Genomic DNA, 57,671 nt, shown 5'->3' with positions numbered 1-57,671 from the left:
GGCATTGATACCTGGGGGGTGAATTATGTCTTGCTCGACCAGGCGGGTGAGCGCGTGGCGCCGGCGGTCAGTTACCGCGATCATCGCACCGATGGCGTCATGGCGTAGGTGAGCGCCGATCTGGGCCGGGAAGAAATCTACCGACGCACCGGGATCCAATTTCTGCCGTTCAATACCCTTTATCAGTTGAAAGCCTGGCGGCAGCGGCAGGAGGGGGCGAAGGTCGCGCATCTGCTGCTGATCCCCGATTATTTTCATTACCGGCTAACCGGCGCGCTTAATTGGGAATATACCAACGCGAGCACCACGCAGTTGCTTAATGTGGCGACGGGCGACTGGGATCACACCTTGCTGGCGTATCTCGGGCTTCCCCGAAGCTGGTTCGGGACTCCGCGCCAACCGGGTAATACGCCCGGTTATTGGATCAGCCCCTCCGGGCAGCGAGTGCCGGTCATCGCCGTGGCGACCCACGATACCGCCAGCGCGGTAGTCGCCTCGCCGCTGCAAGACGAAAGCTGTGTCTACCTTAGTTCCGGCACCTGGTCGCTCATGGGAGTGGAGAGTCGCACCCCCTTTAGCTATAGTCGCGCGCTGGCGCTGAATATTACCAATGAAGGCGGTGTGGACGGCCGCTCCCGGGTGTTGAAAAATATTATGGGTCTGTGGCTGCTGAACCGCATCACGCAAGAGATGGCGATAGCTGATCTGCCGGAGCTGCTGGAAGCGGCCGCCACCCTGCCGCCCTTTACCAGTCTGATTAATCCCAATGATGAACGCTTCATTAATCCTTCCTCAATGGTGGCGGCCATTCGCCAGGCGTGCCGCGAGCGCCAGCAGCCGGTACCGCAAGAGGCCGCGGCGCTGGCGCGCTGCATTCTCGACAGCCTGGCGATGCTCTATCGCCAGGTACTTCTCGAACTGAGCGCGCTGTGCGGCATTTCCCCGTCCCGGCTGCATATCGTCGGCGGGGGCAGCCAAAACCGCTGACTCAACCAGCTGACCGCCGATTGCTGCCAGTTGCCGGTGTCCGCGGGTCTGGTGGAGGCGTCGACGCTTGGAAATGTGGGATGTCAGCTCATGGAGCTAAACGAGGTGGCGGATGTCGCGACCTGGCGCCGGATCTTAACGCGCAGTTTCCCTCTGGCGCACTACCAGCCAGCCCACTACCCGATTTTGCCCATCATTGGCAGCGCTTCCAGGCGCTTAGCCATTCGCAAGAGGAAATCCTGTTATGAACCCATCCCTTGAACAAGCCTGGCAGTTGGCCAGGCAGCGCTACGCCGACATCGATGTCAACGTGGAGCAGGCGCTGGCGTTGCTTGATACGTTGCCCGTTTCCATGCATTGCTGGCAGGGCGACGATGTCGCCGGCTTTGAGGATCCCTCCTGCGCCCTGACGGGGGGAATCAAGGATACTGGCAATTATCCCGGCAAAGCGACCAACGCCCAGCAATTGCGTGCCGATCTGAAGCAGGCGTTTAGCCTGATTCCGGGACCGAAGCGGCTTAATTTGCACGCCATCTACCTGGAGGCGGAGCAACTGGTGGAGCGTAACGCCATTGAGCTGGCGCATTTCGCCCGCTGGGTCGCCTGGGCGCGGGAACACCAGCGCTGGGACTGGACTTTAATCCGAGCTGCTTTTCCCATCCGTTAAGCGTCGATGGCTTTACCCTTTCCCATGCCGATGACAGTATTCGCCAGTTTTGGATTGAGCATTGCCAGGCCAGTCGTCGCATTTCTGCCTCTTTCGGCCGCGAACTGGGAACGGCATCGGTAATGAATATCTGGGTCCTGGACGGGATGAAAGATCTCACCGTCGGTTCGTCGGAGTTTTATCTTGCCTACGCCACCTAGCCGCGGGACCGTGCTGTGTATGGACGCCGGCCATTTCCATCCCACCGAAGTCATTTCCGACAAGATTTCAAGTGTGAGCCTGTTTGTTCCGCGTTTGTTGCTGCACGTTAGCCGGCCGGTGCGCTGGGATAGCGATCACGTCGTGCTGCTGGATGATGAAACCCAGGCTATCGCCAATGAAATTGTGTGGCAGAAATTGTTTGACCGGGTCCATATCGGCCTGGATTTCTTTGATGCCTCCATTAACCGCATCGCTTCCTGGGTCATCGGCACCCACAATATGAAAAAAGCGCTGCTGCGCGCGCTCTTGGAACACACGGACGCGCTGCGCCGGCTATACGGCACGTCTGGCGCTGCTGGAGGAGCAGAAATCGTTGCCATGGCAGGCGGTGTGGGATCGCTATTGCCAACAACATCACGTACCGGTTGGCAGCGACTGGTTGTCGTCGGTGCGCGACTATGAACAATCCGTTTTACGTCAACGCTGAGGATATTTGATTATGCAATCATTACTTTCTTCCTGGTTCGTACAGGGCATGATCAAAGCGACCAGCGATATGTGGCTCAAAAGCTGGGACGAGCGCAACGGTGGTAACGTAAGCCTGTGCCTGACACCCGAGGATGTCGCGCCCTACCGGGCGGAATTTAATCCTCAGCCGCGCAGCGAAACGTTATCCGCGCCGGTGCCGGCGCTGGCCGGCAGCTATTTTCTGGTCACCGGCTCCGGCAAGTTTTTCCGCAACGTACAGTTCTCGCCCGCCGACAGTTTGACGCTGCTGCAACTCAACGAGGAGGGCACCGGTTACCGTATTCTGTGGGGGCTTATCGCGGGGGGGGGGGGGGGGGGGATTGCCTACCTCCGAGCTGGCCACGCACCTTCAGTTCCACGCTGTGCGCAAGCAGGTTACGGACGGCGGCGATCGGGTCATCATGCACTGCCACGCCACCAACCTTATCGCCTTGAGCTGGATACCGCCCGCTTTACCCGCGAACTGTGGGAAGGTAGTACGGAGTGCCTTGTGGTGTTCCCTGACGGGGTGGGTATTATCCCCTGGATGTTCCCCGGCACCGACGGAATTGGCGCTGCCACCTCAGAGAAAATGCACGCGCATTCGCTGGTACTGTGGCCTTTCCACGGTATTTTCGCCCAGCGGTCCCTCGCTGGATGACGCCTTTGGCCTGATCGACACGGCGGAAAAACAGGCGGAGGTTATGGTGAAAGTCAGCGCGATGGGTGGCAAAAAGCAGACCATTAGCCGTGCTGAACTCATCGCCCTCGGCGAGCGTTTTGGCGTGACGCCGATGGCGGCGGCGCTGGACGTTGAGGAGCGTTGACCGGGGGAGCATGATGATACGAAAAGCATTTGTAATGCAGGTTAATCCCGACGCGCATCAGGAGTATGAACGCTGGCACAACCCGATCTGGTCGGCGGAGACGGAGGTTTGCCAGCGCTGGTGGCGTCATATAACCGACGTCATGCCCGCCAAAGCCGATAACAGCCCCGTCAGCGCGACGCTGCGGCCGGTGTTTTACCTGGAGTAAGCCGGTCCCGCGGCAGCGGCGGGAGAGACGCGCCGTTGCCGCCAGTGATAACACCGCCACTGTTGCAGGCCGGGAAATCTTACTGCGAGCTGTGGCAGTGCCGCCGCGCGGCATGCGTGTCGCCTATGCCGGCCATGACGCCACAGGCGGAGCGACGAGGGTGCCGTAGCGTTACTCGGGAAACTGTTCGAGCCAGCTTTCCAGTATGATCACCGCCGACCCCGCGTCGACTTTGCCTTTCTCCAGCGCGCGATAGCCGCCGCGCTCAAACAGACCCGCGCGGGCTTCGACGGTGCTGAGGCGCTCATCGTGCAACACCACCTGAACGCCGAAGCGGCCGTGCATCCGGTTGGCGAACTTGCGTACCCGGGCGGTCAGCGGCTGTTCGCTGCCGTCCATATTCAGCGGTAAACCCACCACCACCGTTTCCGGCCGCCATTCTTTCAGTAATTTTTCGATCTGTTGCCAGTCAGGTACGCCGTCGCGGGCCTTGAACGCCGTCAGCGGTCGGGCGGTACAGGTTACGCGTTGACCAATAGCCACGCCGATGCTGCGCGTACCAAAATCGAACGCCATGATGCTGCCGGCGGCGGCCATCAGGCATGACCCGCCTGGTTGGCGATATTGTGAATATCGATGCCCAGGGTCTTGGCCGCTTCGCGCCAGCGGGAGGCGATAGGGGTATGAAACAGGATTTCACTGTCGGCAGGGGTAGTAAGCCAGGCGTTTTCCATTAGCTCGCGCTCCAGCTTCCCCTGTTCCCAGCCGGAGTAGCCCAGCGCCACCAGCACATCGTCGGGCTGATCGGCGGTGCCGAGCGTTTCCAGCACGTCCTTGGACGTGGTGATCATCGTTTGCGGCGAGATGCCGATGCTGGAGCCGAACCCGTCGCGCGGCGTGTGCAGAATAAAGCCACGGTCATCCGCCAGCGGGCCGCCGGCGAATACCGGTTTATCCAGCCGGATGGCCGGATCGCGGTCGGCAGGCATGATCTTGAGCTTGTGCAGCACGTTTTCCACGGTGAACTGTTCGACGGGCTTATTGATGACGATACCCATGGCGCCGTCACTGTTGTGCTCGCAGATGTAGACCACCGAGCGTTTGAATAACGGATCCTGCAGCGAGGGCATGGCGATAAGAAAATGGTGCTGTAAATTCATGCTTTAATTAGGCAACATAAGTAAGTTTAAAAAATAGACGGTGTTCAGTATTCGGGCAAAATGGGGACAAGTCACTGCCGCAATAGAAATCTGATTGCGGCCACGTCACCACATCAGCGTTGTTGCGCCGCCAGACGTTTTTCGATTGCGTCCATTAGCATACCGGTGATCGAAATGGGGAAGGCTGCTTCGATTTCACGCACGCAGGTGGGGCTTGTGACATTGATCTCGGTCAGGCGGTCGCCGATGATATCCAGACCGACAAAAATCAGCCCTTTCTTTTTCAGCACTGGCGCCACGTCGCGGGCGATTTTCCAGTCGCTATCGCTGAGCGGACGTGCCTCGCCGTGGCCGCCGGCTGCAAGATTGCCGCGGGTTTCGCCGCTTTTGGGAATGCGCGCCAGGCAGTAGGGAACCGGTTCGCCGTCCACCACCAGCACCCGCTTATCGCCGTCCTTGATGGCCGGCAGATAATTTTGCGCCATGCAGAAGTGGCGGCCGTAACCGGTCAGGGTTTCAACAATAACCGTCAGGTTGGGATCGTCTTGCTTGACGCGAAAAATCGACGTACCGCCCATGCCGTCCAGCGGTTTCAGGATGATGTCGCCGTGCTCCTGCCAGAAAGCGCGGATGTGGTCGTCCCGGTGGCTTACCAGCGTATCCGGCGTATGGCGCGCGAACCAGGCGGTAAACAGTTTCTCGTTACAGTCCCGGAGGCTCTGCGGTTTGTTGACGATGAGCGCCCCTTCATCTTCCGCACGTTCCAGAATGTAAGTGGCATAAATAAATTCGGTATCGAAGGGCGGATCCTTGCGCATCAGGATGACATCCAATTCGCCCAGATTGATGTCCTTTTCGCCGTTAAAGCTGTACCAGGCATCATAATCTTGCTTTACCGACAGCAAACGGGTGGAGGCCCGCGCCTCGCCGCCGCGCAGATACAGGGAGCTCATCTCCATGTAGTGAATTTCGTAGCCGCGGCTTTGTGCTTCAAGCAACATGGCAAAGCTGCTGTCTTTTTTGATATTGATGGTGGAAATCGGGTCCATCACGATGCCAAGCTTAATCATTGTCTTCTCCTTTACCCCAAATCGCCGAAACGCACCTGCAGGGCGGTGATGGCGGTGAGTGCGGTGGTCTCAGTGCGTAGCACCCGTGGCCCCAGCAGAATATCGGTAAACCCATAGTTGGCGGTCAATGCAATCTCCTCCGCCGACAGGCCGCCCTCAGGCCCAATCAGCAGACGAATGCCGTGCGCCGGCAGCGGCAGAGTATTAATGCTCTGTTGGGCGCGGGGATGCAAATTAAGTTTCAACCCCGCCTCCTGTTCCGCACACCAGGCCTCGAGCGTCATCGCGGGGCGGATCTCCGCCAGGCGATTGCGCCCGCACTGCTCACAGGCGCCGATGGCGATTTTGTGCCACTGCTGCAGCTTTTTCTCCAGCCGCTCGCCCTCCAGCTTGACGCCACAGCGCGCCGAAAACAATGGGGTGATCACATTTACCCCCAATTCGATGGATTTTTGGATGGTAAATTCCATTTTCTCCCCGCGTGACATCACCTGTCCCAGATGCAAATGCAGCAGCGATTCGCGATCTTCCATTTGTGTGGCCAATACGGTGGCCTCGACGCCCTTTTTGTCTACCCGGGTCAAACGGGCCGCAAAAACGTGATTGCTGCCGTCAAACAGCGCTATCGGCGCGTCGACGGTCATGCGCAGCACCCGGCTCACATGATGCGCGGCGTCATCGCCCAGCGCGAGGACGGTGCCGACGGTCAGAGGCGCCGGATGATATATTCGAGGTATTCGCATAAGACGTGGCTTCAGTCCTGGTTGTCTTGCCGTCCGCGGCGGATCCGCGACCCCTGCCGGCACGGCCGGCGGAGCGACTCTAGTGTAGAGCAGCGCTTTTAAAGGCTGCAAGCCCGCTGGACATACGGATTGGGGTTGCCCTGAACCGCGGCGATCCGCTGGTTGTGCTTGCATTCCCATTCGGTCACCGGATAGGCGCGATCCCATACCTCAAATAGATGAGTTTGCGCCCGGGAAAGACGCAATTGATAACGATCGCGCATGTAGAAGTAGGTCCGGGCGATAGCGCCGCGGGCGTGGGCCGGCAGGCTCAGCCTGCTTGTTTTTAAAATCGATTTTCATTTCACATCGGCCGTATTGACCCTCTCCGTCGCGCCATTGACTGTACTGGTAGTTGCCGCGATCTCCATTGACCTCGCCGATCGCGGGCTGCAAGTTATGCAGGTCGGTTTCGATTTGCCGATACACGGGGTCTTTGGCGCAGTTTTTACGCCCGCCGTTTTGCCAGCATTGGCGCTGATGAACGAATTCCCAAGCCGGTACCACATGTTCCCATTTGATGCGGTTGGCGCACAGCTCGCTTTTACGAACCTGATAGCCGCAGGACGCCAGATCCGGGATGCCCTTTTTGCCCTGCTAGTTTATGCGGCAATCACAATAAAAAGTACTGGGCGCGTCGCGATTGATTTTCACCGCTGCCGCTTTTGCCTGGTTAAAATTGGTGATTTCATGCACCTTGGCCGTGGCGGGAAAGGAAAAGGTAAGTACGGCGGCGGGGCCAGCAGGCCGAAAATTTTATGCAGCATATCAGTGTGTTCAATTTGGAAAAGCGCAGGTTACCTAATTGCGTCGCGACAGACAAATCGAACGCGCGCCGCGCCGGCAGGTGGAAATCAGGGGGAAGCATTGTGGAATATTACTGTTTCGTACCGGTCGCCTCGGGCTGCAAGATGTCGCCGCAGCGAGAGGGAAAGGTAGATCTACGCACCGCCGCCAAATCGAATTCATGGGTGCGGCGGACGGGCGTTTGCAACACGGTAGTCATCATCCAGCGCCACTCCCGGCCGTGGGGCGCGACCCGGCCAAATTGGCGATACACCAGCAGATGTGCCAGCTTGTGCGGCACCACTTCGTCGATAAAACGTTGCTGATTCTGCAGCAATAATTGCGGGTTCAAGCGGATTTCCCAGCGCTCCAGCCAGGCGGTACCGGCGGAGGTGCCGCGCTGTTGATAGCTTACCGCCGGTTCGGGAAAGGTACAGTCAAAATACTCCCCTGCCTGTGCGAGCTTGGCCTGCAGGCTCTGCATGACGCCCTGCTGCAGGGCGATAGGGATGCGTAACGGTTTCATATCCGCCAGCTTAATCGTCGGCGCCAAAGGATGCAACCCTATGGCAATACCACGCGACGATACGTGGCGACACCACCTGGCTACGCAGGATCAAAACCAAGCCGCTGCGCACCAAGGCCACAGGGTAAACCCGGACCAGGTTATCGGGCAAAAAAACGCCGCCGTCGAGTCGGGCGGCGGCGTTTTGGCGACAGACGTGAGCGGTCAGTCCCGCGCACCGATTTACCGGTCATCAGGTTACGTTCAATATGCTCAAGCGAAACGTTTTTGGTTTCCGGAATCAGCATAATGGTCAATACGATAAACAGAACGTTAAGCGCGCCGTAGACCCAGAATGTGTTGGCATTGCCCAGCGTTTCCAGCATGGTCAGGAAGGTCGCGCCGACGATCATGTTGGCAATCCAGTTGGTGGTGGAGACGGTAATACCAAAAGCGCGCCCTTTCAGCGGCTGGATTTCGGAACACAATATCCAAATCAGCTGGCCGGCGCTCATGGCGAAACCGACGATAAACAGCATCAACATGACAATCGCAAAGTATTTTTGGAAGTCGGTGTCGACGCCCAGATGGAGCAGCGTGCCCAGCACGCCCATGCCGACCGCCATAACCAGAAAACCGAGTTTTAGCGTCGGTTTACGGCCCCAGCGATCCACCAGCCCGATGGCGATAAATGTCGCCAGTACGTTGACCAACCCGACAATCACCATTCCCCACATTTGGTTGGCGGTGTTGGTAAAGCCGGCGATACAGAAGATTTTCGGCGCGTAATACATAATGACATTCATACCGGTGAATTGCTGCATCACCTGCAACAGGACGCCGAGGAATACCGCGTGGCGGAAATTGGCGTTGTCTTTAAACGGTGCCCAGCCGCTTTGTTTGATTTTCAAACTTGCGCGGATCTCATCTAGCTCCTTGCGCACCTGTTCGCTGGAGCTGCGCAGCATATCCAGCACTTTCTGCGCTTCATGGTAACGTCCTCGCGCTGCAAGCCAGCGCGGGCTTCCCGGCAAAAACAGGACGTCGATAAACAGCAGCACCGCGGGGATGGTGATGATGCCCAGCATCCAGCGCCAGGATCCGCTATAGCTGAAAGCGGTATCAGACAGGTAGGCCGCTAAAATCCCGATGGTGATCATCAACTGATACATGGAAATCATCGAGCCGCGGATTTTTTCCGGCGCGATTTCCGACAAATAAAGCGGTGCGGTAATAAGAAGCAATCCCGACCGCCAGACCCAGCAGAATACGGGCGATAATAAGGGATTCCACATTGGGTGATAGCGCCGACCACAGCGAACCGATAATGAACAAAACGGCGCCGGTAAGCAGGCTGAATTTCCGCCCTAGCTTGGCCGACATCCAACCAGCGGCGAGTGCGCCCACCGCGGCGCCAAACACCATAGAACTGACGACCCATTCCTGTTGACGATTATCGATATGCAAATCCGTAGACAGGAAAGGCAGCGCGCCGGCGATGACGCCAATATCCAGTCCAAATAGCAGGCCGGCCAACGCCGCCATAAAACAAACAAAAAAAGTAAAACGAGCATGAGAACTGCCGGGTTTATGTGTGGCAGTACTCATAATGCCTCCGTGTACTACGTAAATTAATAATTGTGAATGTTATGTAAATGTATGCTGAAAAAGTGTGAAATTTATCACAGTTATGTGATCGGTTACACACGCATATCCCTGTCCATCAGCATATTCATCCGTAGTGTAATGCGATACCCCGCTAATATAGGGCATTAATAGGCGTTGTCATCGGGAATAATCCGGATGTCATGTCCATTTTGTAACGATTAAGAAATTGAGTGCGATTGAGACTCCATTATTTAGTTAATATGTTGATTTAAAATTTAAAATAATATGTAATCGATTCTAAAAAAGAGCATGACCTGTCTGAAACAGCCGCGTTTTTTAGTGTAGATGAAACAAAAATTTTCGCTGAATAAGTTTTAATGAGCTCAACCGTGCGACTTAAGTGTGTTCACGGCGTCATAAGGTTATGAGTGCAGTTCAAACGCGTTCATTGCGACATAACACTACCAGGACAGCTTGTGCACTTACGGTGGCATAACAGACATCAAGACGACATAACCTGAGGGCGTGACAACCCCTTACCTGCGGTATAGCGGTTATTACGGCTGCTGTGAGAGCGACAACGCGCGTTATTTCAGGCCGGCGGCGTCACGTAGCAGTAGTTCAGCTTTATCGGTCTTCTCCCACGGGAAATGCTCGCGGCCGAAGTGGCCATAGGCAGCAGTTTCACGGTAGATTGGCTGCAGCAGATCCAGCATGGTGATAAGCCCGTGAGGACGCAGGTCGAAAAACTCGCGCACCAGCGCCGTCAGATTATCCGCCGGAATCTTTTCAGTGCCGAAGGTTTCGATGGTGATGGAGGTCGGCTCCGCCACGCCGATGGCGTAGGACACCTGGATTTCACAGCGTTCGGCCAGACCGGCTGCAACGATGTTTTTTGCCACGTAGCGCGCGGCATAGGCGGCCGAACGGTCCACCTTGGACGGATCCTTGCCGGAGAAGGCGCCACCGCCGTGACGGGCCATGCCGCCGTAGGTGTCGACAATGATTTTGCGGCCGGTCAGACCGCAATCGCCCATCGGGCCGCCGATGACAAAGCGGCCGGTCGGGTTGATAAAATATTTGGTCTGGGCGGAGAGCCATTCCGCGGGCAGAACCGGCTTGATGATCTCTTCCATCACCGCTTCTTTCAACTGCGGCAGGGCGATATCTTCGGCATGCTGGGTCGACAGCACCACGGCGTCGATACCCACCACCTTGCCGTTGTCGTAGGCGAAGGTGACCTGGCTTTTGGCGTCCGGACGCAGCCAGGGTAGGGTACCGTTTTTCCGCACCTGTGACTGGCGCGCCACCAGACGGTGCGCGTAAGTAATCGGCGCAGGCATTAGCACATCGGTTTCATTGGTGGCGTAGCCGAACATCATCCCCTGGTCGCCCGCGCCCTGTTCCAAAGGATCGGTGCGATCCACGCCCTGATTAATATCCGGAGACTGTTTACCAATGGCGCTCAGCACGGCGCAAGAGTTAGCGTCAAACCCCATATCCGAATGGATGTAACCGATCTCGCGGATAGTGCTGCGCGTCAATTCTTCGATATCCACCCAGGCGCTGGTGGTGATTTCGCCGCCCACCAGGACCATGCCGGTCTTAACATAGGTTTCGCAGGCGACTCGCGCCTTGGGATCCTGCGCCAGAATGGCGTCCAGCACGGCGTCGGAAATCTGGTCCGCGATTTTATCAGGATGCCCTTCTGAAACAGATTCAGATGTAAATAGGTGTTTAGCCATTGGTCTTTTTACCTTTGGATGCGGGTTGGAAATGACTGTGTAGCGCTGGGGACGGGGCACCCGCAATGCACGATGCCCTGATGATGACGGTACGCGTCATGCTGCCTCCCCCGGAAACTGTTGTTCAGCAGTAAAACAGTTAATCAGTATAGATGGATTAACTTCTGGATGGCTATTTTAGGGCAGTGTGTTGGTTGAACGCCAGTAATTTTTTGGCTGAAATAAATCAGCCCGATGCTACAAAGGACAAAAAAACGTCAATAAAGTGACATAGGCCAATTTCATTTTGCTTTTTTCCCCCTACGGAGGTATAAAATCGCGCGCGTTAACAATCAGGTAACGTAAAAATTAACCGAAAAGGCGCGCAAACCTTTTACACTCAATCTCCGGCCCCGGCGGTTCCGGGCCGCGTTTGCTCAGGAGAGACAGGATTCATGACGCGTACGATGCCAGTCGTTTCTGCCCCCCGTCTCCCGTGTGGGGCGCGTGTATCCTTTCTTGTCGAAGTCGCCGCCCGACCGGAGCGGCTCAGGACGCCCAGGCCGGCTAAGTGCCGCGGGGTTCTGATTTCGGGTCAGTCTGCCTTTCATGCGATCCTAATTGATGGCGTTCCGCCATCCTGTAGCACGGAGTTCACCAAGGTGTTTTACAATTACTGTCTGGATAGACCGGACGCCGGCGGCGTTTCTTGCCGCTCTCGTTGCGCGCGGGCGGGGTTCTGTTGCCGGCGCTTACCCGATGTGGGTCGACAAGCGGGCTTCGCGTCCGGGAGGATGCCGCCATGACTGACTCGCGACCGAACCCGGAGCCGCGCGGCTCGAAAAGACACTTTGCGCTCAATGCAGGAGGTAGCCATGAACGACAGCGACGCCAGTAAAATGCTGCGAACCTATAATGTCACGTACTGGGGCAATAACTACTATGACGTTAATGAGTTGGGTCATATCAGCGTTTGCCCGGATCCGGACTTTCCCGAAGCGTGCGTCGATCTGGCCGAATTGGTGAAACAGCGTCAAGCCGACGGCCAGCGTCTGCCGGCGCTGTTCTGTTTTCCGCAGATCCTGCAACACCGTTTGCGTTCCATTAACGCCGCTTTCCAGCGCGCGCGGGATTCCTTTGGCTATCAGGGCGGCTATTTTCTGGTTTACCCGATTAAGGTTAACCAGCACCGCCGCGTTATCGAGTCACTGGTCAACTCCGGTGAGCCCCTGGGTCTGGAGGCCGGCTCCAAGGCAGAGCTGATGGCGGTGATCGCTCATGCCGGCATGACCCGCACGGTGATTGTCTGCAACGGCTATAAAGATCGGGAATATATTCGTCTGGCGCTTATCGGTGAGAAGATCGGCCATAAAGTCTATCTGGTGATTGAAAAACTTTCCGAAATTACACTGGTGCTTGAAGAGGCAGAACGGCTGAATGTCGTACCGCGCCTCGGCGTACGCACCCGTCTGGCCTCTCAGGGCTCCGGCAAATGGCAATCCAGCGGCGGCGAGAAGTCCAAATTCGGTCTGGCGGCGGCGCAGGTGCTGCAACTGGTCGATCTACTGCGTGCGAAAGGGCGGTTGGACAGTCTGCAATTACTGCATTTCCATTTGGGTTCCCAATTGTCGAATATTCGCGATATCGCTTCCGGCGTACGTGAGTCGGCGCGTTTTTATGTTGAATTGCATAAACTGGGGGTCCGTATTGAATGTTTCGACGTCGGCGGCGGTTTGGGGGTCGATTATGAAGGCACCCGTTCCCAATCCGACGGCTCGGCCAATTATGGCCTGAACGAGTATGCCAACAATGTCATTTGGGGCATCGGCGATGCCTGTAATGAATACGGCCTGCCGCACCCAACGGTCATTACCGAGTCTGGACGGGCGGTAACGGCGCATCATACCGTGCTGGTGTCGAATGTTATCGGCGTGGAGCGCAATGAATTCAGCGAACCACACCCGCCGGAAGCGGACGCCCCGCGCGCGCTGGAAAGCCTGTGGCAGACCTGGCAGGAGATGCAAGAGCCGCGCAACCGCCGTTCGTTACGTGAATGGTTGCACGACAGCCAGATGGACCTGCATGATGTTCATACACAATATACTCACGGTATGCTGGATTTGACGCAGCGTGCCTGGGCGGAGCAGCTGTATCTCAGCATTTGCCGCTTGATCCAGACGCAGCTCGACCCTAGTAATCGCGCCCACCGGCCGATTATCGATGAATTGCAGGAACGCATGGCGGATAAGCTGTACGTGAACTTCTCGCTGTTCCAATCGATGCCGGACGCCTGGGGTATCGACCAATTGTTCCCGGTTCTGCCGCTGGCGGGACTGGATAAACCGCCGGAAGGGCGTGCGGTACTGTTGGATATTACCTGTGACTCTGACGGTACCATTGATCATTATATTGATGGCGACGGCATCGCCACCACCATGCCGATGCCGCCCTATGATGCCGATAACCCGCCGCCCCTCGGCTTTTTCATGGTGGGCGCCTACCAGGAAATCCTCGGTAACATGCATAATCTGTTCGGCGATACCGCGGCCGTCGATGTGTATGTGTTCAAGGACGGCAGCATGGAATTGAACGAGTCGGACGAAGGGGATACCGTCGCCGATATGCTGCGCTATGTGCAGCTGGATCCCGACGTGTTGCTGACCCGTTTCCGAGACCAGGTGAAAGACACCGATCTGGATGCTGGATTGCAAAGTGAATTCCTGGAGGAATTCGAGGCGGGCCTGTACGGTTACACTTATCTGGAAGATGAATAACGTTAAGTAAGGAATGAAGATGACGACCCTGGGTCATAATTACGATAACTCGCTGGTATCGAATGCTTTTGGTTTCTTGCGTTTGCCGCTGGAATTCAACCCATATGCCACGGACGCCGACTGGGTCATCACCGGTATTCCGTTCGATATGGCCACCTCCGGACGTGCCGGCTGCCGGCACGGGCCCGCCGCGATACGCCAGGTTTCCACCAACCTGGCCTGGGAAGGCTGCCGTTGGCCATGGGATTTCGATGTGCGTAAGCGCTTGAAAGTGGTCGATTGCGGCGATCTGGTGTATGAGTTCGGCGATGCGCAGGATTTTTGCGATAAATTGCAGGACCACGCCGAGCGGCTGCTGGCGGCCGGCAAGCGGATGCTGTCGTTCGGCGGCGATCACTTCGTTACCCTGCCGTTGCTGTGCGCCCACGCCAAGCACTTTGGCAAAATGGCGCTGGTGCATTTTGACGCTCACACCGATACCTATGCCAACGGCAGCAAGTTCGATCATGGCTCCATGTTTTATCATGCGCCAAACGAAGGGTTAATCAGCCCCGCGCATTCTGTGCAGATAGGCATCCGCACCGAGTTTGAACGCGATAACGGTTTCACCGTGCTGGATGCGGGACAGGTTAATGACCGCAGCGTTGATGACATCCTGGCGCAGGTGAAGCAGATTGTGGGTAACCTGCCGGTCTATTTGACCTTTGATATCGACTGTCTCGATCCTTCGGCGGCGCCCGGCACCGGTACGCCGGTTATCGGCGGCCTGACCAGCGATCGGGCGTTAAAGCTGGTGCGCGGGCTGCAACCGTTGAATATCGTTGGTATGGATATCGTCGAGGTCGCGCCGGCCTACGATCAGGCGCAGATTACCGCGCTGGTCGCCGCCACGCTGGCGCTGGAAATGCTTTACATCCAGGGTGCCAAGCGGGGCGACGACTGACGGGAAAGGCGGTGTGCTGGATAACCCCAGCGATTTTGCCAGCACGCGCCAAGGGTCCGCCAGACGCGGGACTTGCGCGACGTCCACTTCTGCGCCCGCAGTGGCAAACGACATGGTTTGTCTGCTTTCGTCCGCGGCGCGAGCCGTGCCGCGGGCGGCCGCGCCGTTTGCCCGCGGGTAAGGTCTAGTTCAATAACAACAGGCACGACAAGTCGTCGCCATAATTCAGTTTATCGATGAGCGCATCAAGCTGGGGCCGGAAATGGGCGGAGTGCATCGTCACGGTGGCGTAATGACTAAAAGTTAACTGAACCGCTTCTTCCGATACGGCGCCGCACGGACCGACTGTACCGATAGCAAGGTTTTCAGGTAGAAAAAATCGATAAAATAGTAATATAAAGTTCTTAAGCTATGGCTAAGATCCTTTAAGCCGAATGTGGTGTGATGGAACAGATACAAAAAATAGTTCTTAAGGACGTGCGGTGCGGTCAGGCAACTGTCGTTAAGCAGTTTTCTCCATTCGTCATCCAATATTTGCCAATTCTCGGGCATAGCCGCTTGCAACGTTTCGTCTTGCAGACCAAAAAATTGCATAGTATCGCCAACCGAGGAAAGTAAGTATTGTCGCGATCGTCCCGTGGTGGTGAAAAAACGCAGCATCACCAAAAGCAAAGAGAATTTGCAGTGGTGTCTGGCCGGTGTGGTGATAGCCTTTCTTTTTTGATAAATCTGGCCGTCCGTCAACTCCTTGACGAGCGAGGTAAACAGACTTTCCACCCGTGGGTAATTCTCTTCCACCCGATAATTCAGCGATTGTAAGAAGATCATAAACTGTACTAAAGCATACAGGTTGTCTTCGATAAAGGGGCTGTGCGCTATAATCAAATGACGGCAGAATAACTGAATAATCTGTCGCTCCTGAGTAACGTCTTCTCGCCGAGTGCTGCCGGCGGACTCGGTGATTTTAGTGCGTTTTACGCTGGTTTTTTTCTCATATTTCAATGCATCGGGGTCAAACAGCACCAGGTGTACCGCTTCCGGACACGACGAACTTAATGAATGCTGGCGATAACTTTGGATGGACGTTTCAATACGCGGATAGGTTTGGCAGGTTCGGCTCAATGCATTCGGACCCAGCGTCAGGTAGATGTTGCACAGTTTTTTTGGTTGAGAAAAGGGCAATCGCCATCCTCTTTTAGCGCGATATAGGCGTAGCGCTGATTATGCTGTTCTGAGCTATGAGGAATTAGATATTTTTCGGTAATATATTTCACTTATATTTAATGATCAGGATTATATATTTTGTAGGTTTTTTATCTATATGAATCGCCCACCCGCGGCAGCAGTGGGAGAGGCATTGCTCGCCTCGTCATTTGAAATTTCTATAGAAAACAGGCGTGATCTCACGATGCAGTTTCATGCATTAAACTCTGGCATTAGGAAAAGTAAGGGGGGCACGTTATCAGCTGAGGTCGCCCGGCAATCGCCATAAGACCGCGACAAAAGCACGCCGTTTTATGACCGCCGGCAGACTCTTCCTCTGGCACCATTTTGGCCGGGCGTTCAGGCTTGCCAGTCCCCGGCGACCCGCACCCCGGCACCCTCGTCTCCCGGTCGCGACGGCTAACGTATTCAGAGCGGATAACAGACCGTCGGTAGTAGACGGAATCGTTGGAATTGTCATGGCCCCGGCGCGATAATTTTGAGCCATTAAGAAGATCTGTATCATAAAATCAGCAAATTTATTCCTGCCGCGCGACCAGATTTGATTATTCTAGATGAATCGATTCATTCATCAGCTTGGCGATCACGGCGGCCGTGACCCCGGCAAGTGATGTTGCGTGCGGTCTTACTCCCCGAGCGGATGGCAAAAGCGGGCACTGGCGTTATTTCGTGATATAGTTGATAACAGAGAATTATTAGTCAGGCTGACATGCTTTGCGCGCCGCCGGCAGGTCGCCCGCCGTGGTGAGCGGGTAAAGGACAACGTTTAAGCGTCTGATATGACAGAGAATCAGGCCTGGCCCATTGGCATTGAATGGACGGGGTCACAAGCGACTATTGGTCCGGTGTGAGGAAGCCTTTCCCCGCCGCTCAGGCAATTTAGCAAGCATCAAACAAGAGGGTTCACCATGGCTGTAATTAAGATGACCGATCTGGATCTGGCTGGTAAACGTGTATTTATCCGTTCCGATCTGAACGTGCCGGTTAAAGACGGGAAAGTAACGTCCGATGCGCGTATCCGCGCCTCTCTACCTACTATCGAAGACTCACTGAAACAGGGCGCGCGCGTCATGGTGACCTCCCATCTCGGCCGCCCGACTGAAGGGGAATATAACGCCGAGTTTTCGCTGCAGCCGGTGGTGGATTATCTCGAAAATAAACTCTCCGCGCCGGTGCGTCTGGCCAAAGATTACCTTGATGGCGTAGATGTCGCCGAGGGCGAACTGGTCGTGCTGGAAAACGTGCGCTTCAACAAGGGCGAAAAGAAAGATGACGAAGCCCTGGCGAAGAAATATGCCGCGCTGTGCGACGTGTTCGTCATGGATGCCTTCGGTACCGCCCACCGCGCTCAGGCCTCCACCCACGGCGTAGGTAAATTCGCGGCCGTCGCTTGCGCCGGCCCGCTGCTATTCAATGAGCTGGAAGCGCTGGGCAAAGCGCTTGATAACCCGGCCCGGCCGATGGTGGCCATCGTTGGCGGTTCAAAAGTCTCCACCAAGCTGACTGTATTGGATTCACTGTCGAAAATTGCCGATCAGCTCATCGTCGGCGGCGGCATCGCCAACACCTTCGTTGCGGCGCAGGGGCATAACGTCGGTAAATCGCTCTACGAAGCCGACCTGATCTCGGAAGCCAAACGCCTGCTGGAAAGCAGCGATATTCCCGTACCGACCGATGTTCGCGTCGCTACCGAATTTTCTGAAACCGCGACCGCAACCTTGAAATCCACCAGCGAAATTCAAGACAGTGAACAGATTCTGGATTTGGGCGATGTTTCCGTCGCCCGTCTGGCGGAAATTCTGAAAAACGCCAAAACCATTTTGTGGAATGGTCCGGTCGGCGTGTTCGAGTTCGCCAATTTCCGTAAAGGCACCGAGGTGGTAGCCCGCGCTATCGCCGATAGCGAGGCATTCTCTATAGCCGGCGGCGGAGATACCCTGGCGGCCATCGACCTGTTTGGCATTGCCGATCAAATCTCCTATATTTCCACTGGCGGCGGCGCTTTCCTTGAATTTGTCGAAGGCAAGAAACTTCCCGCGGTGGTCATGCTTGAAGAACGCGCGAAACAATAAGTATTGAGCGGGCGCACGCCACCGGTGTTCGCCGCGGCTGGTACACAGGCTCGGGCCGCGGTGAGAAGTCACCCCTTTTAATGGCCTACAAAACAGGACAAAGTAATATGTCTAAGATTTTCGATTTTGTTAAACCAGGTGTCATCACCGGTGATGACGTTCAGAAAGTGTTCGCTGTCGCGAAAGAAAACAACTTTGCTCTGCCCGCTGTCAACTGTGTAGGCACCGATTCCATTAACGCCGCGCTGGAAGCGGCTGCCAAGGTGCGCGCTCCGATTATCGTGCAATTTTCCAACGGCGGCGCCGCCTTTATCGCGGGCAAAGGCTTGAAAGCCGAAGGTCAGACTGCGGCCGTCCTGGGCGCGGTGTCCGGCGCGCTGCATGTGCACCATATGGCCGAGCATTACGGCATCCCCGTTATTCTGCATACCGACCATTGCGCCAAGAAGCTGCTGCCGTGGCTTGACGGACTGCTGGACGCCGGCGAGAAACATTATGCCGCCACCTGCAAGCCGCTTTTCTCATCCCATATGATCGATCTGTCCGAAGAGTCGCTTGAAGAGAACATCGAAATCAGCGCGAAATATCTGACGCGTATGGCCAAGCTGGATATGACGCTGGAAATCGAGCTGGGTTGCACTGGCGGTGAAGAAGACGGCGTAGACAACAGCCATCTGGATAACTCCGCGCTGTACACCCAGCCGGAAGATGTCGCCTATGCCTATGAAAAACTACATGCCATCAGCCCGCGTTTCACCATTGCGGCCGCGTTCGGCAACGTTCATGGCGTTTACAAGCCGGGTAACGTGCAGCTGACGCCAAAAATTCTGGATAATTCGCAAAAATACGTTTCGGAAAAATTTGGTCTGCCGGCCAAATCCCTGAATTTGGTCTTCCACGGCGGTTCAGGTTCTACGCCGGAAGAAATCAAGGAAGCCGTCAGCTACGGCGTGGTTAAAATGAATATCGATACTGATACTCAGTGGGCCACCTGGGAAGGGATTCTGAAATATTACCAGAAGAACGAAGGTTACCTGCGGGCACAGCTGGGCAACCCGGAAGGCGCCGATAAACCCAACAAGAAGTTCTACGATCCGCGTGTGTGGATCCGCGCCGGTCAAGCCTCCATGGCGACGCGCCTGGAGCTGGCCTTTAAAGAACTGAACGCTATCGACGTACTGTAACTGAGTGGCCCCACACCGCGCGTAGCGCGGTGTGGGGCCATGTGTTCCCTCCCGCCGTGATGCGGGTTGGACGTTAATCGCCGCACTATCCACCGGAAAGTCGTCTCTCCTCTGGATGGCGCGGTTTTTTTGTTCCCTGAGACGGGAGCGGACGCCCTGTCGGGGCGGGCAACGGTCAGAGATAACAAGGACCGCAGCCTTTATTAACTAAATGAAAAATAGGGATTTTTTATACCCATTTTGCCAATGCTATTGGCAAAATGGGGCGTTGCGGTATAGGCTTAATACTGTTTTGTCATCGGCGCCAGGCCGAGAGACCTTTGAAATACACCAGAGCGGAAAACCTAAATGGAAGATATAGACGTTGTTGATAAAATCAATCATGCCGGCAACTGGCTGGTTAATAATCAAGAGTTACTGATCCATTACGCGGTCAATATCGTCGCTGCGATCATTATCCTGTTTATCGGTTTGCTGATCTCGCGGATTGTCGCCCGTACACTGAACCGGATGATGAAGGCGCGTCACATCGACGCCACGGTAGCCGATTTCGTCTCGGCGGTTTTGCGCTACGGCATCGTGATTTTCACCCTTATCGCCGCCCTAAACCGGATAGGCGTACAGACCGCTTCGATCATCGCCGTTATCGGTGCCGCCGGTTTGGCTATCGGCCTGGCCCTGCAGGGGTCCCTGTCCAACTTTGCGGCAGGGGTGCTGCTGGTGACCTTCCGCCATTTCCACGCCGGCGACTATGTGGATTTTTCTGGCACTTCGGGTACAGTGTTGGTAGTGCAGATCTTCTCCACCACGCTGAAAACCTATGACGGCAAAATTGTGGTGGTGCCCAATAGCAAAATTCTTTCCGGCAATATTACCAACTTCTCCCAAGAGCCGAACCGGTTAATCGATACCATCATCAGCGTCAGCTATGATGCCGATATCGATGTCGTGAAGAAGCTGATTACCGATATTCTGGTCGCCGATAGCCGCGTGATTCAGGATATGGGCCTGACCGTGCGGTTAAATGCGCTGGGCCCGTCCTCGATGGATTTCATGGTGCGGGCCTGGGTTCCGCGCAGCGATCAGAAAAACGCGACTTTCGACCTGCTGGAAAAAGCCAAGGTTGCTCTGGATGAGCATCAGATCGGTATTCCCTATCCGCAAATGGATGTGCATCTCTACCGCGCGCCGAAAGCGCGGTCTGAGCAGGATCAGCAAATGGCTAACGCCGCGACCTCATTAGACGCCGCCCGTGCCGAGGAAGAGAGCCAGCAGGTGCAATCGCAGCCCGACGCCGATACCGGCAAGCCGGAGCCGGTCGCCTAAGCCGGCGCTATATAGTGCTGCGCGCCGCCAAGGCAGGTTAAAAGTAGAGTCGCACCTTGCCGCCGGGCAACGATAAATGCCCGGCGGCGCGGTATTTCCCATCCCTGATACCCCGCGTCCCGTCAGCCTGTGGGTGCTGCGCAAGGCGCCTGACCCGTTTTCCTGAGCGACCTGGGTCGCATTGCGCACCGCCGCACGCCAATTTATCATTTCCCCTCGCGCCGTCGGCGCGGGCACACATTAACGCCGCTTATCGGGGATAAGATCATTCCATTTCAACCGTCGCCGGACGGCCGGTAAACTGCCCGCCTCAACAGGCAACCAGCAGGGCGGCATATGTGGCGTTTGTTCTTACAAGGATTTTTTCTCGGCATGGCCTTGATTGTGCCTATCGGGCCGCAGAACGTGATGGTGATGAATCAGGGGATACGGCGGCAATATTTTTTGCTGGCTGCGACGCTGTGTTTCATCAGCGATCTGTTGCTTATCTGCGCGGGGGTGTCCGGCGGCGCAGCGCTGGTTGGCCGCTCGCCGTGGCTATTGCTGGCGATCACGCTGGCCGTCGTTTTGTTTCTCGGCGGCTATGGTTTTTGCGCCTTGCGCAACGGCTGGTGAGGCACGGTGACGCAGGGCGATACGCGGGCGACCGCCGGCAGTAGCCGACGTAGGGTGCTATTGACCATTCTCGCGTTGACCTGGCTCAATCCTCATACGGTGGTGATACTCGGTAGCGTCGCCGGCCAATTGGCGCCTGCGGATCGCGGCTGGTTTGCCGGCGGCACCATCAGCGCTTCACTGGTCTGGTTTTACGGGTTGGCGCCTTGGCTTATTCAACCCCGGGTGCAGCGCGCCATTCAGTGACTGGTGGGCATTGTCATGTGGTGCGTAGCGCTGCAACTTCTCCATCAGGGTTGGCGGATGTTCAGGCTGCTGGTTGCTTTTTAGGCAGTCCGTGCCGCATAGGCGTTATTCAGAACTTATCCTATAGTTTTGATCATCGGCAACAGGATAGGCTGGCAACTGGTATAAACGTAACGGTAAAAAACTGCAAATAACGTTGTCCCCCGAGGGAAAAGGGGGATGATATACTTGGTTACGTTACACATTCAGCGAGTCATATTCCCCGGGAGGAAGCATGAAGGTAAAAGCACAGGTGTTAACCGCCATCGTAGGACTGGGAGCCCATATCATGCCGGCTTTGGCGGCCGAATTGCCGCAGGGACCTCATGTCGTCACCTCGGGGACATCCTCCGTCGATGCGATGCCGGATATTGCCACGCTGTCCATTGAGGTGTCCATTTCGTCCAAAGATGCTGCGGATGCCAAAAAGCAGGCCGATACCCGTGTTGCGCAATATTTCGACTTCCTCAAGAAGAACGGCATCGCCAGCAAAGATATCAATGCCGCCAATTTACGAACCCAGCCGGAATACGATTATCTCAAAACCGGCGAGTCGGTGCTGAAAGGCTATAAAGCGGTGCGCCAGGTGCAGGTGACCCTGCATCAGTTGGATAAGCTCAACGAATTGTTGGACGGCGCGCTGAAGGCGGGCTTGAATGAAATCCGCTCGGTGGATCTAGGCGTAGCCAATCCTGAGCAATATCGCGCTCAGGCCCGCCAGAAGGCGATTGATGACGCTACGGCGCAGGCGCGTGCGCTGGCGGAAGGCTTCCATGCTTCGCTGGGGTCGGTATATAGCATTCGCTATCATGTCGCCAATTACCAGCCGATGCCGGCGGTGCGGATGTTCAAAGCCACCAGCTCCTCCGTCCAGGCCGATGCCGATCAAACCTATGCCCAGCAGTCAATTCACTTCGACGATCAAGTGGACGTCGTGTTTGAAATGAAGCCAAAGCCCTAATTTCACTGCATCTGGGCCGGCGGAGCGTGGGTGTTCATCTCGCCGTCCCGGTTGCTGTTCAACACGGTGGAGAAAGATTAACCGCGCCGGGCCGTCAGACGGTCTGTGCGCGGTGCACGCGTTTGTCAGTCCTGACGCAGGACCTGATGACCGTGGTCCAGCAAGGCATCTGTTACTTTACGCATCATACGGCTTTCCGGCGCAAAACGGTGCCAGTACAGCATGCGGCGCTGATACAACCCCGGCGTCAAATCGATAAGCTCGCGCTGCTCCAGCTCGCGTTCGATTTGCAAATGCGGGATCATACAGCAGGTGGTGCCCTGTCGTGCCAGCTGCACAAAGGCCTCCGAAGAATTAACGATATGGCACGGGACGCTGCCGGGAGAGAGATCAAAGTTCTGCTGCAGGAAGGATTGGTGCATATCGTCGAGATGATCAAACGCCACAGCGGGCGCTTTGAGCAAGGCGCTGCGGGTGACGCCATTGGGGAAGTAGCGGGCCGCGAACGAAGGTGACGCGACGAACAAATAATCGAGCGCGCCCAGTCGGTCCACCAGACAGCTCGGGAGCGGCTGGGGTTGAATACTGACCGCGCCTACCACTTCGCCGCGACGCAGGCGTTCCTGGGTGCGGGTTTCGTCTTCCACCTGTAAATTTAATCGAATCGGCAAATCGCTCAGCACTGGTTTAAGCGCCGGCAGCAGCCAGGTCGCAAGACTGTCGGCGTTAACCGCCAGCGACAGCAGCAAGGGTGTATCGCTGCCCAGCCACTCTTCCTCCAGCAATTCCACCTGATGCAGCAACGCCAGTAATTTCTGCCCCTGCTCGGTGGGATGGGGAGGAATAGTGCGCACCAGCAGTGGCTGGCCAAACAGGTTTTCCAGCTGTTTAATGCGCTGCGACACGGCCGACTGGGTAATACACAATTTCTGCGCGGCACGTTCAAAACCGCGCTCACGTATTACGGCGTCAAGCGCCTGGAGCGTCCGATAATCCGGGCGTTTCATTCATCTTCCCCTGTCAGCATGATATCCCTGCACTATGCCATAGTTTTACACGATTGCGTGCGCAATGTCTCGCGCTCGACTCACGGCCTCACGAGGCCGAGGTTGTGGTAATCTTCACGCCATTGCCGCGAAGATTGATTTATACTGGCGCCCACACAGAATTGCACACGGGCAAAAATAGACCATGACGCAGGATGAACTGAAAAAAGCGGTTGGCTGGGCCGCGCTGAAATATGTCCGGCTTGGCACGATTGTGGGCGTGGGGACCGGCTCTACCGCGGCGCATTTTATCGACGCGCTGGCCTCCGTCAGGCACCAAATCGACGGGGCGGTATCCAGCTCCGAGGCATCGTCTGCCAAATTGCAAAGCCTGGGCATCCCGTTATTCGACCTGAATGAGGTGGATTCTCTGGATATTTACGTCGATGGCGCCGATGAGATTAACGGCAGCATGCAGATGATTAAAGGCGGGGGGGCTGCGCTGACCCGCGAAAAAATCATCGCCGCCGTGGCGCGTAAGTTTATCTGTATCGCCGATTCCAGCAAGCTGGTGGACGTGCTCGGCACCTTTCCGCTTCCGGTGGAGGTGATCCCCATGGCTCGCGCCTGGGTGGCTCGCGAATTGGTTCGCCTGGGCGGTGCACCGGTCTATCGTCAGGGCGTGGTGACCGACAACGGCAATATCATTCTGGATGTCCACAATCTGGCCATTATGGATGCGGTGGCGCTTGAGGAGCAAATTAACAATATCCCAGGCGTCGTTACCGTTGGCCTGTTCGCGCGCCGCGGCGCCGATGTGGCGCTTATCGGCAGCGAGCAGGGCGTCAAAATCATTGGCTAAATCGACCGTCGGCACGCGTTTAACCCTGCCGCCTATGTTAATAAAAATCCGATAATATGTTTTATTTTCCCACCCTGAATTTAGTGATTAATTTCACGCTTTTCGTCCTTGCCTACCGGATATTGTTACGTTTGCCAACCTGCCAGACGATTAATCGATAACCTGACCTTATGGCGGTGTCTTATGCTGTTGCCCCCGGCCCCATGCCGGTTGCCGGCCCGGTAAATTTTGTTATTTTGTCGGAGTGCTGCGCGTCGCAGCCGCATCGTGAGTATCTTAAAGGGTCGGGAAATGGCAAAAGTATCGTTGGAAAAAGATAAGATTAAGTTTCTGCTGGTGGAAGGTGTTCACCCGTCGGCACTGGAGAACTTGAAGCGCGCCGGTTACACCAATATTGAGTATCACAAAGGCGCATTGGATACCGAAACGCTGAAAAACGCGATCCGCGACGCTCACTTTGTCGGCATCCGTTCCCGCACCCATCTAACGGAAGAGGTTTTCGCCGTGGCGGAAAAACTGGTGGCGGTAGGCTGTTTTTGCATCGGCACCAACCAGGTCGATCTGCCGGCAGCGATGAAGCGAGGCGTTCCGGTATTCAATGCGCCTTTCTCCAACACGCGCTCCGTGGCGGAAATGGTGCTGGGGGAGATGCTGCTCATGATGCGCGGTATCCCGGAAGCCAATGCCCGGGCCCATCGCGGTCAATGGAACAAACAGGCGCAGGGCAGTTATGAAGCGCGCGGTAAAAAGCTCGGGATTGTGGGTTATGGCCACATCGGCACCCAATTAAGTATTTTGGCGGAAAGCCTGGGTATGCAGGTGTTCTTCTACGATATCGAAAGCAAGCTGACGCTGGGTAATGCGCAACAGGTCTCCACGCTGGCCGAACTGCTGGCCATGAGTGATGTAGTAAGTCTGCATGTGCCGGATACGCTGTCGACGCGCAATATGATGGGGAAAACGGAACTCGCCCAAATGAAACCCGGTTCGTTGTTAATCAACGCCTCACGCGGCACGGTTGTGGATATTCCTGCGCTGTGCGCGGCGATGGCCAGCAAACATCTGGCCGGGGCGGCGATAGACGTTTTCCCGCAGGAGCCGGCCACCAACAGCGACCCCTTCACGTCGCCGCTGTGTGAATTCGATAACGTTATTCTGACGCCGCATATTGGCGGCTCTACTCAGGAAGCCCAGGAGAATATCGGCATTGAAGTGGCCGGCAAACTGGTCAAATATTCCGATAACGGTTCTACCCTGTTGGCGGTGAATTTCCCCGAGGTGTCGCTGCCGGAGCATGGCGAACGCGTCAGCCGTTTGTTGCATATCCATGAAAACCGTCCCGGCGTGTTAACCCGCATCAACCAGATTTTTGCCGAGCTGGGGATCAATATCGCCGCACAGTATCTGCAAACGACGCCAGAAATCGGTTATGTGGTCATTGATGTTGAAACCGCGGCGAAAGACACCGCTCTGCAATTGATGAAAGCGATTTCGGGCACCATTCGTGCCCGTTTGCTTTACTGATGGCTTAAAGCAATGCTCGGTGCGTGATGGCTATCACCGCCGCCGGCGAGTATAGGGAAACCCGGCGCATGCCTTGGCGCCATTCCAGTTTGGGAAATAAAGGGAAAAAAGGCGTCAGCCGTTTTTTTTCGTCCCGGCGTCATGCCAGCGCCAGTGGCGGGAGGGGGTGATAATTTCCGGAAGCCCGATATCCCAATGTTCCACCGGCAACGGCTCTGCTACCTGCTGACAATCGTGCGCCAGCCCGATAGGGTAAAAGCCCGCCTGCGGCCGCCAGTGTTGCAGCGTGCGGTCATAGAAGCCACCGCCCATGCCGAGGCGCTGCCCCTGGGTATCAAACGCCACTAGCGGCGTAAACAGTATATCCAGGCCGGCGAGCGGCAGTAACGTGGTGATGTCCAGCTGAGGTTCGCGTATCCGTAACCGGTTCAACACCAGTGGCGTGGCGGCGGTATAACGCATAAACAGCAAATGGCCGGGGGTGAAGGGATGCAGTACCGGCAGATACACCTGCTTGCCGGCGGCCCACAGAGCGTCAATCAGCGGCTGGGTATCCAGCTCGCCGTCGAACGACAGGAATACGGCCAGGGTGTAGACGCTATGGATGCGGGAGTCGTTCATGACGTGGCTGACGACGCGCTGGGCGGCAGCCGTTTGCTGCTGCGGCGACAATGCACGGCGCCGTAGGCGGATATGATTGCGCAGCGACTGCCGCAGCAGTGATTTTTCCATTAACGAAGTCATAGGGAAACGGTACTTAAAGAGGATCTCCGAGATGCCGCCGCAGGCTGTAACCCTTGAACCCTTGGTTCAAGGTGAACGTAGCGTCGAGACCTTAAGGCTTCTCGGACAAGCCGAGCATGCGCACCGGTCAGGAATAGCCACATTCTTGTGGTATGAAATATCGGCTCAAGGGACTGACCCGCTGGCGAACACCTCAGAGAAATTTGGTTTTCCGCCCGCGGTTTCGGTATCGGCCCCGCGGTGCGTATGTCGTCATTCAAACTGGTTTCCCGGACGTTCCGTTATGCGGCCCTGTTCAACCAGCGCCTGCTCAATCGTTTGTTGCAGCAGGCGGATACGTTGTTCCATGTTGGCTGCATAATCCCGGGTTTTCAACCTTTCCTGCGCCAATTCGTGACAGACGTTCAGGGCGGCGATGAAAACAAGTTGTTCCGTATTGGTGACTCTAGTTCGAACTTTCAGATTTTGCAACCGCTGATTAAGATCTTCCGCCGCCTGATTCAACGCTTCTTGTTGTTCAGGGGGGCAATTGACCCGTAATGTACGGCCAAAAATTTGAATATCTACCGGTTGTGCGGACATACCACCTTCCTGCCTTTGTTACCGCGCCAACCCACGCCTGTGCAGATGAATGCCGACGAGGCGCTAAGGGGCGCAACTATAATTTATCTAAAACAGAAGTTACAAGCCCTCTCTGGTATAGCGACGGACCTTGGTGGTAGCATAACACTAACTTATCCCGCCAACATTGATGAAAGCGCATGTCTAAACAAAATACCTTCCCCGATTACGAAAATCTGAACCGGCTGTTGGCCGCACAGGCAGTGGCATTAACCGCGGCGGAAATGCATGGCTTGCTTAGCGGGATACTCTGCGGCGGTAAGCAAAACGACGGTTGGCAGTTTCTGGTACATAAATTGACCAACGACGGACTGGCGTTCACCCAAACGCTGGCCGGGCCGCTGCGTGAGCTGCACCAGGCCACCGCCACCGCGTTGGCGGACGCGTCGTTCCAATTTCAGTTGCTGCTGCCGGCGGACGACGACGACGACGGCGGCGCGGCGCTCTTTGCGCGTGTGGATGCGCTGGCCGGCTGGGTGAACCATTTTCTGCTGGGGCTGGGCGTGGTGGTGGTGCAACTTGACAAGGTACAAGGAGATGTGCGCGAGGCGATTGACGATCTGCGCAATATCGGCCAGTTGGGATATGACGAGGACGAAGACCGCGAGGAACTGGCGCAATCGCTGGAGGAAGTGATTGAGTATGTCCGTATGGCCGCTATCCTTTGCCATAATGACTTGAACCCGCCCCGCCCGGATGACGACGCGGCGCCTGCGCCGGCCGCTCCGGTATTACATTGACGACAACGCCGGATCTGAACCGGTGTTTTGGCCGCGGCTCACGAGCCGAGCATTTCAATTAGACTGGAGGGAGCGATGACTCCACAAGAATATACCCGCCGTCGTCAGGGGTTGCTGGCGAAAATGGCGCCGGGAAGCGCCGCGTTGATTTTTGCCGCCCCCGAGGCGACGCGTAGCGCCGACAGTGACTATCCCTATCGCCAAAACAGTGATTTCTGGTATTTCACCGGTTTTAACGAGCCACAGGCGCTGCTGATTCTGGTCAAAAGCGATGAAAGCCACCACCACAGCGTCTTGTTTAACCGGGTGCGGGATAAAACCGCTGAAATTTGGACCGGCCGCCGTTTGGGTCAGGAGGCGGCGCCGGAGCGCCTGGGTGTTTCCCGGGCGTTGCCGTGGGACGACATCGGCAGTCAATTGCATCTGCTGCTCAACGGTCTGGACGTGGTTTATCATGCGCAGGGAGAATATGAATTCGCCGATAAGCTGCTGTTTAGCGCGCTGGATAAACTGCGGCGCGGCGTGCGTCAGCAGTTGCAGGCGCCGGCCACGCTGGTCGACTGGCGGCCTTGGGTGCACGAGATGCGGCTTATCAAATCTGAGGAAGAGCTGGCGGTGATGCGTCGCGCCTGTGAAATCACCGCACTGGCGCATACCCGCGCCATGCAGCAATGCCGGCCCGGCCTGTACGAATATCAGCTGGAAGGCGAGATACAGCATGAATTCAACCGTCACGGCGCGCGCTTTCCGTCCTACAGCACTATTGCCGGCAGCGGTGAAAACGGTTGCATTTTGCACTACACGGAAAACGCCTCCCGCATGCAAAGCGGCGATCTGGTGTTGATCGATGCCGGCTGTGAATACCAGGGCTACGCAGGCGATATCACCCGCACCTTCCCGGTTAACGGCCGTTTCTCGCCGGAACAGCGCGCTGTCTATGATCTCGTCCTGGCGATGCTTAACCGCGCGCTTGAGCTCTACGGTCCGGGGCGCAGTATTCAAGAGGTGAGCGAAGAAGCGGTGCGCATCATGGTCGCCGGTCTGGTGAAGATTGGCGTGATGAAAGGGGAGGTGGAGACGTTGATTGCCGCACAGGCGCATCAGCAGTTTTTTATGCATGGCCTAAGCCATTGGCTGGGGCTGGATGTCCACGACGTTGGTGATTATGGCTCTTCGGAGCGGAGCCGGATACTGGAGCCGGGTATGGTGCTGACCGTCGAACCGGGCATCTATATCGCCAGCGACGCCGATGTGCCCGCCCCTTACCGCGGTATCGGTATCCGCATTGAGGACAATATCGTTATCACTGCCACGGGTAATGAAAATCTCACCGCCTCTGTGGTCAAGGAGGCTGAGGCGATTGAAACCCTTATGGCGGCGGCTCGCCAAGGATGACCGTCACCATTATTGGCGGCGGCATGGCCGGCGCGACTCTGGCGCTGGCGTTTTCGCATCTTAGCCGCGGTACCCTGCAAATCGATCTGGTGGAGGCGGAGACACCGGAAAGCCGCGATCATCCGGGGTTTGACGCCCGAGCCATTGCCTTGGCGCAGGGGACCTGCCGCGAGCTGACCGCCATTGGCGTCTGGCCGGCGCTGGCGTCCTGCGCCACCGCCATTACCCGGGTAGAGGTGAGCGATAAAGGGCACCTGGGGAAAGTCCAGATCGCGGCCGAGGACTATCAGCTGCCGGCGCTGGGCTATGTCGTGGAGCTGCATGCGGCCGGTAAACGGCTGTTCGAGCTGCTGCGCGAGGCGCCCGGCGTGCGGCTGCATTGTCCGGCGACGCTCACGCGCCTCAGGCGCGAGCGCGAAAAGACGATCATCACCCTGGATAATGGCGTGGAGCTCAACGCGCGGCTGGCGGTGGCGGCGGACGGCTCGCGCTCGCCGCTGGCGTCGCAGTGCGGCATCCAATGGCGGCAGCGCGATTATCAGCAAATTGCGGTTATCGCCAACATCACCACCGCCGTGCCCCACGGCGGCGACGCCTTCGAGCGGTTCACCGCCCAGGGACCCTTGGCATTGTTGCCCATGTCTGGCGCGCGCAGTTTTCTGGTCTGGTGCCTGCCGGCCTCGATTCGGCATGAGATTGCCGGCTGGGATGACGGGCAGTTTTGTCAGGCGTTGCAGCGGGCGTTCGGCTGGCGGCTGGGACGAATTACCGCCGCCGGCGCACGCCAGTGTTATCCTCTGCGCTTACGCACGGCGCAGCGGCATATTGCCCACCGCCTGGCGCTGGTGGGCAATGCCGCGCAGACCTTGCATCCCATCGCCGGCCAGGGATTCAACCTCGGCCTGCGCGATGTGATAACGCTGGCGGAAACGCTGGCGCAGGCGGCGGCCCAGGGGGAAGATATCGGCGACTATGCCGTGCTGTCGTGCTATCAGCGGCGTCGTCAGCTGGATCAGGCGGGTACCGTCGGCATCACCGACGGGTTGATCCATCTATTCGCCAACCGTCATTTGCCGTTAGTGGTCGGCCGTAATCTGGGGCTGCTGGCCATGGCTCATATTCCGTCGCTGCGCGATGCACTGGTGCGTAAAACGCTGGGCTGGGTGGCCCGATGACCCTGTCCCGCACGCAAGGATCCAATACGCTATGCAAGCATTCGATATAGTCATTAACGGCGGCGGCATGGTCGGTCTGGCGCTGGCCTGCGGCCTGCAGGGGAGCGGACTGCGCGTGGCGGTCATTGAGCGTCAGGCGCCGGAGGCGATCCCTCCCGCCGATTGGCCGGCACTACGGGTTTCTGCCATCAACGCTGCCAGCCGGCTGCTGCTGCAACATGTGCAGGTCTGGGACGCCATCACCGTGGAACGGGCCAATCCTTACCGCGGCATGGAAGTCTGGGAGCGGGACAGTTTTGGCCGTATCGCCTTCGATGGCGCCGAGCTGGGGTATCCAGAGCTGGGACATATTATTGAGAATCCGGTCATTCAACAGGCGCTGTGGCGACGCGCGGGGGAACTGGCGGAGGTGACGCTGATAACGCCCGCCTCGCTGCGCCAGGTGGCCTGGGGAGAAAACGAAGCGTTTATCACCCTTGACGACGATCGAATGCTGACCGCCCGGCTGGTGGTGGCAGCGGATGGTGCCCACTCCTTGCTGCGGACCCATGCCGATATCCCGCTGACCTTTTGGGACTATCAACACCATGCTCTGGTGGCCACCGTTCGCACCGCGCAGCCGCATGGCAATATTGCCCGTCAGACGTTTCACGGTGACGGTATTCTGGCGTTTTTACCCCTAAGCGATCCTCATTTAAGCTCCATCGTCTGGTCGCTGCTGCCGGCGGTGGCGCGTGAACGCCTGACGGCGCCGGCGGAGGCATTCAACGTCGCGCTGGCAACAAACTTCAGCCTGGCCCTGGGTTTATGCGAGTTGCAGGGGGAGCGGCAAACCTTCCCGCTTACCGGCCGCTATGCGCGTAATTTCGCCGCCCATCGTCTGGTGCTGGTAGGGGATGCCGCCCATACCATCCATCCGCTGGCGGGACAGGGCGTGAACCTGGGGTTCATGGATGTCGCGGTGCTTCTGGGAGAGGTGCGTCGCCTGCGAAAAGCCAGCAAGGATATCGGCCATTACCCGTACTTGCGACGCTACGAGCGCAGCCGCAAACGGAGCGCCGCATTGATGTTGGCGGGCATGCAGGGCTTTCGCGAGCTCTTCGCCGGCCAGCATCCGCTAAAAAAATGGGTCCGCGACGCGGGGTTGCGGCTGGCGGATACGCTCCCCGGCGTGAAACCACGCTTCATTCAACAGGCGATAGGATTGCATGATTTACCCCCCTGGCTGGAGGGCGAGTCCTTCGACTGAATTATTCTAATTTTACCGCGTCATTTGGATTACATTTTCTAATCTTATTGTCAAACCCCTCCGGGATTAACAAAGCAGTGGCGGGGTTTTTTGTTATTAAACTTCCCATTTATCTACCTCGGTGCCTGTATTGTGCGCCGTAATCCGTCTATAGGTAGCATAAAATAGAGTTCTGCTTTCCTTAATTTTCACGTGGCTTTCCGGCAGGCCGATAATTTAAGTTATGGTTTCCACCGCCGTTCGGTGATAACTTCTGCCCAGAAGGTATCGTTTGCGTCCGCCCTCATTACCCGCTCGGGCAAGGGGTTTGCGCGCTTCGGTAATTATCTGTCTTCCCATTGAGAAAGAGAGAAAAGATGGCTCAGCAGACCCCGCTGTATGAAGAGCACCACGCGAGCGGCGCCAAAATGGTGGATTTCCACGGCTGGATGATGCCGCTTCACTATGGTTCCCAACTGGATGAACATCATCAGGTGCGGCGCGATGTCGGCATGTTTGACGTGTCGCACATGACCATTGTCGATTTAGCCGGACCGCGCACCCGCGATTTTCTTCGCCATCTGCTGGCCAACGATGTTGCCAAGCTGACGGTGCCCGGCAAAGCGCTTTACACCGGGATGCTTAATGCGTCCGGTGGCGTGATAGACGACCTTATCGTCTATTTCCTTTCCGAAATTGAATTCCGCCTGGTTGTCAACTCTGAGACACGTGATAAAGACGTTGAGTGGATCACCCGCCACGCCGAGCCGTATCAGGTAACGGTGACCGTGCGCGACGATCTGGCGCTGATAGCGGTGCAGGGGCCGCAGGCGCAAAGCAAGACGCAGACGCTATTCAGCTCGCAACAGCGGCAGGCGGTAAGCGGAATGAAACCGTTTTTTGGCGTTCAGGCCAACGAGTTGTTTATTGCCACCACCGGCTATACTGGCGAGGCTGGCTACGAGATTGCGTTACCGGCAACCCAGGCCGCCGATTTCTGGCGGCAACTGCTGGCGGCCGGCGTGAAGCCCTGCGGCCTCGGCGCGCGCGACACCCTGCGCCTGGAAGCGGGGATGAACCTTTACGGTCAGGAAATGGATGAGGGGATCTCTCCGCTCGCGGCCAATATGGGCTGGACCATCACTTGGCGGCCGGAGGGGCGCGATTTCATCGGACGCGAGGCGCTGGAGGCCCAGCGCGCCGCCGGCGACGGCGAGCAATTGGTCGGGTTGGTGATGACTGAAAAAGGCGTATTGCGCAACGGCCTGCCAGTCCATTTCACCGACGCTGCCGGTAACATGCAGCAAGGGATCATCACCAGCGGCTCGTTTTCGCCGACGCTGGGCGTCAGCATTGCACTGGCGCGGGTGCCGGCCGGTATCGGCCAGCAGGCGATAGTTTTGATCCGTAACCGCGAAATGCCGGTTAAGGTCACCAAACCCGGTTTTGTGCGCGCCGGTAAAGCGGTTGCGCAATAACTAACTTTGTCAGAGTGAGGATGGCGATGAGCAATGTGCCGACAGAATTAAAATATACGGCATCCCATGAGTGGGTGCTTAATGAAGGCGATGGTGTTTACTGTGTCGGGATCACTGAGCATGCCCAGGAACTGTTGGGCGATATGGTGTTTATGGACCTGCCCGAGGTTGGCGCCACGTTTTCCGCCGGCGAAGATTGCGCGGTGGCGGAATCGGTGAAAGCCGCATCGGATATTTATGCGCCTATCAGCGGCGAAATCGTGGCGGTGAACGATGATTTGGAAGCGTCGCCGGAGTTGGTCAACAGCGCGCCTTACACCGATGGCTGGCTGTTTAAAATCAAGGCGACCGACGACAGCGAAGTGAACGAATTGCTCGATGCCGCCGCTTATCAGGCCGCTATTGACGAAGAAGACGAATAACGCCGACGCCCCGGCCGCGACCGCCGGGGCGCACCTTGCGCTTACCCTTTTCCGGTCCCATGCCCGATGTAGGAATTGCTGTCCATGACCCAGACTCTTAGCCAGCTTGAACATCATGACGCCTTTATCGCGCGTCATATCGGCCCCTCCGCGCCGCAACAGGTGCACATGCTTGCCACCGTGGGCAGTGATTCCCTGGCGGGGCTTATCGCCCAAATCGTGCCAGCGGACATTCAGCTTGCCGCTGCGCCCGCCGTGGGCGAAGCGACGACGGAAGCACAGGCCCTGGCGGAGCTGAAGGCTATCGCCCGTCAAAATCAGCGCTACAAATCCTTTATCGGCATGGGCTACAGCGCGGTGGTGACGCCGCCGGTCATTCTGCGCAATATGCTGGAAAACCCCGGCTGGTACACGGCCTACACGCCCTACCAGCCCGAAGTGTCCCAGGGGCGGCTGGAAGCGTTGCTTAATTTTCAACAGTTAACGTTGGATCTGACCGGTCTGGACATCGCCTCGGCCTCGCTGCTGGATGAAGCCACCGCGGCGGCCGAAGCCATGGCGCTTGCCAAACGCTCCAGTAAACTGAAGCAGGCCAACTGCTTTTTCGTCGCCGACGACGTGCATCCGCAAACCCTGGATGTCTTGCGCACCCGCGCCGGTACCTTTGGATTTGAGCTGGTCATTGATAAGGCACAGGCGGCGCTGGAGCATCCCGATCTGTTTGGCGTACTATTGCAGCAGGTAGGCACCACCGGTGAATTACACGACTATCGCGCCCTTATGGCCGAACTTACGCGCCGCAAAATCATCAGCTGCGTGGCGGCGGATATGCTCTCGCTGGTGCTGCTGGCGGCGCCCGGGGAGCAGGGCGCCGATGTGGTATTCGGCTCGTCGCAACGCTTCGGGGTGCCGATGGGGTACGGTGGCCCGCACGCGGCGTTTTTCGCCGCCCGCGATGAAATGAAACGCGCCATGCCGGGCCGAATTATCGGTGTTTCCCGCGACGCCGCCGGTGATACGGCTTTGCGCATGGTGATGCAAACGCGCGAACAGCACATTCGCCGCGAGAAGGCGAACTCGAACATTTGCACGTCGCAGGTGTTGCTGGCCAATATCGCCGGCTTGTATGCCGTCTATCACGGTCCGCAGGGGCTCAAACGCATTGCCGGGCGTATTCACCGGCTGACAACGATCCTGGCGCAGGGGCTGCACGACGCCGACCTGACTCTCAGGCACGATCGCTGGTTCGATACCCTGACCGTTGAGGTGGTCGATAAAGCGGGCGTGCTGGCGCGCGCCAACGCCGCCGGGATCAATTTGCGCAGCGACATTCACGGCGCGGTGGGCATCACCCTTGACGAAACGACCGTGCGCGAAGATGTGCAAACCCTCTGGCAGGTGGTGACGGGGGCTGCGGGCACCTTGGCTATCGACGCACTGGATGCCGGCTGCGACGAGGTGATCCCGCCGGAATTGCTGCGCGCCACGCCTATCCTGACGCACGAGGTGTTCAACCGCTACCACAGTGAAACGGAAATGATGCGTTATATGCACCGGCTGGAGCGCAAGGATCTGGCGCTAAATCAGGCGATGATCCCGCTCGGCTCCTGCACGATGAAGCTCAACGCTGCCGCCGAGATGATCCCCATTACCTGGCCCGAGTTTGCTGAGCTGCATCCTTTCTGCCCCCCTGAACAGGCGGCGGGGTATCAGCAGATGATCGCCCAGCTGTCGCGCTGGCTTATCCAACTGACCGGCTACGATGCCCTGTGCATGCAGCCGAACTCCGGCGCCCAGGGCGAATATGCCGGCCTGCTGGCGATTCGTCGTTATCATGAGAGCCGCAATCAGGGTGAGCGCCATATCTGTCTGATTCCCAGCTCCGCCCACGGCACCAATCCGGCGTCGGCGCAAATGGCCGGCATGTCGGTCACCGTGGTGGCCTGCGACAAGAATGGCAATATTGACTTGCATGATTTGCGCGCCAAAGCCGAACAGGCCGGCGAGCAGCTGTCGTGCATTATGGTGACCTATCCCTCGACCCACGGGGTCTATGAAGAAACCATCCGTGAAGTGTGCCAAATAGTGCATCAGTACGGCGGCCAGGTTTATCTGGACGGCGCCAACATGAATGCGCAGGTGGGGATTACCTCGCCAGGTTACATCGGCGCCGATGTGTCGCATCTCAACCTGCATAAAACCTTCTGCATCCCCCACGGCGGCGGCGGTCCGGGCATGGGGCCCATCGGCGTGAAGGCGCATCTGGCCCCGTTCGTCCCGGGCCATTTGGTGGTGGAGCTCGATGGCGTGCTTACCCGTCAGGGGGCGGTCAGCGCAGCGCCGTTCGGCAGCGCGTCGATCTTACCCATCAGTTGGATGTATATTCGTATGATGGGCGCGGAAGGGTTGAAACAAGCCAGCCAGGTGGCCATTCTTAACGCCAATTATATCGCCACCCGGTTGCAACAGGCCTATCCGGTGCTGTATACCGGCCGTGCCGGCCGCGTAGCCCACGAATGTATCCTGGATATCCGGCCGCTGAAAGAGGCCACCGGCATTAGCGAAATGGATATCGCCAAACGCCTGATCGACTACGGTTTCCACGCGCCGACCATGTCTTTCCCGGTAGCCGGCACGCTGATGGTCGAGCCGACCGAATCGGAAAGTCAGCTGGAGCTTGATCGCTTCATTGACGCGATGCTGGCGATCCGCGCCGAAATCCAGCAGGTGGCGGACGGCGTCTGGCCGGCGAGTGATAATCCGCTGGTCAACGCACCCTATACCCAGCGTGAGCTGGCCGGCGAATGGCGCCATCCGTACGATCGTCAGATCGCGGCGTTCCCGGCCGGGTATGGCGATAAATACTGGCCGGCGGTGAAACGGCTGGACGATGTTTATGGCGACCGCAACTTGTTTTGCGCCTGCGTGCCATTGAGCGATTATTAGTAAGCGTCATGGCCGCGTAGCGTTCTCACGCCCAGGACGGCCGGCATTAAGGGTGGTAACCACCGCTCGGGCGCCGGCAGCGTGGTATTTGCCAACAGCGGTTGCGTGCGGTTCAGGCGCTGGCAATGGGTGATGACCGCCGATGGCGCCGACGCCATGACACCAGCCAACCGTTAACGGTGCTCCCTCGCCGGGCCGGCCCGGCCGCTACTTTAGCCAGCCCCTTTGCTGTGCCTGCTGCAAATGTTGGCTGAGGTGCGTCCACAGCGCTGGATACACCTCGGCAATAAAGGCGTTGCGCGTCAGCACCTGATCGAGAGTGATGCCGTTCTCCACCCAGCTTTGTCCCTGGTTATGCAGATTCATCAGTACCGGCATCAGTCGGTCGATCATCAGGGCGAAACGGGCGCTGGGGGTTTCTCGCGCCTCGTATTCCAACCACAATTCATGAAATTGGCGCCGCTGCGGTGCGGGCAGCAGCCCAAACAGCCGCTGAGCCGCTTTTGCCTCCAACGCATGCACCGCCTCGCGCCCCGCGAGATCGTAGACCAGTACGTCACCGGCGTCGATCTCGACGATATCGTGGATTAACGCCATTTGCGTCACGCGGGTCATATCCACCCCGTCATCGGCATAGGGAGTAAGCGTCATTGCCGCGACCGCAAAGTGCCAGCTGTGCTCCGCGGTGTTTTCCTGCCGCTGGGTATTGAGCACTTTGGTGCGGCGTTGTATGTTTTTAAGCTTATCGATTTCGATGAGAAAAGCGACGACATCGGTTAGTTCACCGAATGCCAGCGCGGAAGAGGTTACAGCCATCAGGTTCCCCTGCATAATCTAATTGAACGGCCTAGTGTAGGCCAATTCGCGCACGAACTCGACTGGTATAGCTTCGCCTTGGACGGCGCGGCTTTACAATTCTTCACCGTTTATTTTCAGAGTACACATGTACACTCAATTGCCTCTAGATTACCCTATACACTGCATGCCCACGGACGAAGATATCTTTAAGCAGAGGTCAGAAAATTTATGGGAAACAAACCATTAGCCAAAAACTACTCTCTGGCGGAAGAGATAGCCAATAGCGTCAGCCACGGCGTGGGGGTGATCTTTGGTATTGTCGGCCTGGTGCTGATGCTTAATCAGTCAGGGGAGGCGGGCGCTAACGCTCCCGCGCTGACCAGCTACAGTCTTTATGGCGGTAGTATGATTCTGCTCTATCTGGCGTCGACGTTGTATCATGCCATTCCCCATCCGCTGGCCAAACGCTGGCTGAAGAAGGTGGACCATTGCGCGATTTATCTGTTAATCGCCGGTACCTATACGCCGTTTTTGCTGATATGTCTGGCCTCGCCGCTGGCCAAATGGCTGATGGTGGTCATCTGGCTGATGGCGGCGGTCGGCATTATGTTCAAACTGGTGTTTGCGCATCGCTTTCGCGCCATCTCCATTATTACCTATCTGACTATGGGTTGGCTGTCGCTGGTGGTCATTTATCAACTGGTACAACGGTTGCCCGCCGGCGGCGTCGCGCTGCTGGCCGCCGGTGGCGTGATTTACTCGCTGGGGGTGATTTTCTACGTTTGGGAACGAATACCGTTCAACCATGCGATATGGCATGGCTTCGTATTGGGGGGAACCGTTTGCCACTTTCTGGCGATTTATCTGTTTGTCACTTGAACCGCGGTGGTTTGTCGTTATGTCCCATGGACGGAAAGCGGGTCCGATGCCGCGCCTAGAATCCCCGAACGCGGTTTTCAAGCGACAGCCTGCGGCGGCCGGGAGGGTCTATTGGCTCTGTCCCGTTGACACTGGCGCGCGTCGCTTACTCGCCTATAGCGTACGGTAGCGGCTGCACGGACAACGCGCCGGCGCTGTCGTCGCGCACGTGCAGCAGGCTGTCGGACGCCAGGTCGTTATTCAACACCGCCTGCACCCAGACGCTGCCGTCCTCCAACTGACAGGCCGCCAGCACCGTACCGGTCCGCCGCCAATTGTCGCCCATCTTGAGTTCCAAATCGTCGCCGGCGGCGGGAGGATGGCTGGCTTTGCCCGCCAGCCAGTACAGGGCGCGTTTGTTAGCGCCGCGATACTTGGCGCGCGCCACCATTTCCTGGCCCGCATAACAGCCTTTGTTAAAGCTGATGCCGTCCAGCGCCTGCACATTGGCTGCCTGCGGGATAAACTGCGTGCCGTTGGCGCTGTCGATAACCGGATAGCCCGCCTCGATATCCAGCGCTAGCCATTGCTGGCTGTCGTTGAGCTGGGCCTGGCCTTCCAGCTTGTGCTGCAAGGCGTCGCGCACGGCCGGCGTCGTTATCAACAAAAAGCGCGGCGCCGGCAGACTGAAATACAGCAACGTTGTGTCCTGATGGTGCGCCACCGGGTGAGCCGCATTAGGCACGCTGGTAAAGAGTCCGCCCAGCGCCGCCTGCGCCTGGAAACCCGCCACGCCCAGCAAAACCGCGTCATCGTCGGCGGTGATGGTCGTTTTGGAAAACACGGCGTATTTTTTCAGTTCGGCGAGCTGGCTGTCGCGCACGCTGCGTCGTTCGATAAACGCCATCCCGTCGTGGTGATGAAACACGCACAGATGGCTGAACATTTTGCCTTTGGCATCGCAATGGGCGGCGAAACTGAAGCGATCGGCGTCCAGCGAGGCAACATCGCAGGTCAACTGCCCCTGTAGGTATTTTACGGTGTCCGCGCCGTTAAGCGTGACCAATGCCCAATCCTCCAGAGAAATGAGCGTCAGCGGCAGATGGCTGGAGGGCAACGGCAAACGCGGAGGAAAAGGAACTTTAGATGACATGGGACAGTCCTATCAGTAGTCTGACAATAGCCTAATGGTAAAAGACCGCGGGGGGTTTGCAAGCGGATCTTGCCTGCGGATTTTAGCGATACGTGCCCGGTATGGAATAAATAGCGCAGAATGTAGCGAAATGTGTCGTTTTGTCTCATGCCCCCGGGTAAAACGGGGTAAACTAGTCGCGAGCGTAGCGGTTATAAGGGGAAAATTTTAGATGGATATCACCAACAAAGCGCGGATCCACTGGGCCTGCCGCCGTGGCATGCGCGAGCTGGATATCGCCATTATGCCGTTCTTTGAACACGATTTTGACGCCCTGGATGACCAGGACAAACAACGCTTTGTCCGGCTGCTGGAGTGCGACGATCCCGATTTGTTCTATTGGCTGATGAACCACGGCCAGCCGGACGACGGCGAGCTGCGGCAGATTATTACCATGATTCAGACGCGAAACAAAGCCCGTGGCCCTTTGGCGATGTGATATCCGGGTCTCCTGGCGCACTCAGCTTTGCTCGCTGGCGTTTTACGGGATCCTGATTATGCTGATTTTACTCTCGCCCTGGCCGGAAAATTACGGACTGGTGTGGTTGACGCTGGTACTGGTGGTGGTGTTTGAATGCATCCGCAGCCAGCGCAACATCATGTCGTGCCGCGGCGAGCTAGTGTTAATGAGCGACAACAGTATTCAATGGCATCGTGAGGAGTGGATCTTCACCCGCAAAGCCTGTATGCTCAAGGGCGGTGCGGTGCTCAGCCTGCGCAAAGTGGGCGGCAAACGGCGCCGGCGGTTATGGTTGGCGGCGGACAGCATGGACGGCCGGGAATTTCGCCACCTGCGCCAGCTGCTGGCGCGCCAGGCCGGGTCCTAGCGTAACGGGTGCCCGCGGCGGAATTCAGGCCTACGCCGGATTACAGCAACGCCGCCATTTCCCCCAGGATCTGCTCGCACCACTGTTGCAGCCGCTGCTCGCTCAAATCATATTGATTTACCTCGTCGAGCGCCAGCCCGACGAAATGGTCGCCGGCGGGGGTGACGGCTTTCTGGCTGGTGAATTCGTAGCCATCGGTAGGCCAGTAGCCGATAAATCTGGCGCCCTGCGGCTTAAGCACATCATGGAGATAGCCCAGTGCATCCAGAAACCACTCGCCGTAGCCTAACTGATCCCCCATCCCGTAGAGCGCGATGATCTTACAGTGCAGCTGAAGGGTGCCGAGCTGTGACCACAGGGCTTCCCAATCTTCCTGAATTTCGCCAAAGTCCCAGGTGGGGATGCCGAGGATGAGGATGCTGTACTCCTCCATGCGCTGTGCCGGGACATCTTTTACGTTATGCAGACAGACCAGCTCCGGCCCGAGAATATCGCGGATTTTCTCGGCGGCCATTTCGGTGTAGCAGGTGCTGGAGCCATAAAATAAACCGACTTTCATCTCTCATGTTACTCTTGCAAACAACCTAATGGCGTCAAGTGTACCAGATTTGACGGTATGTCAGGCATAATGTCATCTGCCGCCCCGTACAGGAGTCAGTTATGGAACGACCGGATGACGTCATTATTGAGCAGTTTCTTGATTCCCTGTGGCTGGAACGCAACCTGGCGGAAAACACCCTGGCCTCCTATCGCCTTGACCTGCAGGCGCTCTCGGCCTGGCTGCAGTCCCAGCAGCGCGACAGTCTGAATGCGAGCTCGGCCGATTTGCAGGCCTTTCTGGCCGATCGTCTCGATCACGGCTACAAGGCCACCAGTTCCGCCAGGCTGCTCAGCGCCACGCGCCGTTTTTTTCAGTATCTGTACCGGGAAAAACGGCGCGGCAACGATCCCAGCGCCGGCATCTCGGCGCCCAAATTACCGCAGCGTCTGCCTAAAGATCTCAGCGAGGCCCAGGTGGGTGATTTGCTGGCGGCGCCTGCTATCGCCGATCCCGTCGAACTACGCGATAAGGCGATGCTGGAGGTGCTCTACGCCACCGGTTTGCGGGTGTCCGAGCTGGTTGGATTGACCCTGTCGGACGTCAGCCTGCGGCAGGGTGTAGTGCGGGTGATTGGTAAAGGGGATAAGGAGCGGCTGGTGCCATTGGGGGAAGAGGCGGTATACTGGATTGAGTATTATCTGGAACATGGCCGTCCTGCGCTGACCCATGGCCAAAGCCTGGACATTCTGTTTCCCAGTAACCGCAGCCGCAAGATGACCCGCCAGACGTTCTGGCATCGCATTAAACATTATGCCATTCTGGCGGGCATTGACAGCGAGCGGCTCTCCCCCCATGTTTTGCGGCATGCCTTTGCGACCCATTTGCTGAATCACGGGGCGGATTTACGTGTGGTGCAACTGCTGCTGGGACACAGTGATCTTTCGACGACGCAGATCTATACCCATGTCGCCACTGAACGATTGAAGCTTATCCATCAGCAGCATCATCCCCGCGCCTGAGCGGTGGCGTTGAAACGAATTTAAGGCGTATGTATGCGCCGACCCCGACCCGGGTGTTTAAATAAGGATTAAAATGTGAACAAAAGCCTGGTACTGCTATCCTTTATAGCGCTGGCCCTTTCCCCGCTCGTCCACGCTGAAGACGCGGCCATTAAGCATTCTCTGTCGCGCCTCGGCATTCATAGCGCCGACATTCAGCCGTCGCCGGTCGCCGGGCTGAAAACCGTCTTGACCGAAAGCGGTGTATTGTATGTCTCCGACGACGGTCGCCATGTCATTCAAGGGCCGCTGTATGATGTGGGTAGCAACCATCCCGTCAACGTCACCAATCAGCTCCTCAGCAAGCGCCTCAACGCCCTGCAAAAGGAGATGATTATCTTCAAAGCGCCGCAGGAAAAGCAGGTGGTGACGGTGTTCACCGACACCACCTGCGGTTATTGCCACAAGCTGCACGAGCAAATCAAAGAGTATAACGCGCTGGGGATCACTATCCGCTATCTGGCATTCCCGCGTCAGGGGCTGAATTCCCAGACGGAGAAAGACATGGCGTTGGTGTGGTGCAGCGCCAATCCGAAAGACGCCTTTAACCGGGCGATGAACGGCGGCAACGTTCCGGCTGCCAGCTGCGATATTGATATCAGCAAACACTATACGCTTGGCGTGCAATATGGCATCCAGGGTACGCCGGCGTTGTTGCTGGATAACGGTACCCTCATCCCGGGCTATCAAAGCCCGAAAGAGCTGGCCGCTATCCTGGATCAGCAAGGATCGGGTCAGGCAACGGGCGGTTAACACGGCAGTGAATATGACAACGGAATTGCGTCGGCGTCCGCTGAGCGATAGCGCTGTTCTGGCTGAGGCGGATATCCCGCCGCTGCTGAAACGATTGTATGTGCAACGTGGCGTCTGTGCGGTCGGTGAGCTGGAGCGGGGGGTGCGCGGGTTGCTGGCTTATCATACCCTGACCGGCATCGAGCAGGCGGTGGATCTGCTGATCCGCGCCCTAGCGGATCAGCGCAGAATAATGGTGGTCGGCGACTTCGACGCGGACGGCGCGACCAGCACCGCGCTTACGGTGTTGGCGCTGCGGCAAATGGGCGCACAGACGATAGATTTCCTGGTGCCGAATCGCTTTGAAGATGGCTACGGCCTTAGCCCAGAGGTGGTGGAGCAGGCGGCGGCGCGCGGCGCGCAGCTTATCCTGACCGTGGATAATGGTATCTCTTCCCATGCCGGCGTCACCCTGGCGCATGAGAAAGGCATCCCGGTGCTCATCACTGATCATCATCTCCCTGGCGACACCCTGCCGGCCGCTGAGGCCATCGTTAATCCCAATTTACGCGATTGCACCTTCGCCTCGAAATCCCTGGCGGGTGTCGGAGTGGCGTTTTATCTGATGCTGGCGCTGCGCGCACGGCTCAACGACAGCGGCTGGTTTACACAGCGGGGCATAGCTGCCCCCAAACTGGCTGAACTGCTGGACCTGGTGGCGCTGGGTACTGTGGCGGACGTGGTGCCGCTGGACGCCAATAACCGTATCCTAGTGCATCAGGGGCTAAGCCGCATTCGCGCCGGCCGTTGCCGTCCCGGCATCCGCGCCCTGGCGGAGGTGGCCAACCGCGATATTACCCGGCTGTGCGCCAGCGACCTGGGTTTTGCGCTGGGACCGCGCCTCAACGCCGCCGGGCGGTTGGACGATATGTCGGTCGGAGTCGCGTTGCTGCTGAGCGAGGATCTGCCGCAGGCGCGCATGCTGGCGGCGGAGCTCGATGCCCTCAATCAAACCCGGCGTGAAATCGAACATGGAATGGAAGCGGAAGCGCTGGCGCTGTGCCAGTCAATGGCGCGCGACGAGCAGGCGATGCCCTTCGGGCTGGCTATCTACCATGAGCAATGGCATCAGGGGGTGGTGGGTATTCTGGCGTCGCGGATTAAAGAGCGTTTTCACCGGCCGGTTATTGCTTTTGCGCCAGCGGGTGAGGGAGTACTGAAAGGATCAGGACGGTCGGTAGCCGGTTTGCACATGCGCGATCTGCTTGAGCGGCTGGACACCTTGCATCCCGGTATGATACTGAAATTTGGCGGCCACGCCATGGCGGCCGGCCTGACGCTGGAGCATGCGCAGTTCGAGCGTTTTCGCCAGCGTTTCGCCGAATTGGTGGATGAGTGGCTCGATCCCGCGATGCTCGAAGGCGTGATCTGGTCGGACGGCGAGCTGGCCGGCCAGGAGTTGTCGTTGACCACCGCCGAGCTGCTGCGTGACGGCGGTCCCTGGGGGCAGGGGTTTCCGGATCCGCTGTTTGACGGGCGGTTTCGCGTGCTCAATCAGCGTTTGGTGGGAGAGAAACACCTGAAACTGCTGCTCGAACCCGTGGCGGGAGGCCCCATGCTGGATGGTATCGCTTTCAATATCGACTCGCGCCTATGGCCGGATAATAGCGTGCATACCGTCGAGTTGGCCTACAGGCTGGAGGTTAACGAGTTTCGCGGTAACCGCTCCCTGCAGCTTTTAATACAGCATATTTGGCCGCTGTAGCCCACCGCCGCCCGCCGTCGCCAATCCGATGGCGACGGCTACTACCTTCCGCGGCGCGGATCCGTTACAATAGTGGGTTAACACGCATTCCTTCTCGTCAATGAGCACATTAATCCATGTTTGAAATTAATCCGGTAAAAAACCGTATTCAGGACCTGTCGGAAAGGACAGCCGTTCTGAGGGGGTATCTTTGACTACGATCTCAAGAAAGAACGTCTTGAAGAAGTAAACACCGAGCTGGAGCAGCCCGACGTCTGGAATGAGCCTGAACGCGCGCAGGCGCTGGGAAAAGAGCGCTCGTCGCTGGAAGCGATTGTTGAAACCATCGACCAGCTTACCCAGGGTTTGGAAGACGTCGCTGGCCTGTTGGAGCTGGCGGTGGGAGAGGACGACGAAGAGACCTTTCTCGAAACCCAGGCTGAATTGGACGGTCTGGAGGCCAAGCTGGGCCAGCTGGAATTCCGCCGTATGTTCTCCGGCGAATACGACAGCGCCGACTGCTATGTCGATATCCAGGCCGGGTCCGGCGGTACCGAAGCGCAGGACTGGGCCAGCATGCTGCTCAGAATGTATTTGCGCTGGGCGGAATCGCGCGGTTTCAAAACCGAAATTATCGAAGAGTCCGAAGGGGAAGTGGCCGGCATCAAATCGGTGACCATCAAGGTCATCGGCGACTATGCCTATGGCTGGCTGCGGACCGAAACCGGCGTGCATCGCCTGGTGCGCAAGAGTCCGTTTGACTCCGGCGGCCGGCGCCACACCTCGTTCAGCTCCGCCTTCGTTTACCCGGAAGTGGACGACGATATCGATATCGACATCAACCCGGCGGATCTGCGCATCGATGTTTATCGCGCCTCCGGCGCCGGCGGCCAGCACGTTAACCGGACCGAATCCGCGGTGCGTATTACACATTTGCCGACCAATATCGTCACCCAGTGCCAAAACGACCGCTCGCAGCATAAAAACAAAGATCAGGCGATGAAACAGCTGAAAGCCAAGCTGTATGAATTCGAGCTGCAGAAAAAGAATGCGGAAAAGAAGGCGCTGGAAGATACCAAGTCCGATATTGGCTGGGGCAGCCAGATCCGCTCATACGTGCTGGACGATTCCCGCATCAAGGATCTGCGTACCGGCGTGGAAACGCGCAACGCCCAGTCAGTGCTGGATGGCGATCTGGACAAATTTATTGAAGCCAGTCTTAAAGTAGGGCTATGAGGAACCCATATGTCTGAATCACACTCACAGGACGGTGCCCCTCAGGCGCTGGATATGAATAACGAGCTGCGTTCGCGGCGGGAAAAACTCGGCCAGTTGCGTCAGCAGGGTATTGCTTTTCCCAACGATTTCCGCCGGGATGCCGTGTCCGACCAGCTGCACGCCCGCTACGGCGAGAAGAGCAATGAAGAACTAGAAGCGTTAAACATTGAGGTCAGCATTGCCGGCCGCATGATGACCCGCCGTATTATGGGCAAAGCCTCCTTCGCTACCCTGCAGGACGTGGGCGGGAAAATCCAGCTGTACGTCGCCCGCGACGATTTGCCGGAAGGGCAATACAACGAGCAGTTCAAAAAATGGGACCTCGGCGACATTCTGGGCACGCGCGGCAAATTATTTAAAACCCGCACCGGCGAGTTGTCGGTCCACTGTAGCGAAATTCGCCTGCTGACCAAAGCGATGCGTCCGCTGCCGGATAAGTTTCACGGCCTGGCCGATCAGGAAACCCGCTATCGCCAACGCTATCTTGATTTGATCGCCAACGACGAATCACGCCAAACCTTCAAAGTGCGTTCGCGCATTATGGCGGAAATTCGCCGTTTTATGATGGATAACGATTTCATGGAAGTGGAAACACCGATGATGCAAACCATCCCCGGCGGCGCCGCGGCGCGTCCGTTCATCACCCATCATAACGCGCTGGGTATCGATATGTATCTGCGTATCGCGCCGGAGCTGTATTTGAAACGGCTGGTGGTGGGCGGCTTTGAGCGGGTATTTGAAATCAACCGCAATTTCCGCAATGAAGGCTTGTCGCCGCGCCACAATCCCGAGTTCACTATGATGGAACTCTATATGGCCTATGCGGACTACCGCGACCTGATTGTGCTGGTTGAAACGTTGTTCCGCACCCTGACGCAGCGGGTACTCGGCAGCAGCGTGGTGCACAATGGCGATCAAACCTTCGATTTCGGCAAGCCGTTTACCCAGATGACCATGAAAGAGGCCATCTGCCATTATCGCCCGGAGACCCGGCCGGAAGCACTGGACGATATGGCTTCCGCCACCGCCATCGCCGAGTCACTGGGCATTAAGGTTGACAAAAGCTGGGGTTTGGGGCGGGTGCAGACCGAGGTTTTTGAAGAAACGGCGGAAAGCCATCTCATTCAGCCGACCTTCATCACCGCCTACCCGGCGGAAGTTTCGCCGCTGGCGCGCCGCAATGATGACAATCCGTTCTTTACCGATCGTTTTGAATTCTTCATCGGCGGGCGCGAAATCGGAAACGGTTTCTCGGAGCTCAACGATGCCGAAGATCAGGCGGCGCGCTTTGCCGAGCAGGCCCAGGCCAAAGACGCCGGCGACGATGAAGCGATGTTCTATGACGAGGACTATGTCACCGCGCTTGAGCACGGCCTGCCGCCGACCGCCGGGTTGGGCATCGGTATCGATCGCCTGATGATGCTGTTAACCAATAGCCATACCATTCGCGACGTGATCCTGTTCCCGGCGTTGCGTCCGCAAAAATAGCCTTCCAGGGGCGGATGAAAAGCGTGTCCGCCCCGTCTGTCATCGATGCACCATGGCGGAACATCCCGCCGCATGATGGTGCTCTTTGTCCGTGGGGTCATCATTAAGTGTGCTGGTGAACTTCCCGCTGATGCCGTATTGCTTCTTTTCTGCCCGCTACTTCTGCTCTATTGCCGGCGCGTCATGCAATCGCCCCAAGGCATGCCCCTTCATCATCGATTGCACATAATTGGTGCGCATAACCGCATAGGTTGCACTTATTTGGTTCAATGGGTGTTGGCGGCATATCATTGCCTTCAGACATCCCCCGTCGCGCGCACTTACTGAACGTGGTCGCGTTGGCCTGCATCTTGCTAGTAATTTTAATAATTTCCAATTCATTTATTTTATAGGTCATCAGGTAATGAATGTGGACGCCAGCACCCCGGTAGCAACTCCGTCAACCTCACAGCAGGACAGCCATACACTGGAAGAGGTCTGGTCACGCGTCGAGGCCAGCCGTGCGCCATTTTGCGCCACGCCAGAGCTCAATTACGACGAAGTGCAATCTTCGGTGCAAATCGCGGCAATGCTCCAACAGCAAGGGTTTCGCGTCGAGCGCGGCATCGCCGGTATCCCGACCGCCATGGTCGGTGAAGCCGGACAAGGTGGACCGGTCATCGCCATCCTCGGCGAGTATCAAGCCCTGCCGGGTTTCAGCCAGGAGGCGGACGTCGCGGAGCCTCGGCCGATGCAGACGGGCGGTAACGTTCACGGTTGTGGTCATAATCTGCTGGGCAGCGCGGCGTTACAGGCCGCCAGCGCGGTGAAGGATTTTCTCGCCGCCCATCATCTGCCGGGACGGGTGCGATTCTATGGCTGTCCGGCTGAAGAGGGCGGCTCCGCCAAAGGTTTTATGGTACGCGCGCGGGGGCGATGATGTGGATATCGCCATCAGCTGGCACCCCAACGCCTTTAGCGGCGTGATAGAGGCCAACTCCGAAATCAACTACCACTTCAGCGGCCGGGCCACTCACGTGTCCGCCAGCCCGCACCTGGGCCGCAGCGCGCTGGATGCGGTCGAACTGATGAACGTCGGCGTCAATTACCTGCGCGAGCATATGCCCAGTTCGGCGTGGATTCATTATGCAGTAACCTATACCGGCGGCCATTCTCCTAATGTCGTGCAGGTGCGGGCAACGGTACGCTACTTGATCCGAGCGCGCGAATTGCCGGCGTTGCAGCAGCTGGTTAAGCGGGTCGACAACATCGCCGCCGGCGCGGCGTTGATGAGCGAGACCACCGTCAGTAGTCAAGTGCTGAGCGGCGATGCCAATCTTATCGGCAACGGTCCGCTGGAAGCGCGAATACAGGCGCATCTTGAATTGCTGGGACCGCCGCCTTTCGATGACGCGGACCGCGCTTATGCCGCGCGTTTCCAGCAAACCCTCTCTCAGGACGATCTGAAAAGCGCTTATGATCGCTATGGCCTGGCGGTGGATTATCAACGTCCGCTGTGCGATTTAGTGCTGCCGCTGCGGTGTCCCTATAGCGACATGGTCGGCTCGACCGATGTTGGCAGCGTGAGCTGGGTGGTGCCGACCGTGCAGGTTTATGGTGCCACCTACGCCATCGGCACGCCGGGGCATTCGTGGCAATTGGTTGCGCAGGGCAAAGCCGCCGTGGCCCATAAAGGGATGATCCATGCCGCCAAGATTATGGCCAGCACCGCGTCGATTTGCTACAGCACCCTGGATTAATTGCGCAGGCGAAAGCGGAACATCGCGCCAGGCTTGCCGGCGTTGAGTTCATCAACCCGATTCCCGAGGGCGTAACTCCGCCGTTCCCCGAAAATGAGTGATGCACGCCACCCGGCTGCGCCGCATTATCGCGCCGCTTACGTTGCGCTTTGCGCTGCCGGCCATGGGTAACGTATGGTAACTGGTGTTAAAGGAATCGGCTCTTATTTCGGTTACCGGCGTCGCAGAATTGCTGACCCAGGCACAGACCGGCTCTGGCTCGACTGGCCGCTGCGTAAAGCGGAACATCACTACTCACGGGGTGCGACACGCTGATGGACATTGAATTTTTACGTAACACACTCATGCAGCATTGCCGGGCGTGCTGTTAACGCTGGAACTGGCGATTGGCTCGGTGGCGCTAGGGTTTTTCCTCGCCCTGCTATTAGCATCGATGCGCCTGAGCGGCGTGTGGATCTTCGATAACGTTGCCCGCTTTTATTGTCTTTGCCTTTCGCGGCTCGCCGCTGCTGGTGCAGATGTTTCTTATTTATTACGGCCTGGGGCAATTCCTCGCCGTACGGCAAAGCGTGCTGTGGCCTGTTATCGGTGCCGGGAGGCCATATTGAAGCCGCCTACGGTAACGAAATGATTTCCATGGTTAAATCCACCTCGCTGGCGTCAATCATCACCCTGATGGAGATAAACGGCATTGCTGCCGGCATCATCGCTGAAACTTACCGCGCGCTCGAAGTATTTTTGGTGGCGGGGGCGCTGTATTTGGCGATCAATCTAATTCTGAACCTCCTGCTGCAATGGCTGGAATATCGACTGACGCCGCATTTGCGGCCGCAACAGAGCCTGTCTTACGTGAAAAATACGCGCCCTGTCTCCTGAGGTTGGCAAGACATGATTTCATATCGCCCCGGCGATATTTCCGTTGGCAATTTTGACCAGAGGTAGATTTAGAATGAAATTATCCACAATGATTTGCGCACTGTGCATGACGGCGACGTTGTTTACCAGCGTCAGCGCCCAGGCTGCGGAAGGAAAAAATGGACGACGGTGCGTATTGGTACCGAAGGGGCATTCCGACCGTTCAATTTTACCAAACCGGACGGGACGCTTGATGGTTTTGAAATTGATTTGTACAAGGTCCTGTGCAAATCGATGCAGGTGAAATGTGAGATTGTCGTCCAGCCGTTTACCGGCATGATCCCGGAAGTTCGACGCGATTATGTCCGGGATGTCGGTAACCGATAAGCGTCGGCAGGTGATTGATTTTTCCGTGCCCTACAGCAATTCGGGCCGGACCTTCGCCACCCTGAAAGACAGTCCGCTGGCTAAATTACCGGATACCGGAATGCGTTTTTCGCTGACCAAGGATGAAGCCGGCGCGGTGAAGGTGCGGGAATATAAAACCACCGAGGAGCATGATCTGGACCTGGCCTCGCGCCATTCAAATAGGTTATCGCATCGGTAACCTATTTGAATGGCGCGCGGGAAAAATGCGGCAACGCCAATATGGTCCTGGCAGGCCCGCAATTTATTGGCGGCCTGCTGGGCAACGGTTCGGCTATCGTCCTGCGTAAATCTGATCCCGAACTGAAGAAAATGTTTGACGATGCCATCATGAAGGCCAAGCAGGACGGTACCCTGAAGACGCTGGGTATGAAGTGGTTCGGCCAGGATATTACACCGCAATAAGCGCGCGGTAGCGTGGGGCGCAAGCTACTTTGATTGTTCAAAATAACGACGGTCAGGCGCGCGCCATTGTCAGTTGGCGCCATAGGGTTATAATGCTTCGCGCCTACCGAGGCGGGTGTAGTTCAATGGTAGAACGGCAGCTTCCCAAGCTGCATACGAGGGTTCGATTCCCTTCACCCGCTCCACGCGAATCACTTAAACCCCCCCTTGTTTACTCAATCAGCACTCACAACAAATAGCGCCGTTTTGTTATTTCCAGGTTGACTGTGGGCTGGCAACCTTCACACCTTGATGTGCAGAATGTGCAGAATGTGCAGAATGTGCAGAATGTGCAGAATGTGCAGAATGTGCAGAATGTGCAGAATGTGCAGAATGTGCAGAATGTGCAGAATGTGCAGAATGTGCAGAATGTGCAGAATGTGCAGAATGTGCAGAATGTGCAGAATGTGCAGAATGTGCAGAATGTGCAGAATGTGCAGATTTTTCGGCGTGAACAGGGTAATGCGTAGAGAATGTCACCGACGATAGCGAAGGATTTCCCCATGGCTCTCTCAAACTTAGAAACAAGCACGCCAGGGCATAAGAGATGCTTCGTGCAAAGCCGCGTTAACCTTCCCCAGTGAGATTACCGCGGCGCCAGAGGATAGGGAAAGTAACCGATCCAGGCGCTATTTAGCGCTAAACCGGCGCCTTCACTGATGGCATGCAATGGTAACTAAGAGTGTATAACTAACGCGAGCGGCGTTAGTGTGCTCTATGGTCCTGCCGGTACAGCGCCCATTCATCCACTTGTTCACCGTTTGGCAGCGTACAATAGCTGGTCGCCCCTGCGGCGGATGGCACGATCTTGGATTTACCGCCTAATTGCTCGCAATAGACTGACGCCGGATTTGCCATTCCTACTGCCGGTGTTGACGATGATTTTTCCCCCGTTGAACAGCAGATTAGTATGAATGAGGCGAATAGAGCCAGGCTGATTTGTCGTTTCATACGTCCTCATCATCTACATGAATTGGCATACTTACCCCTGCCGCCGGATCCGGTTTGTGCCACCGCCATCCGGCTTTGACACGCATGGCGCTTGCCAAGAGTGATGATCCTGCAGCAGACGTACAGTAAGATTCTGCCTCAGCCGTAACTATACCCTTTTTTCATCAGTATTGAGGATTGTCAGTAAACATCGCCTGTCTTTGCCGGCCCGTTATGACAGGAGTCAATGTCACTGAAGGGTGTGTATCGGCGACCTGGTACAGAAGTAACCTACGCTTGTTTTTGTGACTGACGTCGGCAAAAACCTTCTCTGGATGATAGCTTTCACCGTTCAGTCACTTTTGGGGTTAGGGTAAATGGCCCATTGATGTGAAAAAAGATCAGTATAACGACAAGGGTCTGAATAAAGCACGCCATACGTGCTCCAGTATCCCTGGTCAAACCCTTGACGGCGACATTTGGCCAAGGGTTTGACCCCGGAAAAAGTGTTAAGCAACATACGCGTCCGGCGCGGTGAATAAAGCGCAGTACCCGATAAGAGGCTTTGTTGAATAAATATAACTTTTAGGTGATCGTCTGCTCAGATCACTACCGGCACCCGGTTGATGGCATCGGCAAGTGACGAAAGCTTTGCGTCGTCAATTGCTTGCGTCATAGTGATCAATTCGAGGGCGATGTCTTGCAGGCGCTGCGATAATGACAGTGTGGTCATGATTTCTCCCCATTGTGTTTTATGGCATGGCCACCGATGGCCCCTCGCAGCGCGGCGATGCTTTTCATGGTAGGGGAATCTTCCTGCTGTGAGCTGAAACGCGCATGCAGCACCGTGCTGATGGCAGGCGTGGGTACGCGCAGGCGAATGGCTTCTTCCACCGTCCAACGGCCCATACCGGAGTCGGCCGCGTGTCCTTTGACACCGGTCAACGAGACGTCGGGCGCCAGGGCTTCAATCAGTTTTTCCAGCAGGTGCGAACGTATTTAGCAGCCGTTCTGCCAGGCGTTAAGCGTAGCCAGCAGGTCGACGTCAATTTCGGAGGCCGTGAGGAGCTCATAGCCGCCCTGCATCAACGTGTATTCGACGCCGTTATGGACCGCTTTGGCAAAATGTCCGGCGCTGCTATTCCCCACGCGCGCCCCTTGCGTTCCGCCGCTGACGCCTGCGTCAACCAGCGTTATCCCATGCTCACGCAGTCTGGCCGAACGACGAAGCGTATCGCTAAAATCCGAATTACCGCCGTCAACGACAATATCGCCGTTTTCCAGTAACGCTAATAACGCATCAAGCGTGCCCTCCGTCGCGTCCCCCGGCGGCGTCATTAACCAAAAAATCTGTGGCGCCGGCAACAGGGCCATCGCCGAATGAAAATCCTCGCAGGTGGTTATTCCCTGCCACTGCGCCATCTCCCGCACCTGACTATTTTTGTCGACGGCAATGACCTGATATCCGGCATTTTTCAGCCGGACGGCGGCTTTGTTGAATAAATCAGAACTTGTGACTACGCCCCCCTAGCAGATCGATTGTTATGCGATCCGGATGCTGTTCGGCATTCCTAACAGCGTCATTTTGTTAAGCGCTTTGACCATCGCCATTGCCTCACCTACCTGCGCATCATAGTCACGCAGACTTAGATGATCGCCCATAAGCGTTTTGAACCGGAATATCGCTGTTTCAGCCACTGAGCGTCGATGATAGCCCACTTGCTTTTTCCATACATCGTTACTGCCGCTTAGACGCTGATTCGCAACGGTGTAGTTACGCTCATGGTATCGGTCTGGCCAATATTGCGCCCCACCTCGTGGAGGAATAAGAGGCCTTATTTTTTTCCTCAGAAGAGCATCATGACAGAGCGGGTATCGTAAGCGCCATCAGCCGACGCTTCCCTGATTTTCCGCTGGGTCTGGTTTATCAGAGCGGGTAGGGCCTGAGCATCCGTCGTACCGCTGAGCGATAAGTCAGCACAGATAATCTCATGCGTTACACTGTCTGTGGCTATATGCAGCTTACGCCACACCCTCCGTCTGTCGGCACCATGCTGTCGGACTTTCCATTCGCCTTCGCCAAAGACCTTCAGGCCGGTTCCATCAATGACTAGAGGTGAGATTTCACCCCGGGTCGGCGTTTTTATGCTGATCTTAACTGTCTTTGCTCGCTTGCTGATCAGCGAGTAGTCTGGGCATCTTAGCGGCAGCACCATCAGTTTAAATAGCCATATCTGCGTAGTGAAGCGGCCGGCCACGCCGTTCAGGCGTTGTTTTTTCCGTCCATGCAACAATTGCCGACTCATCCAGCCATATCGTCAGAGCCCCGCGCTGCTTGAGAGCTTTGTTTAAGTGGACCAGTTGGTTATTTTAAACTTTTGCTTTGCCATGGAGTGCAGATGTTGAAATGACGGTAGTGATCTGAGCAGACGATCACCTAAAAGTTATATTTATTCAACAAAGCCTATTACGGGCCCAATATGGGACAGTTTTCAACCGTCACGGCTATCGAGCACCAACAAGCAAGCTGGGCGTCGTCGCCGGACGGTAAGGACCCAGGCTGCCGGGTATCGATGGCATTTCACCCCGAAAGCGTCGAATTGACAACGGTGGCGGGTGATTGCGGTTTCGGAATGAATGTGCGTGCCAGCGACACCTTCACCCGGGTATCGCTGTACTGAGATGATGGCGCAGCACGAATTTCGCCATCGGCTGAAACATCCTAATAACGCTAAAGCAAGGCCCCGCCTCTGACTCTGACGATACACCCTTAATCAATAATATACCGTGCCCGGATCCAGGGGACGAAACACTATTGGAGTTTGTTATGCCCATCGCACTGTTAGCGCTGGCGCTGAGCACTTTTGCTATCGGCACCACCGAATTTGTCATTATGGGGTTATTGCCGGAAGTGGCAGGCAGTCTCGCGGTCAGCTTACCGGACGCCGGCTGGCTTATCAGCGGCTATGCGCTGGTGGTCGCTATCGGCGCGCCGATTACGGCGATAGTGACCGCGCGCTTGCCTACAGCTATGGGCTGCTGATGGTTGCACGGGTGGGACCGCCCTGTGCCACGGTGCGTTTTTCGGTATCGGCGTGTTGGTGGCTGCCGGATTGGTCCCTCCCACCCGCTGTGCCTCGGCGGTAGCGCTGATGTTTACCGGTCTGACGCTTGCCAATGTGCTCGGCGTTCCCGCCGGCACCTGGCTGGGGCAGTTGTTCGGCTGGCGCGCGACCTTCTGGTGCGTCTCCTTGCTGGGTGCGGCGGCGCTGCTGGTCAGCCTGCCGGCGCAACGCAACGCAACGTAACGCCGCGCCGTAAGCTGGACGCTGTTTTTAATCGGCGCCGGGTTAACGGTGGGCAAATCTGCTAGGAGGGCGGCTTGCTGATTGGCGAGTGTCGGTGGCGTTGATGCTGAGTTTTGCATTGATAGCGTTATTTTCGGTGCTGCTCCGCTGGACCAGCGGTACGCTGTGGCCGGAGGAGATCATGCTGTTTTTCTGAGCGATGGCGACATTCTGTACCGTACCGGCGCTACAGTTCAATGTCGTGGCCCACGGCGCCGACGCGCCGAACCTGGTGTCGACGCTGAATATTTCGGCGTTTAACATCGGCAATGCCCTTGAGGGCATGGGTCGGCGGGAAAGTGATTGACGCGGGTCTGGGTCTGACCATGGTGCCGCTGGCCGCCGGCGGGTTGGCGCTGGGTGGATTGCTTATCTGCCTCATCACTTTCTCCCGTTCGCCACGCCTGGGGGTCTGTCGTATCAGCGTGTCTGCATACTGCACGCCAGCCGATCGGGCAGCTCGGCGGCGAAGCGTTGTAGAAAGGTGCTTATTTCGTTTACCATCGCGGAGGTCGGACGATGTAGCGGACGGATCAGGCTTGCGGTAAATGGAACCGCGATACTGAACGGGCGGGTGAGCACGCCGCTGGCCGCATAATCCAGCGCCGTTAGCGGGTTGACAATCGAAAGGCCGACCCCGGCGCGGACCATGGCGCAAACCGAGGCGGCGCTATTGGTTTCCACTACTTCTTGCCGTGCCACGTCCGCCTGCTGAAAATGCCGGTCCAGCCAGTGTCGGTAGCTGTCGGTCGCGGAAAGGCTGATGAACGGCAAGGCGCGGAAATCCGCCGGCGTCAATACCGATTTGGCGCCCAGCGGATGGCCGGGCGGTAACACGCAGACTTCATTAAGGGTCATCAGGGTAGCGCAGCGCGTGCCGGCCGGGGCCGTGGGGTTTTCCGTCAGGCCCAAATCAAATCGCTGAGCGGAAAGCCACTCCTCCAGCAGCGGCGATTCCTGCGGGGTAATATTCAGGCTGACTTCCGGGTGCGCGGCGAAAAAAGCACGGCACACCTCCGGCAGCAGCGATTGAGAAAACACCGGCAGGCACGCGACCGACAATTGCGCTTGACGGTATTCACGAATGGCGCGCGCCGCGCCGAGAATCCGATCCATGCCGTAGTAGGAGCGCTGCACTTCTTCAAACAGCCGCAACCCTTCATGGGTTGGTTTCAATCGGCCTTTAATCCTGTCAAACAGCGTCAACTGTAACAACTGTTCTAACCGGCCAGCTCACGGCTTACGGTAGGCTGAGAGGTATGCAGCAAGCCTGCCGCCTCGGTCAGATTGCCGGTGGTCATGATCGCGTGAAAAATATCGATCTGCCTCGAGCTTACCGCCGCCATCCTTCACCCCCCTTGTTGAAAGCGATATCATAAATGAATAGCTAAGGGCAAAAAAGATATTTTATTAATAGCTGCCGATGAATTACAAAGAAGAGCCCCAGCCGGCGCTGTCGGGACCGACTTTTTTCACGCGAGGACCACCATGCCGCACGATCTTTACACCACGGAGCGCGCCTTGAATGCCGCGAATTTATTGCCGCTCCATCAGCGCTACGGCGGCCCGGTCTGGGTATATGAAGCGGAAACCATCAGCGCGCTGATTGCGCAACTACGTCGCTTCGATACTATCCGCTTCGCTCAGAAAGCCTGTTCCAATATCCATCTACTGCGCTTGATGCGTAGCCAGGGCGTTAAAGTCGATTCCGTGTCGCTCGGCGAGATTGAGCGTGCACTACTGGCCGGTTTCCTGCCGGGCACCGAGAACGATGAAATCGTTTTTACCGCTGATTTACTGGATGAACCGACGCTGGCGCGGGTCGTTGAACTCGGTATCCCAGTCAACGCCGGCTCGACGGATATGCTGGCGCAGCTCGGCGCCCGCTCGCCGGGACACGGCGTCTGGCTGCGCATCAATCCCGGTTTTGGCCACGGTCATAGCCAAAAAACCAATACCGGCGGTGAAAACAGCAAGCACGGCATCTGGTATGAGGATTTGCCTCAGGCCGTCGCGCTGATTCAGCACGACGGCCTGAGGCTCATCGGCATACATATGCATATCGGTTCGGGGGTGGATTACGACCACCTTTCCCAGGTCTGCGACGCCATGGTGCAACAGGTTATGGCAAGCGGGCTGGATCTCGCGGCCATTTCCGCGGGCGGCGGGCTATCGATCCCATACCGCTCGGGGGAGGAGGCGATTGATACCGAGCACTACTTTGGTCTGTGGGATGCCGCCCGCCGGCGGATTAGCAGCCATCTCGGTCATCCGGTGACGCTTGAGATTGAACCTGGCCGGTTCTTAGTGGCGGAATCAGGCGTTCTGATAACTCAGGTCAGGGCGGTCAAAGACATGGGCAGCCGCCACTTCGTGCTGGTAGATGCGGGGTTTAATGATTTAATGCGCCCAGCGATGTACGGCAGTTACCACGCTATTTCGCTGTTGCCGGCGGACGGCCGCGATCGCGGCGCACAACCGTTGCGCGAAACCGTCGTGGGGGGGCCGCTGTGCGAATCAGGCGACGTTTTTACCCAGACGGCCGGCGGAGGCATTGCGCCGCGTCGTTTGCCGCTGGCTCAGGTAGGCGACTATCTCGTCTTTCACGATACCGGCGCTTATGGCGCCTCGATGTCGTCGAACTACAACAGCCGGCCGTTGCTGCCGGAGGTGTTATTTGAACAGGGGCAGGCACGGCAGATCCGCCGCCGTCAGCGGCTGGAAGAGCTGTTTGACCTGGAGCGGTAACCGGGCGCTAAGGAGTGCGCCTGATTCCTCCCACTGCCCCGCGTGTGGCGACTATGGGTGGCGTGACAATCTGAGTCAACGCCGCCCGGGGCGACGTGGTGTTCAGGGCGAAAGGTTTAGCTCAAGCAA

At 57.1% G+C, this 57,671-nt stretch carries 47 protein-coding genes, 1 tRNA gene, 1 other RNA gene and 12 pseudogenes (2 of these 61 only partly in view); 37 read left to right on the top strand and 24 right to left on the bottom strand.

Features of this window, described 5'->3' with window-relative positions; all coding sequences use genetic code 11:
* The 5 genes and pseudogenes from rhaB to SGP1_RS18500 form a co-directional block, all read left to right on the top strand.
* A pseudogene (rhaB, locus tag SGP1_RS18515) lies at positions 1–1,235 on the top strand (rhamnulokinase) (it extends 231 nt beyond the left edge of the window).
* Positions 1,232–2,342: pseudogene (locus tag SGP1_RS18510) on the top strand (L-rhamnose isomerase). Before rhaB ends, SGP1_RS18510 begins: the two co-directional pseudogenes overlap by 4 nt.
* A 12-nt stretch (positions 2,343–2,354) precedes the next feature.
* Entirely contained in the window at positions 2,355–3,023 is a 669-nt protein-coding gene (gene rhaD, locus SGP1_RS18505) for a rhamnulose-1-phosphate aldolase (RefSeq protein ID WP_011411755.1), read from the top strand.
* A gap of 43 nt (positions 3,024–3,066) precedes the next feature.
* Complete coding sequence (locus SGP1_RS35330) at positions 3,067–3,189, top strand: hypothetical protein (RefSeq protein WP_279379414.1); 123 nt, start codon at positions 3,067–3,069, stop codon at positions 3,187–3,189.
* Positions 3,190–3,202: 13 nt separating this feature from the next.
* Positions 3,203–3,397, top strand: coding sequence for a hypothetical protein (locus tag SGP1_RS18500; RefSeq protein WP_041867664.1), 195 nt, complete (start codon positions 3,203–3,205; stop codon positions 3,395–3,397).
* Positions 3,398–3,568: 171 nt separating this feature from the next.
* Here SGP1_RS18500 and ruvX read toward each other — a convergent pair whose 3' ends face one another.
* From ruvX to metK, 8 genes and pseudogenes are all read right to left on the bottom strand, one after another.
* Positions 3,569–3,994 (bottom strand): Holliday junction resolvase RuvX, encoded by a 426-nt coding sequence (ruvX, locus tag SGP1_RS18495; RefSeq protein ID WP_011411754.1) that lies wholly within the window; start codon positions 3,992–3,994, stop codon positions 3,569–3,571.
* Positions 3,994–4,557 (bottom strand): YqgE/AlgH family protein, encoded by a 564-nt coding sequence (locus SGP1_RS18490; protein WP_011411753.1) that lies wholly within the window; start codon positions 4,555–4,557, stop codon positions 3,994–3,996. Before SGP1_RS18490 ends, ruvX begins: the two co-directional genes overlap by 1 nt.
* Before the next feature lie 113 nt (positions 4,558–4,670).
* Positions 4,671–5,627, bottom strand: a complete 957-nt coding sequence (gshB, locus tag SGP1_RS18485) for a glutathione synthase (RefSeq protein WP_011411752.1) — start codon at positions 5,625–5,627, stop codon at positions 4,671–4,673.
* Positions 5,628–5,638: 11 nt separating this feature from the next.
* Positions 5,639–6,370 (bottom strand): 16S rRNA (uracil(1498)-N(3))-methyltransferase, encoded by a 732-nt coding sequence (rsmE, locus tag SGP1_RS18480; RefSeq protein ID WP_011411751.1) that lies wholly within the window; start codon positions 6,368–6,370, stop codon positions 5,639–5,641.
* A gap of 98 nt (positions 6,371–6,468) precedes the next feature.
* Positions 6,469–7,105 (bottom strand): annotated as a pseudogene (gene endA, locus SGP1_RS18475) (deoxyribonuclease I).
* 220 nt (positions 7,106–7,325) lie between these two features.
* Positions 7,326–7,721 (bottom strand): annotated as a pseudogene (locus SGP1_RS18470) (SprT family zinc-dependent metalloprotease); the annotation flags it as partial.
* A gap of 140 nt (positions 7,722–7,861) precedes the next feature.
* Positions 7,862–9,308 (bottom strand): annotated as a pseudogene (locus SGP1_RS18465) (sugar porter family MFS transporter).
* Between the two features lie 587 nt (positions 9,309–9,895).
* Positions 9,896–11,053, bottom strand: a complete 1,158-nt coding sequence (gene metK, locus SGP1_RS18460; protein ID WP_011411749.1) for a methionine adenosyltransferase — start codon at positions 11,051–11,053, stop codon at positions 9,896–9,898.
* Between the two features lie 839 nt (positions 11,054–11,892).
* Between metK and speA the strand changes: the two genes are divergently transcribed.
* On the top strand, positions 11,893–13,806 hold the full coding sequence (gene speA / locus SGP1_RS18455) for a biosynthetic arginine decarboxylase (RefSeq protein WP_083764919.1): 1,914 nt from the start codon (positions 11,893–11,895) through the stop codon (positions 13,804–13,806).
* Between the two features lie 19 nt (positions 13,807–13,825).
* Positions 13,826–14,749: an agmatinase gene (speB, locus tag SGP1_RS18450; RefSeq protein ID WP_011411747.1), complete on the top strand. Its 924-nt coding sequence runs from the start codon at positions 13,826–13,828 to the stop codon at positions 14,747–14,749.
* A gap of 303 nt (positions 14,750–15,052) precedes the next feature.
* Here the strand turns inward: speB and fliB are convergent, their stop codons facing one another.
* On the bottom strand, positions 15,053–15,931 hold the full coding sequence (gene fliB, locus SGP1_RS18445; RefSeq protein ID WP_011411746.1) for a flagellin lysine-N-methylase: 879 nt from the start codon (positions 15,929–15,931) through the stop codon (positions 15,053–15,055).
* A gap of 950 nt (positions 15,932–16,881) precedes the next feature.
* Here fliB and pgk point away from each other — a divergent pair.
* From pgk to SGP1_RS18420, 5 genes and pseudogenes are all read left to right on the top strand, one after another.
* Positions 16,882–18,045: a phosphoglycerate kinase gene (gene pgk / locus SGP1_RS18440; RefSeq protein ID WP_011411745.1), complete on the top strand. Its 1,164-nt coding sequence runs from the start codon at positions 16,882–16,884 to the stop codon at positions 18,043–18,045.
* Positions 18,046–18,152: 107 nt separating this feature from the next.
* Complete coding sequence (fbaA, locus tag SGP1_RS18435) at positions 18,153–19,229, top strand: class II fructose-bisphosphate aldolase (protein WP_011411744.1); 1,077 nt, start codon at positions 18,153–18,155, stop codon at positions 19,227–19,229.
* Between the two features lie 348 nt (positions 19,230–19,577).
* On the top strand, positions 19,578–20,555 hold the full coding sequence (gene mscS / locus SGP1_RS18430; protein WP_011411743.1) for a small-conductance mechanosensitive channel MscS: 978 nt from the start codon (positions 19,578–19,580) through the stop codon (positions 20,553–20,555).
* Between the two features lie 336 nt (positions 20,556–20,891).
* Positions 20,892–21,500 (top strand): annotated as a pseudogene (locus SGP1_RS18425) (LysE family transporter).
* Between the two features lie 190 nt (positions 21,501–21,690).
* Positions 21,691–22,416: an oxidative stress defense protein gene (locus tag SGP1_RS18420; protein WP_011411742.1), complete on the top strand. Its 726-nt coding sequence runs from the start codon at positions 21,691–21,693 to the stop codon at positions 22,414–22,416.
* A 125-nt stretch (positions 22,417–22,541) separates the two neighbouring features.
* Here SGP1_RS18420 and SGP1_RS18415 read toward each other — a convergent pair whose 3' ends face one another.
* Complete coding sequence (locus tag SGP1_RS18415) at positions 22,542–23,423, bottom strand: LysR family transcriptional regulator ArgP (protein WP_011411741.1); 882 nt, start codon at positions 23,421–23,423, stop codon at positions 22,542–22,544.
* A 184-nt stretch (positions 23,424–23,607) separates the two neighbouring features.
* On the opposite strand from SGP1_RS18415, the gene rpiA reads away from it, so the two are divergent.
* Together rpiA and serA are read left to right on the top strand one after the other, a co-directional pair.
* Positions 23,608–24,264: a ribose-5-phosphate isomerase RpiA gene (rpiA, locus tag SGP1_RS18410; protein WP_011411740.1), complete on the top strand. Its 657-nt coding sequence runs from the start codon at positions 23,608–23,610 to the stop codon at positions 24,262–24,264.
* Between the two features lie 291 nt (positions 24,265–24,555).
* On the top strand, positions 24,556–25,788 hold the full coding sequence (gene serA, locus SGP1_RS18405; protein WP_011411739.1) for a phosphoglycerate dehydrogenase: 1,233 nt from the start codon (positions 24,556–24,558) through the stop codon (positions 25,786–25,788).
* 114 nt (positions 25,789–25,902) lie between these two features.
* Here the strand turns inward: serA and SGP1_RS18400 are convergent, their stop codons facing one another.
* The 3 genes from SGP1_RS18400 to zapA all read right to left on the bottom strand — a co-directional run bounded on the left by SGP1_RS18400 (position 25,903) and on the right by zapA (position 27,114).
* A complete protein-coding gene (locus SGP1_RS18400) occupies positions 25,903–26,520 on the bottom strand; it encodes a 5-formyltetrahydrofolate cyclo-ligase (RefSeq protein WP_243466102.1) in 618 nt (205 codons plus the stop codon).
* A gap of 31 nt (positions 26,521–26,551) precedes the next feature.
* Positions 26,552–26,735, bottom strand: a non-coding RNA gene (gene ssrS, locus SGP1_RS25890) — 6S RNA.
* Between the two features lie 49 nt (positions 26,736–26,784).
* Complete coding sequence (gene zapA / locus SGP1_RS18395) at positions 26,785–27,114, bottom strand: cell division protein ZapA (protein ID WP_011411737.1); 330 nt, start codon at positions 27,112–27,114, stop codon at positions 26,785–26,787.
* Between the two features lie 179 nt (positions 27,115–27,293).
* Here zapA and SGP1_RS18390 point away from each other — a divergent pair, with 179 nt between their 5' ends.
* From SGP1_RS18390 to gcvP, 7 genes are all read left to right on the top strand, one after another.
* On the top strand, positions 27,294–27,893 hold the full coding sequence (locus SGP1_RS18390) for a YecA family protein (RefSeq protein ID WP_011411736.1): 600 nt from the start codon (positions 27,294–27,296) through the stop codon (positions 27,891–27,893).
* Positions 27,894–27,968: 75 nt separating this feature from the next.
* Positions 27,969–29,288, top strand: coding sequence for a Xaa-Pro aminopeptidase (gene pepP / locus SGP1_RS18385; RefSeq protein ID WP_011411735.1), 1,320 nt, complete (start codon positions 27,969–27,971; stop codon positions 29,286–29,288).
* Positions 29,285–30,463 (top strand): 2-octaprenyl-6-methoxyphenyl hydroxylase, encoded by a 1,179-nt coding sequence (gene ubiH, locus SGP1_RS18380; protein WP_011411734.1) that lies wholly within the window; start codon positions 29,285–29,287, stop codon positions 30,461–30,463. Before pepP ends, ubiH begins: the two co-directional genes overlap by 4 nt.
* A 31-nt stretch (positions 30,464–30,494) precedes the next feature.
* Complete coding sequence (gene ubiI / locus SGP1_RS18375; protein WP_011411733.1) at positions 30,495–31,712, top strand: FAD-dependent 2-octaprenylphenol hydroxylase; 1,218 nt, start codon at positions 30,495–30,497, stop codon at positions 31,710–31,712.
* A 356-nt stretch (positions 31,713–32,068) separates the two neighbouring features.
* Entirely contained in the window at positions 32,069–33,169 is a 1,101-nt protein-coding gene (gcvT, locus tag SGP1_RS18370) for a glycine cleavage system aminomethyltransferase GcvT (protein ID WP_011411732.1), read from the top strand.
* Between the two features lie 26 nt (positions 33,170–33,195).
* Entirely contained in the window at positions 33,196–33,591 is a 396-nt protein-coding gene (gene gcvH / locus SGP1_RS18365; protein ID WP_011411731.1) for a glycine cleavage system protein GcvH, read from the top strand.
* Between the two features lie 84 nt (positions 33,592–33,675).
* A complete protein-coding gene (gene gcvP, locus SGP1_RS18360) occupies positions 33,676–36,537 on the top strand; it encodes an aminomethyl-transferring glycine dehydrogenase (protein ID WP_011411730.1) in 2,862 nt (953 codons plus the stop codon).
* Here the strand turns inward: gcvP and SGP1_RS30940 are convergent.
* Both SGP1_RS30940 and SGP1_RS18355 read right to left on the bottom strand, forming a co-directional pair.
* On the bottom strand, positions 36,534–36,707 hold the full coding sequence (locus SGP1_RS30940; protein ID WP_158302439.1) for a hypothetical protein: 174 nt from the start codon (positions 36,705–36,707) through the stop codon (positions 36,534–36,536). The two genes, gcvP and SGP1_RS30940, sit on opposite strands and share 4 nt — an antisense overlap.
* A gap of 37 nt (positions 36,708–36,744) precedes the next feature.
* On the bottom strand, positions 36,745–37,353 hold the full coding sequence (locus tag SGP1_RS18355; RefSeq protein ID WP_011411729.1) for an HD domain-containing protein: 609 nt from the start codon (positions 37,351–37,353) through the stop codon (positions 36,745–36,747).
* 210 nt (positions 37,354–37,563) lie between these two features.
* Between SGP1_RS18355 and trhA the strand changes: the two genes are divergently transcribed.
* The gene (gene trhA, locus SGP1_RS18350) at positions 37,564–38,214 is read left to right on the top strand and encodes a PAQR family membrane homeostasis protein TrhA (RefSeq protein WP_011411728.1); all 651 of its coding nucleotides are present in this window, start codon (positions 37,564–37,566) and stop codon (positions 38,212–38,214) included.
* A 145-nt stretch (positions 38,215–38,359) separates the two neighbouring features.
* Here the strand turns inward: trhA and ygfZ are convergent, their stop codons facing one another.
* Entirely contained in the window at positions 38,360–39,346 is a 987-nt protein-coding gene (gene ygfZ, locus SGP1_RS18345; RefSeq protein ID WP_011411727.1) for a tRNA-modifying protein YgfZ, read from the bottom strand.
* 211 nt (positions 39,347–39,557) lie between these two features.
* Here ygfZ and sdhE point away from each other — a divergent pair, with 211 nt between their 5' ends.
* Together sdhE and SGP1_RS18335 are read left to right on the top strand one after the other, a co-directional pair.
* Positions 39,558–39,824: an FAD assembly factor SdhE gene (gene sdhE, locus SGP1_RS18340; RefSeq protein ID WP_011411726.1), complete on the top strand. Its 267-nt coding sequence runs from the start codon at positions 39,558–39,560 to the stop codon at positions 39,822–39,824.
* Positions 39,805–40,212, top strand: a complete 408-nt coding sequence (locus SGP1_RS18335; protein WP_011411725.1) for a protein YgfX — start codon at positions 39,805–39,807, stop codon at positions 40,210–40,212. Before sdhE ends, SGP1_RS18335 begins: the two co-directional genes overlap by 20 nt.
* A 40-nt stretch (positions 40,213–40,252) precedes the next feature.
* On the opposite strand, the gene fldB is transcribed toward SGP1_RS18335, so the two are convergent.
* Positions 40,253–40,771 carry a flavodoxin FldB gene (fldB, locus tag SGP1_RS18330; protein ID WP_011411724.1) on the bottom strand — a complete coding sequence of 173 codons (519 nt, stop codon included), beginning with the start codon at positions 40,769–40,771 and terminating at the stop codon, positions 40,253–40,255.
* 101 nt (positions 40,772–40,872) lie between these two features.
* Here fldB and xerD point away from each other — a divergent pair, with 101 nt between their 5' ends.
* From xerD to SGP1_RS18280, 10 genes and pseudogenes are all read left to right on the top strand, one after another.
* Positions 40,873–41,772 (top strand): site-specific tyrosine recombinase XerD, encoded by a 900-nt coding sequence (xerD, locus tag SGP1_RS18325; protein WP_011411723.1) that lies wholly within the window; start codon positions 40,873–40,875, stop codon positions 41,770–41,772.
* 75 nt (positions 41,773–41,847) lie between these two features.
* Positions 41,848–42,564, top strand: a complete 717-nt coding sequence (gene dsbC / locus SGP1_RS18320) for a bifunctional protein-disulfide isomerase/oxidoreductase DsbC (protein WP_011411722.1) — start codon at positions 41,848–41,850, stop codon at positions 42,562–42,564.
* A 13-nt stretch (positions 42,565–42,577) separates the two neighbouring features.
* A complete protein-coding gene (gene recJ / locus SGP1_RS18315; RefSeq protein ID WP_083764917.1) occupies positions 42,578–44,308 on the top strand; it encodes a single-stranded-DNA-specific exonuclease RecJ in 1,731 nt (576 codons plus the stop codon).
* 116 nt (positions 44,309–44,424) lie between these two features.
* A protein-coding gene (gene prfB, locus SGP1_RS18310; RefSeq protein WP_148203579.1) for a peptide chain release factor 2 occupies positions 44,425–45,523 on the top strand; the annotation gives its coding sequence in 2 pieces (ribosomal slippage) (positions 44,425–44,499 and positions 44,501–45,523; 1,098 coding nt in all).
* A gap of 9 nt (positions 45,524–45,532) precedes the next feature.
* Positions 45,533–47,053: a lysine--tRNA ligase gene (gene lysS / locus SGP1_RS18305; RefSeq protein WP_011411719.1), complete on the top strand. Its 1,521-nt coding sequence runs from the start codon at positions 45,533–45,535 to the stop codon at positions 47,051–47,053.
* Positions 47,054–47,456: 403 nt separating this feature from the next.
* A pseudogene (locus tag SGP1_RS36775) lies at positions 47,457–48,893 on the top strand (M20 family metallopeptidase).
* 213 nt (positions 48,894–49,106) lie between these two features.
* A pseudogene (locus SGP1_RS36770) lies at positions 49,107–49,668 on the top strand (ABC transporter permease subunit).
* A gap of 73 nt (positions 49,669–49,741) precedes the next feature.
* Positions 49,742–50,478: pseudogene (locus tag SGP1_RS36765) on the top strand (transporter substrate-binding domain-containing protein).
* Between the two features lie 111 nt (positions 50,479–50,589).
* Positions 50,590–50,663 (top strand) — tRNA-Gly (locus SGP1_RS18285).
* Between the two features lie 81 nt (positions 50,664–50,744).
* A complete protein-coding gene (locus SGP1_RS18280) occupies positions 50,745–50,987 on the top strand; it encodes a hypothetical protein (protein ID WP_148203576.1) in 243 nt (80 codons plus the stop codon).
* Between the two features lie 235 nt (positions 50,988–51,222).
* On the opposite strand, the gene SGP1_RS36760 is transcribed toward SGP1_RS18280, so the two are convergent.
* The 5 genes and pseudogenes from SGP1_RS36760 to SGP1_RS28210 form a co-directional block, all read right to left on the bottom strand.
* Positions 51,223–51,375, bottom strand: coding sequence for a DUF333 domain-containing protein (locus SGP1_RS36760; RefSeq protein WP_424141126.1), 153 nt, complete (start codon positions 51,373–51,375; stop codon positions 51,223–51,225).
* 673 nt (positions 51,376–52,048) lie between these two features.
* A complete protein-coding gene (locus tag SGP1_RS35315) occupies positions 52,049–52,180 on the bottom strand; it encodes a hypothetical protein (RefSeq protein ID WP_279379411.1) in 132 nt (43 codons plus the stop codon).
* Positions 52,177–52,392, bottom strand: a complete 216-nt coding sequence (locus SGP1_RS32095) for a hypothetical protein (protein ID WP_050747811.1) — start codon at positions 52,390–52,392, stop codon at positions 52,177–52,179. Before SGP1_RS32095 ends, SGP1_RS35315 begins: the two co-directional genes overlap by 4 nt.
* Positions 52,393–52,446: 54 nt before the next feature.
* Positions 52,447–52,878 (bottom strand): NAD(P)-binding domain-containing protein, encoded by a 432-nt coding sequence (locus SGP1_RS32090; RefSeq protein ID WP_243466101.1) that lies wholly within the window; start codon positions 52,876–52,878, stop codon positions 52,447–52,449.
* 111 nt (positions 52,879–52,989) lie between these two features.
* A pseudogene (locus SGP1_RS28210) lies at positions 52,990–53,837 on the bottom strand (IS5 family transposase).
* Positions 53,838–53,927: 90 nt separating this feature from the next.
* Between SGP1_RS28210 and SGP1_RS30195 the strand changes: the two are divergent.
* Both SGP1_RS30195 and SGP1_RS28205 read left to right on the top strand, forming a co-directional pair.
* Positions 53,928–54,128 carry a hypothetical protein gene (locus SGP1_RS30195; protein ID WP_148203575.1) on the top strand — a complete coding sequence of 67 codons (201 nt, stop codon included), beginning with the start codon at positions 53,928–53,930 and terminating at the stop codon, positions 54,126–54,128.
* Positions 54,129–54,274: 146 nt separating this feature from the next.
* Positions 54,275–55,198 (top strand): annotated as a pseudogene (locus SGP1_RS28205) (MFS transporter); the annotation flags it as partial.
* 16 nt (positions 55,199–55,214) lie between these two features.
* Here the strand turns inward: SGP1_RS28205 and SGP1_RS18255 are convergent.
* A pseudogene (locus tag SGP1_RS18255) lies at positions 55,215–56,140 on the bottom strand (LysR family transcriptional regulator).
* 142 nt (positions 56,141–56,282) lie between these two features.
* On the opposite strand from SGP1_RS18255, the gene lysA reads away from it, so the two are divergent.
* Positions 56,283–57,542 (top strand): diaminopimelate decarboxylase, encoded by a 1,260-nt coding sequence (gene lysA / locus SGP1_RS18250; RefSeq protein WP_011411718.1) that lies wholly within the window; start codon positions 56,283–56,285, stop codon positions 57,540–57,542.
* 102 nt (positions 57,543–57,644) lie between these two features.
* Here lysA and SGP1_RS18245 read toward each other — a convergent pair whose 3' ends face one another.
* Positions 57,645–57,671: the final stretch of an HAD-IA family hydrolase gene (locus SGP1_RS18245; protein WP_279379410.1), read on the bottom strand. It continues 627 nt past the right edge of the window; only the last 27 of its 654 coding nucleotides appear in the window; its start codon lies beyond the right edge, outside the window — the gene reads right to left on this strand; the stop codon is at positions 57,645–57,647.

Origin of the sequence: Sodalis glossinidius str. 'morsitans', assembly GCF_000010085.1 — a bacterium.
Classification (GTDB): domain Bacteria; phylum Pseudomonadota; class Gammaproteobacteria; order Enterobacterales; family Enterobacteriaceae; genus Sodalis; species Sodalis glossinidius.
Note: the sequence above shows the minus strand (reverse complement) of the source record. Positions and strands in the feature narration are given on the sequence as shown.

Bases quoted from the DNA above. Each gene is read 5' to 3' on its own strand.
- rhaD (WP_011411755.1), top strand. From the start codon at position 2,355: ATGCAATCATTACTTTCTTCCTGGTTCGTACAGGGCATGATCAAAGCG.
- SGP1_RS35330 (WP_279379414.1), top strand. From the start codon at position 3,067: ATGGTGAAAGTCAGCGCGATGGGTGGCAAAAAGCAGACCATTAGCCGT.
- SGP1_RS18500 (WP_041867664.1), top strand. From the start codon at position 3,203: ATGATACGAAAAGCATTTGTAATGCAGGTTAATCCCGACGCGCATCAG.
- ruvX (WP_011411754.1), bottom strand. From the start codon at position 3,994: ATGGCCGCCGCCGGCAGCATCATGGCGTTCGATTTTGGTACGCGCAGC.
- SGP1_RS18490 (WP_011411753.1), bottom strand. From the start codon at position 4,557: ATGAATTTACAGCACCATTTTCTTATCGCCATGCCCTCGCTGCAGGAT.
- gshB (WP_011411752.1), bottom strand. From the start codon at position 5,627: ATGATTAAGCTTGGCATCGTGATGGACCCGATTTCCACCATCAATATC.
- rsmE (WP_011411751.1), bottom strand. From the start codon at position 6,370: ATGCGAATACCTCGAATATATCATCCGGCGCCTCTGACCGTCGGCACC.
- metK (WP_011411749.1), bottom strand. From the start codon at position 11,053: ATGGCTAAACACCTATTTACATCTGAATCTGTTTCAGAAGGGCATCCT.
- speA (WP_083764919.1), top strand. From the start codon at position 11,893: ATGCAGGAGGTAGCCATGAACGACAGCGACGCCAGTAAAATGCTGCGA.
- speB (WP_011411747.1), top strand. From the start codon at position 13,826: ATGACGACCCTGGGTCATAATTACGATAACTCGCTGGTATCGAATGCT.
- pgk (WP_011411745.1), top strand. From the start codon at position 16,882: ATGGCTGTAATTAAGATGACCGATCTGGATCTGGCTGGTAAACGTGTA.
- fbaA (WP_011411744.1), top strand. From the start codon at position 18,153: ATGTCTAAGATTTTCGATTTTGTTAAACCAGGTGTCATCACCGGTGAT.
- mscS (WP_011411743.1), top strand. From the start codon at position 19,578: ATGGAAGATATAGACGTTGTTGATAAAATCAATCATGCCGGCAACTGG.
- SGP1_RS18420 (WP_011411742.1), top strand. From the start codon at position 21,691: ATGAAGGTAAAAGCACAGGTGTTAACCGCCATCGTAGGACTGGGAGCC.
- SGP1_RS18415 (WP_011411741.1), bottom strand. From the start codon at position 23,423: ATGAAACGCCCGGATTATCGGACGCTCCAGGCGCTTGACGCCGTAATA.
- rpiA (WP_011411740.1), top strand. From the start codon at position 23,608: ATGACGCAGGATGAACTGAAAAAAGCGGTTGGCTGGGCCGCGCTGAAA.
- serA (WP_011411739.1), top strand. From the start codon at position 24,556: ATGGCAAAAGTATCGTTGGAAAAAGATAAGATTAAGTTTCTGCTGGTG.
- SGP1_RS18400 (WP_243466102.1), bottom strand. From the start codon at position 26,520: ATGGAAAAATCACTGCTGCGGCAGTCGCTGCGCAATCATATCCGCCTA.
- zapA (WP_011411737.1), bottom strand. From the start codon at position 27,114: ATGTCCGCACAACCGGTAGATATTCAAATTTTTGGCCGTACATTACGG.
- SGP1_RS18390 (WP_011411736.1), top strand. From the start codon at position 27,294: ATGTCTAAACAAAATACCTTCCCCGATTACGAAAATCTGAACCGGCTG.
- pepP (WP_011411735.1), top strand. From the start codon at position 27,969: ATGACTCCACAAGAATATACCCGCCGTCGTCAGGGGTTGCTGGCGAAA.
- ubiH (WP_011411734.1), top strand. From the start codon at position 29,285: ATGACCGTCACCATTATTGGCGGCGGCATGGCCGGCGCGACTCTGGCG.
- ubiI (WP_011411733.1), top strand. From the start codon at position 30,495: ATGCAAGCATTCGATATAGTCATTAACGGCGGCGGCATGGTCGGTCTG.
- gcvT (WP_011411732.1), top strand. From the start codon at position 32,069: ATGGCTCAGCAGACCCCGCTGTATGAAGAGCACCACGCGAGCGGCGCC.
- gcvH (WP_011411731.1), top strand. From the start codon at position 33,196: ATGAGCAATGTGCCGACAGAATTAAAATATACGGCATCCCATGAGTGG.
- gcvP (WP_011411730.1), top strand. From the start codon at position 33,676: ATGACCCAGACTCTTAGCCAGCTTGAACATCATGACGCCTTTATCGCG.
- SGP1_RS18355 (WP_011411729.1), bottom strand. From the start codon at position 37,353: ATGGCTGTAACCTCTTCCGCGCTGGCATTCGGTGAACTAACCGATGTC.
- trhA (WP_011411728.1), top strand. From the start codon at position 37,564: ATGGGAAACAAACCATTAGCCAAAAACTACTCTCTGGCGGAAGAGATA.
- ygfZ (WP_011411727.1), bottom strand. From the start codon at position 39,346: ATGTCATCTAAAGTTCCTTTTCCTCCGCGTTTGCCGTTGCCCTCCAGC.
- sdhE (WP_011411726.1), top strand. From the start codon at position 39,558: ATGGATATCACCAACAAAGCGCGGATCCACTGGGCCTGCCGCCGTGGC.
- fldB (WP_011411724.1), bottom strand. From the start codon at position 40,771: ATGAAAGTCGGTTTATTTTATGGCTCCAGCACCTGCTACACCGAAATG.
- xerD (WP_011411723.1), top strand. From the start codon at position 40,873: ATGGAACGACCGGATGACGTCATTATTGAGCAGTTTCTTGATTCCCTG.
- recJ (WP_083764917.1), top strand. From the start codon at position 42,578: ATGACAACGGAATTGCGTCGGCGTCCGCTGAGCGATAGCGCTGTTCTG.
- lysS (WP_011411719.1), top strand. From the start codon at position 45,533: ATGTCTGAATCACACTCACAGGACGGTGCCCCTCAGGCGCTGGATATG.
- SGP1_RS36760 (WP_424141126.1), bottom strand. From the start codon at position 51,375: ATGGCAAATCCGGCGTCAGTCTATTGCGAGCAATTAGGCGGTAAATCC.
- SGP1_RS35315 (WP_279379411.1), bottom strand. From the start codon at position 52,180: ATGACCACACTGTCATTATCGCAGCGCCTGCAAGACATCGCCCTCGAA.
- SGP1_RS30195 (WP_148203575.1), top strand. From the start codon at position 53,928: ATGGGACAGTTTTCAACCGTCACGGCTATCGAGCACCAACAAGCAAGC.
- lysA (WP_011411718.1), top strand. From the start codon at position 56,283: ATGCCGCACGATCTTTACACCACGGAGCGCGCCTTGAATGCCGCGAAT.